Annotated in this window: 31 protein-coding genes and 2 pseudogenes; 14 read left to right on the forward strand and 19 right to left on the reverse strand. The window is 60.9% G+C overall.

Going from position 1 to position 48,507, the window contains the following annotated elements; all coding sequences use genetic code 11:
• Positions 1-262: 262 nt before the first annotated feature.
• Positions 263-6,460 (reverse strand): autotransporter domain-containing protein, encoded by a 6,198-nt coding sequence (locus tag Q8R81_RS11900; RefSeq protein WP_305618081.1) that lies wholly within the window; start codon positions 6,458-6,460, stop codon positions 263-265.
• A gap of 439 nt (positions 6,461-6,899) precedes the next feature.
• On the opposite strand from Q8R81_RS11900, the gene Q8R81_RS11905 reads away from it, so the two are divergent.
• Entirely contained in the window at positions 6,900-7,154 is a 255-nt protein-coding gene (locus tag Q8R81_RS11905) for a hypothetical protein (protein ID WP_305618083.1), read from the forward strand.
• A gap of 599 nt (positions 7,155-7,753) precedes the next feature.
• Here the strand turns inward: Q8R81_RS11905 and Q8R81_RS11910 are convergent.
• Positions 7,754-8,638 carry a LysR family transcriptional regulator gene (locus Q8R81_RS11910; protein WP_305618085.1) on the reverse strand — a complete coding sequence of 295 codons (885 nt, stop codon included), beginning with the start codon at positions 8,636-8,638 and terminating at the stop codon, positions 7,754-7,756.
• Positions 8,639-8,729: 91 nt separating this feature from the next.
• Here Q8R81_RS11910 and Q8R81_RS11915 point away from each other — a divergent pair, with 91 nt between their 5' ends.
• On the forward strand, positions 8,730-9,107 hold the full coding sequence (locus tag Q8R81_RS11915; protein WP_305618087.1) for a carboxymuconolactone decarboxylase family protein: 378 nt from the start codon (positions 8,730-8,732) through the stop codon (positions 9,105-9,107).
• On the forward strand, positions 9,100-10,284 hold the full coding sequence (locus Q8R81_RS11920) for an alpha/beta fold hydrolase (RefSeq protein WP_305618090.1): 1,185 nt from the start codon (positions 9,100-9,102) through the stop codon (positions 10,282-10,284). The genes Q8R81_RS11915 and Q8R81_RS11920 overlap by 8 nt, the downstream gene beginning before the upstream one ends.
• 5 nt (positions 10,285-10,289) lie before the next feature.
• Here the strand turns inward: Q8R81_RS11920 and Q8R81_RS11925 are convergent, their stop codons facing one another.
• Complete coding sequence (locus Q8R81_RS11925) at positions 10,290-10,922, reverse strand: recombinase family protein (RefSeq protein ID WP_305618092.1); 633 nt, start codon at positions 10,920-10,922, stop codon at positions 10,290-10,292.
• Between the two features lie 129 nt (positions 10,923-11,051).
• Between Q8R81_RS11925 and Q8R81_RS11930 the strand changes: the two are divergent.
• Positions 11,052-13,933: pseudogene (locus Q8R81_RS11930) on the forward strand (Tn3 family transposase).
• On the opposite strand, the pseudogene Q8R81_RS11935 reads toward Q8R81_RS11930, so the two are convergent.
• A pseudogene (locus Q8R81_RS11935) lies at positions 13,930-15,270 on the reverse strand (transposase). The pseudogenes Q8R81_RS11930 and Q8R81_RS11935 sit on opposite strands and share 4 nt — an antisense overlap.
• A gap of 597 nt (positions 15,271-15,867) precedes the next feature.
• Here Q8R81_RS11935 and Q8R81_RS11940 point away from each other — a divergent pair.
• Both Q8R81_RS11940 and Q8R81_RS11945 read left to right on the forward strand, forming a co-directional pair.
• Positions 15,868-18,774, forward strand: coding sequence for a CHAT domain-containing tetratricopeptide repeat protein (locus Q8R81_RS11940; protein ID WP_305618094.1), 2,907 nt, complete (start codon positions 15,868-15,870; stop codon positions 18,772-18,774).
• A 198-nt stretch (positions 18,775-18,972) separates the two neighbouring features.
• Positions 18,973-19,326 (forward strand): type II toxin-antitoxin system YafQ family toxin, encoded by a 354-nt coding sequence (locus Q8R81_RS11945; protein ID WP_305618096.1) that lies wholly within the window; start codon positions 18,973-18,975, stop codon positions 19,324-19,326.
• Between the two features lie 54 nt (positions 19,327-19,380).
• Here the strand turns inward: Q8R81_RS11945 and Q8R81_RS11950 are convergent, their stop codons facing one another.
• The 3 genes from Q8R81_RS11950 to Q8R81_RS11960 all read right to left on the reverse strand — a co-directional run bounded on the left by Q8R81_RS11950 (position 19,381) and on the right by Q8R81_RS11960 (position 27,074).
• Positions 19,381-23,562, reverse strand: coding sequence for a hypothetical protein (locus Q8R81_RS11950; RefSeq protein WP_305618098.1), 4,182 nt, complete (start codon positions 23,560-23,562; stop codon positions 19,381-19,383).
• A 129-nt stretch (positions 23,563-23,691) separates the two neighbouring features.
• A complete protein-coding gene (locus Q8R81_RS11955) occupies positions 23,692-25,020 on the reverse strand; it encodes a tetratricopeptide repeat protein (RefSeq protein ID WP_305618100.1) in 1,329 nt (442 codons plus the stop codon).
• 230 nt (positions 25,021-25,250) lie between these two features.
• The gene (locus tag Q8R81_RS11960; protein ID WP_371135359.1) at positions 25,251-27,074 is read right to left on the reverse strand and encodes an FAD/NAD(P)-binding protein; all 1,824 of its coding nucleotides are present in this window, start codon (positions 27,072-27,074) and stop codon (positions 25,251-25,253) included.
• A gap of 37 nt (positions 27,075-27,111) precedes the next feature.
• Here Q8R81_RS11960 and Q8R81_RS11965 point away from each other — a divergent pair, with 37 nt between their 5' ends.
• Positions 27,112-27,591, forward strand: coding sequence for a hypothetical protein (locus Q8R81_RS11965; protein ID WP_305618104.1), 480 nt, complete (start codon positions 27,112-27,114; stop codon positions 27,589-27,591).
• 46 nt (positions 27,592-27,637) lie between these two features.
• Here the strand turns inward: Q8R81_RS11965 and amyA are convergent, their stop codons facing one another.
• From amyA to Q8R81_RS11995, 6 genes are all read right to left on the reverse strand, one after another.
• Positions 27,638-29,176: an alpha-amylase gene (gene amyA / locus Q8R81_RS11970; RefSeq protein WP_305618106.1), complete on the reverse strand. Its 1,539-nt coding sequence runs from the start codon at positions 29,174-29,176 to the stop codon at positions 27,638-27,640.
• 219 nt (positions 29,177-29,395) lie between these two features.
• Positions 29,396-31,390, reverse strand: a complete 1,995-nt coding sequence (locus Q8R81_RS11975) for a glycoside hydrolase domain-containing protein (RefSeq protein WP_305618107.1) — start codon at positions 31,388-31,390, stop codon at positions 29,396-29,398.
• Positions 31,387-32,637 carry a YdcF family protein gene (locus Q8R81_RS11980; RefSeq protein ID WP_305618108.1) on the reverse strand — a complete coding sequence of 417 codons (1,251 nt, stop codon included), beginning with the start codon at positions 32,635-32,637 and terminating at the stop codon, positions 31,387-31,389. The genes Q8R81_RS11975 and Q8R81_RS11980 overlap by 4 nt, the downstream gene beginning before the upstream one ends.
• Positions 32,634-33,902 (reverse strand): Ca2+-dependent phosphoinositide-specific phospholipase C, encoded by a 1,269-nt coding sequence (locus tag Q8R81_RS11985; RefSeq protein ID WP_305618110.1) that lies wholly within the window; start codon positions 33,900-33,902, stop codon positions 32,634-32,636. The genes Q8R81_RS11980 and Q8R81_RS11985 overlap by 4 nt, the downstream gene beginning before the upstream one ends.
• 7 nt (positions 33,903-33,909) lie before the next feature.
• Positions 33,910-36,456: a TonB-dependent receptor gene (locus Q8R81_RS11990; protein ID WP_371135360.1), complete on the reverse strand. Its 2,547-nt coding sequence runs from the start codon at positions 36,454-36,456 to the stop codon at positions 33,910-33,912.
• 241 nt (positions 36,457-36,697) lie between these two features.
• A complete protein-coding gene (locus tag Q8R81_RS11995; RefSeq protein ID WP_305618114.1) occupies positions 36,698-36,982 on the reverse strand; it encodes an ATP-binding protein in 285 nt (94 codons plus the stop codon).
• 700 nt (positions 36,983-37,682) lie between these two features.
• On the opposite strand from Q8R81_RS11995, the gene Q8R81_RS12000 reads away from it, so the two are divergent.
• From Q8R81_RS12000 to Q8R81_RS12015, 4 genes are all read left to right on the forward strand, one after another.
• Positions 37,683-38,588 (forward strand): hypothetical protein, encoded by a 906-nt coding sequence (locus tag Q8R81_RS12000; protein WP_305618116.1) that lies wholly within the window; start codon positions 37,683-37,685, stop codon positions 38,586-38,588.
• A gap of 130 nt (positions 38,589-38,718) precedes the next feature.
• A complete protein-coding gene (locus Q8R81_RS12005) occupies positions 38,719-39,003 on the forward strand; it encodes a hypothetical protein (RefSeq protein ID WP_305618118.1) in 285 nt (94 codons plus the stop codon).
• A 198-nt stretch (positions 39,004-39,201) separates the two neighbouring features.
• On the forward strand, positions 39,202-39,534 hold the full coding sequence (locus tag Q8R81_RS12010; RefSeq protein WP_305618120.1) for a hypothetical protein: 333 nt from the start codon (positions 39,202-39,204) through the stop codon (positions 39,532-39,534).
• A complete protein-coding gene (locus Q8R81_RS12015; protein WP_305618123.1) occupies positions 39,527-40,297 on the forward strand; it encodes a metallophosphoesterase family protein in 771 nt (256 codons plus the stop codon). The genes Q8R81_RS12010 and Q8R81_RS12015 overlap by 8 nt, the downstream gene beginning before the upstream one ends.
• A gap of 291 nt (positions 40,298-40,588) precedes the next feature.
• On the opposite strand, the gene rfbB is transcribed toward Q8R81_RS12015, so the two are convergent.
• The 6 genes from rfbB to Q8R81_RS12045 form a co-directional block, all read right to left on the reverse strand.
• Positions 40,589-41,641 (reverse strand): dTDP-glucose 4,6-dehydratase, encoded by a 1,053-nt coding sequence (gene rfbB, locus Q8R81_RS12020; protein ID WP_305618125.1) that lies wholly within the window; start codon positions 41,639-41,641, stop codon positions 40,589-40,591.
• Positions 41,634-42,500 (reverse strand): dTDP-4-dehydrorhamnose reductase, encoded by an 867-nt coding sequence (gene rfbD / locus Q8R81_RS12025; RefSeq protein WP_305618127.1) that lies wholly within the window; start codon positions 42,498-42,500, stop codon positions 41,634-41,636. The genes rfbB and rfbD overlap by 8 nt, the downstream gene beginning before the upstream one ends.
• Positions 42,497-43,042, reverse strand: coding sequence for a dTDP-4-dehydrorhamnose 3,5-epimerase (rfbC, locus tag Q8R81_RS12030; RefSeq protein ID WP_305618129.1), 546 nt, complete (start codon positions 43,040-43,042; stop codon positions 42,497-42,499). Before rfbC ends, rfbD begins: the two co-directional genes overlap by 4 nt.
• Positions 43,039-43,938 carry a glucose-1-phosphate thymidylyltransferase RfbA gene (gene rfbA, locus Q8R81_RS12035; RefSeq protein WP_305618143.1) on the reverse strand — a complete coding sequence of 300 codons (900 nt, stop codon included), beginning with the start codon at positions 43,936-43,938 and terminating at the stop codon, positions 43,039-43,041. The genes rfbC and rfbA overlap by 4 nt, the downstream gene beginning before the upstream one ends.
• Before the next feature lie 718 nt (positions 43,939-44,656).
• Positions 44,657-44,863 (reverse strand): hypothetical protein, encoded by a 207-nt coding sequence (locus tag Q8R81_RS12040; RefSeq protein ID WP_305618131.1) that lies wholly within the window; start codon positions 44,861-44,863, stop codon positions 44,657-44,659.
• 21 nt (positions 44,864-44,884) lie between these two features.
• The gene (locus Q8R81_RS12045) at positions 44,885-45,364 is read right to left on the reverse strand and encodes a MarR family transcriptional regulator (RefSeq protein WP_305618133.1); all 480 of its coding nucleotides are present in this window, start codon (positions 45,362-45,364) and stop codon (positions 44,885-44,887) included.
• A gap of 1,501 nt (positions 45,365-46,865) precedes the next feature.
• On the opposite strand from Q8R81_RS12045, the gene Q8R81_RS12050 reads away from it, so the two are divergent.
• From Q8R81_RS12050 to Q8R81_RS12060, 3 genes are all read left to right on the forward strand, one after another.
• The gene (locus Q8R81_RS12050) at positions 46,866-47,153 is read left to right on the forward strand and encodes a hypothetical protein (protein WP_305618135.1); all 288 of its coding nucleotides are present in this window, start codon (positions 46,866-46,868) and stop codon (positions 47,151-47,153) included.
• 442 nt (positions 47,154-47,595) lie between these two features.
• Positions 47,596-48,054 (forward strand): hypothetical protein, encoded by a 459-nt coding sequence (locus Q8R81_RS12055; protein WP_305618138.1) that lies wholly within the window; start codon positions 47,596-47,598, stop codon positions 48,052-48,054.
• Positions 48,055-48,201: 147 nt separating this feature from the next.
• Positions 48,202-48,507: SDR family NAD(P)-dependent oxidoreductase (locus Q8R81_RS12060; protein ID WP_305618141.1), on the forward strand; the 306-nt coding region annotated here is incomplete at its 3' end.

The raw sequence follows: 48,507 nt of genomic DNA on the forward strand, positions 1-48,507 counted from the left end.
GGCAGCTGCACTTCCGCAGCGGCAGCGCTTACCCTCCAGAACCATCCCAAAGCCGCTTTACCCATAGACCAGCGCGTGGGGCCCGCGGGTTCCTGCACTGGAGGCTTTCGTACGCAAGCGCCCGAAACCCTTCGCAACTTAGGCCGTTAGGCCTCAATCCTTTGAGCGTCCGTTCATGCCGAAACCTGCCGTTGGCACTTGCCTGAGCATATGTGCGGACGGCACCTTAAACCCGGTCGTTGTTATTCACCATACCTCCGCTTCAGAAACCGATCGTCAGGGTCGCACGCGCTCCGTGGTCCTTGTTGTTGCGTCCGATCAGGCCTCTGTAACCGGCGCCAAGTGTGACCTTGTTTGTGAGGGAAATCCGCGCCTGCATGTCCAGCGCCAGCGCATCCTTGTCGAGCGCAGCGGCGGCTATGCTCGCAGTGGAGCTTGCGCCGGATAAGCCCAGATCGGTCGAACCTGTGCGGGAGCCGCCGCTTCGTTGCCAGCCGGCATAGCCAGACAGCGTCGCCGCCTTCACGCTGTAGGAACCGCGCAACCCCATCGTGGCCTGCGTCAGTTGCGCCGATTGCTTCCTTGCTGAAAGCGCTGCCGGCCCTCCGGTTTCGTTGAGGCTGCCAGAAGCGAGCTTGGTGTGAGCGAGCCGTGCGAAGGGTTCCAGCCGCAGGTTGTCGGCCCTGGCCAGATCGAAGGCCGCCTCGCCGAACAGTTGATACGTGGTGCCGCCCACCCTGCTGGTCAGCGTCTGGCCAAGTCCGGGCGCGCTCACCGTACGGGTGGAGCGTGTCGAATTGCCCGCAATGCTGCCGCCCACGCCGATGGCCGGGCCATTGTCCTGCCGCCACCCGGCATAGACCGCGCCGCCCGTGCTGAAAAGCTTGGCATTGCCAAGCGCAGCAAGGTTCAGATCGCTCTGGCTGTGGTGGAACATCGCGCCGACCCGGAACCCGACCATCGCCAGATCGAGGCCGGTCATCACGGCAGTCTGATCCGTGGTGAAGCGGCTGCCGTTGCCATCGGCCGAGGCCGTGCTCCATGCGCCCGACAAACGGTGCCAAGCTGTGACGACTTTCTCGCCGTTGTCGCTTGTGACCGCTTCGTTGCCGAACACCGAGATCCCGGCGTTCAGGCGATCGAGCACTGCTTCGCGCACCACGCGCGTATCCTGCAACAGCACGCGTCGCCCGGCACTATGGAGTTCGCCCGAAAGCTGGCCCAGCGCGGCTGACAGGTTCTGCCCTTGATTGAACAGAGCGAACAGACCTTGCGGATTGTAGCCTGCGCTCACCGACTGATCGAGCGCGGTTGCCACGTCCAGCGCATTCCCGCCAAGGCTGCTGTCCAACTGCGCGCTGAGCGAAGCAGGCGCGAGGCGCAGGCTCAACGTGGTGCCGTCACCCACCAGCTTGGGCGCAAAGGCCGCGCCAAAACGGTCCAGCCCGATCACGTTGGCAAAGCTGCCGGTCTGCGATGTGGCCGAGATCAGCGCCAGTTCGGTGTTGAACGTGGTGAAGGTGTCCAGCGGAATCAGTTCAAGATCGCCTGCGATGTTCGCTGCGCCGTTCACCTCGATCAAATCATGGCCTGCGGAGGAAAGTTCGGCTTTGTAGACCGCGCCGGCCAGAAGGTCGAAGTCGCCTTCGACGGTCAGCGTTCCGGGTGACAGGCCCGGAGCCACCCGCCCGCCGTTCTCAACAATCAAACCGCCAACCCGGCCATTGCCGCCAAGAGTTGCCCCGGCCTTGACGGTCACGGTCGACTGAGTGAGGACTCCGTCGACGACAAGGGTGCCCTCGAGGACTGTCGTCGGACCGGTGAAGCTTCTCGCTCCCAAGGTCAGCGCCGCACTTCCCGACTTGATGAGCGAGCCAGTGCCTGAAAGCGGTGCCCTGAATGTGCCGTCGGTCTGCTGGTCAATCACCAGAACACCCGGGCTTTCAACCTCAATAGCTAAGCCACGAAAGCGGTCAGCTGACCCGATCACCGTGCCCTCCAGGATTCGTAAATCTTGGGAGATTGCGCTGGTGCCAGCGAAGGCCAAGGTGCCTGGCCCAGCTTTAACAGTGCCCCCTTGCCCATCAACCCCGCCGGTCAGGGTGAGCGTCTCGTTTGCACGCACGTCGATTGTGCCAAGAAAAGGTACGCTGATGAACTGGCTGACCGTGATGTCCGCGCCACCCGAGCGAAGCGTGGTGCCGTCACGAAGAAGGATGGTCCCCCTTGTGCGGGCGCTGTCTCCCGTCGCGGCGCTGCTACCGCCGAGCTGCAACGTACCATCGGCAACGGAGAGAAAGTTCACGCCGTTGACCCCGTTCAGCACAAGGGTGCCATCTCCGAACTTTTCCACACCACCATTTGCGGTCAGATCGCCGTTCAAGATCAGTCTTTCGCCAGCCCTGACTACAATCCGGCCAACGTTGGTGAGCATGTTACCTGCGACAGCGGGCGGACCCGAAATGATAAAATCAATGTCGTTTGCCAGCGTAACCTCGGCCCTGCCGGATTGCAGCGAACCGCCATCACCTCTCAGTGTGATGCGGCCAAGACCCGCAGCGTTGTCGACCCCTACCTGTAGCGTGCCACCAGCGGCAACACTTACCGGCGCACTGAAGGAGCCTGGCGTGTCTGGACCGCCATTCAACACCAGCGTTCCACTGCCTATCTGATCGAGGGTGGCTCGTGGACCGCTCGACTCAAGGCGACCGTTGAGAGTAAGGATGCCCCCTGCCGCGCCCGTGTCGATCCGCAAGCCCCCAACAACGATGCGGTTATTCAAGGTAATCGCGGCCCCATCCGCGATTTTAAGGTTACCACTGAGGGCAAGAAACCTGCCGGAACCCAACGCGTTATTGTTACCGACCTGAATCGTCCCGCTGTCAAAGCTTGCAACAGCGCCAATGGTGTTGCTGCCGTTCAACACGAGCGTCCCAGCACCGCGCTTTAACAATGTATCGACCCCAATCAGCGAACTGTCGATGGTCGCTACAATTCCAGCCCCACTTGTGAGCTCACCGACATTGATGATCGCCTGCTGAGCGTCCAGGCGCAGCGGATCGCCGGTTATGCGGTAGCCGTTGTCGGCAAACTGTACACTTTCGCCAGCCCCCGGTCCTCCGCCGAGGAACACCTGGCCTTGCGAATTATCGACTGTGACCGTGCCGCCTTCGCCTGCGAAGATCACCTGCTTCGTTGGATCATGGGAACCATTGCGACTGCCATCCGCGGTGGTCCAGTTTCGCGAGGTCGCGGTCCATGTGCCGGAACCACCTTCGATGCGATGATCACCCCGCCTGCCTTCGCCGTCCCAGAAACTGAAGCTGCCGACGCCGGTGTCGACCAGCAGGCTGATCTGCCCTTCAACCGCGGTCACCACGATCAGGTCGTCTGCCACTGTTCCGACAGGTGAGGCTCCGATGTCGAGGCCGTTGTCGGTCAGGCTACCGCTGTAACCCATCAGCCGATAAAGGCCCGGCGCGAACCCACCCACGTCCGTCACGTTGAGCGTGCCGTCGAGCGTTAATTCGCCCGAAGTGTTCATGCCGCCGATGTTGATGAAATCGCTGCCGTTGCCCGGATCAAGATCTGGCGCGCCGAGCTGGAAATTGAGCGCCGAATTCGTCCCCAGCACCAGCGATCCGACCGAAAGAGTACCAACACCGCCAATGGCACCTGGCGACAGGCTGCCCCCCTGCATGCTCAGCGCGCCGCCGATACGTCCGTTACCGGACAGTGCAGCATTGCCCACAAGCACATTGCCCGTCACTTCGCTACTTAGATCGAGCGTGCCTGCGCGGTGATCTACAGCCCCGTTGACGGTGCCACTTATCAGCGCGCTGCCATCATTGGTCAGCGTACCGTTGAGCGTGCCGTTGGAAGTAAAGCTTACCCCGACGCTGTTAGACACCGCACCATTGATCGTGCCGTCATTGGTGAAGCTGCCTGCCAAATTGGCAAGAGTGCCGATGGTGCCGGTGTTGGTGGCGGTCCCGGAATTGGTGACGCCTGTCAGCGTTCCCTGATTGGTCATTTCCGCATCCGCCAGCACCGCCGTTGCACCAATGATTGAACCGGTGTTGACCAGCGTGCCCGCTGCTACCGTGGTCACCCCGGTATGGATCTGGGTGCCCGACAGGGTCAGCGTTCCCGGTCCGCGCTGCTCCAGTGTGCCGGTGCCCGACACGTTTCCGGCGTATTCCACCGCGTCCGATCGGTTGAATACCAGCGCACCATTGTTGGCAATGTTGCCGCCAAGCGCACCGGTCAAACCCCCGTTGCCAATCTGGAGCGTACCCGCGTTAATTGTGGTTCCCGATGCGGGTGCGGCGTTACCGGTCAGGATCAGCGTACCCAGATCGGTCTTCTCAAGCGATGCGCCGCCGGTAAGATCGGTCGCAACAGTGGTGGTGATTGCCGCCCCCGCAGTGGTCCCATCGCCGACCCGCAACACGATCGGACCGTCGCCAAGCGACAGATCGTCTCCGTCAACAATATAGCCATCAGTCGCAAACTGCGCGCCGACGCCCAGCACGACTGCGCCTGCCGAATTGTCCACGTTGACGGTGCCAGGCGCTCCGGCGAAGATCAGCCCCGAGGCGGTGGTAAAGATCCCGTTGCTGGTTGCATCGGCACCAGTCCAATTGGTTGCGGCAACATTCCAGATGCCGGTTCCCCCATCGACCATGCTGTTGCCAAGCATGTTAGTACCGTCCCATAAAAAGAACCCGCCCGTCGCTCTGCCCACCAGCAGGTTCACCTGCCGCGCTGTTGACGTGATCACTGACAGATCTCCAGCCGCAAAGCCGGGCGGCGTTGCGCCGATGTAGAGGCCGTTGTCCGCCAGCGTGCCGTTGTAGTTGATCAGGCGGTACAGGCCCACACCGAAGCCACCCACATCGCTAACGTTGAGCGTACCATCCAGCGTTAAATTGCCCAGCACGGCAATCAGATCGCTGTCCGTCCCCTCCGCGCCACCCGGCGCGCCGAGTTCGAAGGCGAGCGTGCTGTCCGCGCTCAGCACCAGATCGCCGCCAACCGTCAGGTTGCCCGCGCTGTTCCCGGGGGCGATCGTGGCATCGGCGATGGAAACTGTGCCGCCGACCCGCCCGGATCCCCCAAGGATCGAGCCGCCCGTCGCATTGAGGCGATGCCCATCGCCGCCCCAAAGACCGTTGGCCAGCAATGTTCCGCCCGACAAAGATGTTTCGCCATCGAACACGCCAGAGGACGAGGCGCCTGATGGACCCGTGTGAATGGTAGTGCCGCTCGCATGTTCGATCCGTCCGGCACCGGAGATGATCGAGTTGATCGTCAAGCCCGGACTGGTGTGATTCAAGACGACGCTGCTGCCAGAATCGATCCGAAGAACGGGAACATCATAAGTCCCGACGCCAGCTGCCGCCTGTCCGTCAAGGCCGCCAATCGCGAAAGTGCTGCCCGTCGAAATCAGGTTGATGCTGCCTGCTGAAATGTTGGCATCGTGCAACTGCAGCAAGCTGTTGATGGATCCGAAGGGGTTTCCAATCTGGATATCGTCGCGAACATTCAGTGTCGCATTCTCGATCAGTATGGCACCGCGGCTGGTGGAGAAGCTGAGCGCGACGCTGTTGGCATTCAATGTCGCACCGCTGCGCACGACGATTGCGCCTGAATCCGGGCCAAGGTTGGTAGAACTTGCAGATGCGAGTCGATTGACACCTGCAACGGCACCGTTTTGCACGATGAAGCCTGCTTGGTCGAATGCAGCAGAACCAGTGGCGACACTAACCGCATTGCCCAGATCGGCTGTGGTGCCCACACCATCAATGATGAAGCCGCCTGCAATATCGACGGCATAGGATGCGAGGACATCCACAGATACTGCCGTTGCGCCTTCTTTGATTTCAAGTTTGGAGCCGCTATTGCGGATCGCTACCTCGCCGCCGGTTCCGAATTTGGAATTTGTGCCACGAACGGTGACCGTGTTGGGTGTGGTGCCCAGGCCGACATAACCTCCGATCAGTCCGCCCCCGCGAAGTTGCAAAGTTCCGCCGTCTTCAACGGTTATGGTCGATCCGGCCTTCGCGCCGTCGGTTACGCCATTGGTGCGCCCGCCTCTGCCGGACACTAGACTGCCTACGTTGACGATGGACCCTGTGCCAGTAATCAGCAGAATGCCGCGCGCATCACGGGCTAGATCGATCATCGAACTTGCGTTGGTAAGGGACCCACCCACGACAAGAGTTCCTGCCGTACTCAAGCTGGCGCCATTGCGCACAATGACAGTGGCAGTCGTGGTCTGCCCGATCGCCAGATCGTTGGCAGCTACAGCTTGTCCGGCCTCGATGATAGGCTGGGCCCCGTTGGCGGAGGCATCGATAACGGCGTCCTGGCTTCCGTTCGGGATGTTGTTCTGGCTCCAGTTGAAGAAGCGCTCCCAATTGGTTCCTTCCGAGCCATCCCAAGCATTTTGCGCCATTGCTGGAGCCGGCAAGGTCAGGCAACTGCCAACCAGCAGGTGAGCAACCAGTCGTTTTGCCTTGCTGCGTTTTGCGTAGCGGGCCAGTTTTGTCGATGGTTTTGCGCGCGTGATTATGGTGCCGTTCCCCTGCTACTTGCCATGCCGGAACCAGAGGTTCGCTACTCTCACTCCGCAAAATCGGGCCGCAATTGATCGGCCCGTCCAGTGTAAAGATTTCTTCAGGTGTTTAAGTCGGCCAATGGGCCTGCGCACGCATCGGCCATATGGCTAGCCAGATGGCCTAGGCCATCGATAGCCAAATGGGCGATTGACATTTTCGCCAGTGTTGTCCGTAGCAGGATAGAATTTGCACCGGAGTGCACCCGAGAACGGGCCGAAAGTCTTGTCATACCGGCCGAGCCCACTTGGTCTGGGGCAGCGTGTGAGGGAGAATACTGTGCAAGTATTGGTGCGCGACGATCATCCGATTGTTGCATCGGCCATCCCGATGATGATCGAAAGTGCTCTTAATGCCGCGGTCCATATTGTCCATGACTACCAGCACGCTACAGCAATTGCGTCCCATCACCCCGATATCGGACTGTGCCTGCTGGATATTCACATCCCGGGTGAAGACACCCGCGCCGGGATAGGGGCGCTGCAGGCGGCCTTGCCAAATGCGCGCTTCATGCTCTGTTTAGCCGACATTTGAACCGCTGATTACAAATCGCTTGAATTCGTCGAAGGGCTGCCGTTGCCGAGGTAAACTAGACCGCCGCTCTCCACCACTCGCCTCTCGGAATCCGCCATTCATCAACCGGCCCAATAGCGGTAGCAATTCATGCCCAGCGCGCAGACGGCAGAGTGGCGGGTTATGGTAAGATTGTGTTGAAAAACTGGGCGTTGAGATCGGGACTTGCGCGAGCTTAAGCGCAGCGCAATGTCTTCGCCCTGGTTTACGCGGGGACTTGGGTTGTCGGCATCGGGATCAGCTTGGCCATCTTGCGGAGGTTTTGAGCGGTTGCTGCCAGGAGGAACTCATCTCTTGCGCCGTTTGGACCTCGCAGGCGCAGACGATCCAGCCTCTATACCATTCGAACGACCGATAGGCGTCAGGTATTGGTGAGATTGTGTTGAAAAACCCGGCGCTGAGATTGGCGCTGTTGTGCTGCCCGACGCGGCCCGAAGCCTTCGTCCCCGCTTATGCGGGGGCTGGGGTGGCGGGCATCGGGATCAACTTAGCCATCTTGCGGAGGTTTTGTGCGGTTGCTGCCAGGAGGGGACCGGTGAGAGGATGTTCAAAAACGTACGCTAAGGCACATCGTTGACGTAAGACGCCCCCGGGTTTTCACCACGGCCAGTCAGGCGGCCGGCGTTTGCGGCAATGATGACGGCAATCTCGTCATAAACGACACGCACCCGCTTCGACATTTCGGCAGCGGAATGGCCCACTAGCCACAGCGGCTCTTCCATCAGCAGCGTGGAAGGCAAGCGTGAAAGGCCAGAGCTCAGGAAACAGGGCAGAATGCCGATCCCAAGGCCCGCAACAATGGCGGCACGGTGAGCTTCCAGATGATTGAAGCGAATATCCGCCGATCGTCCGGTGAGGCGATGTAGCCAGCGTGAGGCCGGGAGATCATGATCGTCAGTCCACCCCACGAGCCGCGCCGACGCGAGATCCGGAACTGGGCCGACGCCAGCGTAAAGGCCATGGCTCATCATTCCGGCCTTGCGAACCGTCAGTGCGCCATGATCGGGGGGTACGAGACGTAATGCGAGGTCGGCTTCGCCACGGGCGATACCGACCGGAGCAATGCCGGTGATGATTTCGAGTTCCAGTTCCGGGTATTGCGAGAGAATGGCTCGCAGCGCCGGCAGCAGCAGGTGGGTCGTGATCGTCTCTGGGGCCGCGAGGCGCACGACCCCACTGATTGCTTCTGCCCTCCCGTTCGCACGGGCGCGGAAGCCGGCCACCGCCTCCTCCACGCGCCCTGCTTCCGACATAAGCGCCTCGGCGTCTGGGGTCGCCGTATAGCCGCCCGAGTGTCGAACAAAGAGCGTCGACCCGATCGCCGATTCGAGGGCGTCTATTCGCCGGCCGACTGTCTGGATGCTGACCCCGAGCATCCTTGCAGCACCGGTGAGGCTACCTGCTCGGTAAGTCGCCACGAAGTAGCGTACATCGTTCCAATCCATCACTGATCCATAATTGGAAAACGGGTTTCCTTCTACCTCCATTCCTGAAAGCGGTGTGAGACGCGATATCGTCCGGTGAAGGAGAACGTTCATGGACCAATCACGATTTGAACGTGGCCAAGCTCGGTTGGCAGAGGTCGATGGGGAAGCCGGACAGATGGTTATCGCATCGCTCGCCGACATCGCTCCCGACCTTGGCCGCTACATTATCGAGTTCGGCTTCGGCGACGTATACAGCCGCCCCGGCATCGACCTCAAAACCCGCGAACTTGCGACCGTTGCGGCACTGGTCGCTCTTGGTAATGCCCGTCCGCAACTCGAAGTGCATTTGCACGGTGCGCTCAACGTCGGAGCCTCGCAGGAGGAAGTCGTGGAAGTCATAATCCAGATGGCGTTGTACGCCGGCTTCCCCGCCGCCTTGAACGGCGTGGCAGCTCTGCGGACGGTTCTGGAGGCACGTCATGGGTGAGAACATTGCTTTGATCGAACGGTACTTCGCCGCTTTCGGCGCAGGCGATATCAACACCGCTCTCGATTGCGTCCACCCCGATGCGATCTGGCACGTCGATGGCGACCCAGCTGTCGTCACTGTCGGGATCATCCAGGGGCATGATGCGGTGCGCCGCTGGCTTGAACGTTTCCCGACCGGCTTTCGGCCGTTGGCTTTCTCCGTCGATCGCCTGATCGGGGAAGGTGGCGAAGTGATCGCGCTAGGCCGGTTCCGGCACCGCGTCCAACCGACCGATGCCATCGTGGACAGCGATTACGCTATCCGCTTTACGATCCGCGACGGGCGGATCGCTCGTTACCAGATATTCGAAGATTCGCTGCTGATCGCCATGGCTCGGCATAGTGACGCAACCGCCCGGCAGGCTCGTCTCAATGGCGTGCTTTACGGTTGGGATGACAGCGGCAGCGGGCGCACGATCATTTTCCTGCACGGGCTGTTTCTGAATCGCCAATTCTGGACCCCGCTGATCGACCGATTAGGAGAAGGCAACAGGTTCGTCACCTTCGACATGCCCGGCCACGGCGTCAGCACCTGGCGTGACGGTCTCGATCTGGACGGTATCGCCGATGACCTGGCGCTTTGGATCATGGAAAACGGAACCGCGCCAGCGACAATCGTCGGCCATAGCCAGGGCGGCATGATAGCCCTGCGCCTCGCTGTTCGACATCCGGATGCCGTCGAACGTCTTGTTCTGGTGAATACCAGCGCGCGTGCCGAGTATCCCGAAAGGGTTGATACGTGGCGGACGCGTCGCGCGGCTTTGCTGGATGCCGGAGCGCGAAAACAGGTGATGAGTGACGTTCAGCGGATGACGACCGCGCCGGGGTGGATAGAGGCGCACCCCGTTGAGGCAGCAGGCGAACTCGAGGTGATGGCCTCGCATAACCCTGCATCTCTTGCATTGGCGTTTGATGCAGCGGTTCTCGATCGCGGCGATGTTCGGCCTCTACTCGCTCGGATCAAGGTTCCGGTGGTGGTGATATCCGGCGAACTGGACCATGCAACGCCTCCTGAACTAGGTCAGGAAATTGCGGTGTCCGTTGGCCATGGGCGCCACATCATAGTTGACGGTGCCGCGCATCACGTGCCGACCGAGCAGCCGGATGCCATCGCCACCCTGCTTCGGAACGGCTGATATGGTCAGACCGGTCGAGCCTTTCGCGCCAGCAGCTTTTCGCCGTCCGGCCTGATCTCACCCGTGGGTGTCACGTGCCGGTAGAGGGTTTGCCGGGTAATGCCGAGTTCGGCGCACAGCTCGGCGACCTTGGTTTCGGGCTTGCCCATCGCGGCTTGGGCGAGGCGCAACTTGGCGGTCGTCATCTTGAACGGGCGACCGCCATGCCGTCCCCGTGCGCGGGCGGAGGCAAGGCCGGCGCGGGTGCGCTCGACGATCAATTCACGCTCGAACTCGGCAAGGCCCGCGAAGATCGCGAAGATCAGCCGACCGTTGGCGGTCGTAGTATCGATCAACGCGCCTTCGCCCGCCAGCACCTTGAGGCCGATGCCGCGCTTCGTCAGGTCGCCGACCGTGTTGACGAGATGTCGCAGGTCACGCCCCAACCGGTCGAGCTTCCAAATTACGAGGGTGTCACCGCGGCGCAGCGCCTTCAGGCAGGCGTCCAGTCCCGGTCGCTTGTCGAGCCGGCCCGACGCGGCATCCTCATAGATATGCTCGGGATCAACGCCGGTCGCAACCAGCGCGTCGTACTGGAGGTCGTGGACCTGGCTGCCGTCCGCCTTGGACACCCGCGCGTAACCAATCTGCGTTGTCACATATACGTCCGTCTGCGTGACGGAGCGGCATTGCCCGTCGATCGATCGCTATGATGTCACATAACCCGTCTTGTGGTCTATGCTCCGTGAACAGGGCCGCTTGCCTGTTGCGTGACGAACAGGAAGCCGATGCCGTCCAGGACCATATTGTCACCCGCTCAGCGCAGCGCGATCTTCGATCCGGCGACCGATCGGGCAACCGTCGAACGGCTTTATACCCTCGGTCCCGATGATCTCACGCAAGCGGCACGTCGTCGGCGAGGGCCGAACCGGGTCGGCTACGCGGTGCAGCTCTGCTACCTGCGCCATCCGGGGCGTGCGCTGCTGCCGGGTGAGATGGTGCCCGCAGCCATGCTGTCGCTGCTCGCCGACCAGATCGGTTGCCGGACCGACGACTTCGCCGATTATTCCGCACGCGCGACGACGCTGCGCGAGCATCGCGCGGAGATCGAAGCGTATCTCGGTCTGCGCGCCTTCGACCCGGTAGACGTGCGATCGGTGCTGGCGCTCGGATCAGAGATCGCCACCTCGACCGATCGGGGCGATGCGATCGTTGCCGGCATGGTCGATCGCCTGCGGCTAGACCTGATCGTGCTCCCTGCGGCATCAACGCTGGAACGGATCGCTCTCATCGTGCGAGCGCAGGCACGGAAGGCCGCGCATGTCGGACTGATCTGCGATTGCTCGGCGGATCAGGAAGCCTCGCTCGAACGCCTGATCGCATCCGATGACAATGGCCGCACCCGGCTTGGTTGGATACGCGAATGGCCGGAAGCCCCATCGGCGTCGAACCTGAAAGGCATCGTCGAGCGGCTCGACACGGTGCGCTGCATCGGGATCGCGGCTGACCGGGCGCGACGCATCCATGCCGCCCGCTACGCCGTCATCGCACGGACGGCCGGCATCGTCACCGCGCAGCACCTCCGGCGTCTCGAACGCCCGCGCCGGCTCGCGATGCTGGTCGCCTCTATGATCGAGATGGAGGCGGCGCTGACCGATGCCGCCTTGGTCATGGTCGTGAAGATGGTGGGGGCGCTGTTCCGCCGCGCCGATCGCACACGCTCGGACCGACTGCTCGGACAAGCACGTATGCTGAAGGACACCGCCCGCTTCCATGCGCGGCTCGGTCGACTGCTGATCGAAGCCCGTGCGACCGGGCGCGACGCCTTCCATGCGATCGACGACCGGGTGGGCTGGGATCAGCTCGAACGCAGCATCCGCTTCGCCGAGGATCTCACCCGCTCGGCCGACGATGGTCTGGTGGAAGTGATCGAACGCTATCCAGCTGTGCGGCGGTTCGCCCCGACTTTCCTCGCCGCCTTTACCTTCCGCACCGGGAGATCGGGCGATCCGCTGCTCAGCGCGATCGAGGCGCTGCGAACGATGTACCGTGACGGCCGCTCGGTCCTCCCGAAGCGACTGCCGATCAGCTTCATCAAGCCGCGCTGGCGCAAGGTCGTGCAGCCAACCGAAGGGACGATCGACCGCCGCGCCTATGAGGTCGCAGTGATCGTCCACCTGCGCGAACGGCTCGGCTCCGGCAGCATCTGGGTAGACGGAAGTCGCGCCTATCGCACGCTGGACGATTACCTGCTGCCAACCTCTGCGTTCGACACGATGCGAGCCGATGGCAACCTGCGCCTGGCCGTACCGTCCGGTTTCGCCGAATGGTTTGAGGAGCGCCGCACTCTGCTGACCCGGCGCATGACCGAGGTGGAACGCGCAGCTGCGACGGGTGAACTGATCGATGTGACGATCGAGCGCGGGCAGTTGCTGATTTCGCCGATCCGACGAACGCCGTCCGACGATGCCGAGGCGCTGAAGGCCCGGCTTTACGCGATGCTGCCGCGTGTGCGGATCACCGACCTGCTGGTGGAGGTCGCCGCATGGTCGGGCTTCGCCGACCGCTTCGTCCATGCACGCAGCGGCGATCCGGCCTCCGACCAGTCCGCTCTGATGGGTGCTGTCCTCGCTGATGCGACCAATCTCGGGCTGGGCCGGATGGCGGAAAGCTCGCGTGGGCTGACGCTGTCCCGCCTGCGCTGGACGGCGGAATGGCATGTGCGAGACGAAACCTATCTGTCGGCGCTGGCGGCGATCGTCGACTGCCATACCGCGCAGATCGCAACGCCCGCTATGGCACTGATCCCGGCGTGCTGTTCTACACTCATGTCACCGATCGCTTCACGCCATTCCACACCAAGGTTATCGCCGCCAATGCCGGCGAGGCCGCCCATGTTCTCGACGGCCTGCTCGACCATGAAAGCGAGCTGGTAATCCGCGAACATGCGACCGATACCGCCGGGGCGGTCGATCATGTCTTCGGCCTGTGCCATTTGCTCGGCTTCCGCTTCGCACCGCGTATTCGCGACCTCAACGAACGCCGCATGTATAGCCTGTCGTCGCTCGATCCCTGGCCGACGCTGCGCCAGCTTGTCGCTGGCCCGGTCAACGTCCGCGCGATCGAAGGGGATTGGGACGAGACGCTGCGGCTCGCCGCCTCGATCCGCGCCGGCACCGTCAGTGCCTCGGTCATGCTGCGCAAGCTGGCGGGTTTCCCGCGTCAAAACCCCGTCGCCCGCGCCCTGCGTGAGATCGGGCGGATTGAGCGCACCCTGTTCATGCTCGACTGGTTCGACGATCCCGAACAGCGGCGTCGCACCGGCAGCATCCTCAACAAGGGTGAGGCCCGCAACGCACTCGCCCGCGCCATCTTCTTCAGCCGCCTCGGCGAACTGCGCGACCGCACCTTCGAGAACCAGCGCCATCGTGCCTCCGGCCTGACCCTGCTCACCGCGGCCGTCACGCTCTGGAACACCGTCTATCTCGACCGCGCCGTCCGGCATATGCGCGCCAGCGGTGTCGAGGTGCTGGACGAACTGCTTGCCCATGTTGCGCCACTGGGTTGGGAGCACATCGGCCTCACCGGCGACTATCTATGGAGCGAGATGGACAAGCCCCGCGAGCGGTTCAGGCCGCTCCGCCTCCATCAGAACAGTCGGGATGCTTAGCGTACGTTTTCGAACATCCTCTCACCGGTCCCCAGGAGGAACTCATCTCTTGCGCCGTTTGGACCTCGCAGGCGCAGACGATCCAGCCTCAGGATGCGCTTGAGGTGCGCGAACAGCATTTCGACCTTCTTTCTCTGCCGACGGGAGACGAGATAAGCGTCGGTCGTGGCGATATCGCGCGCCAGATCACGGGGGCCCTCGTGGACTGAACGAACGATCTTGCGCGCTGGCTGGATGGGACAACAGCGTGGCTTGAGAGCGCAGGCTTCACAGTCCAGCTTGCTGGCGCGGTAGCGCAGCATGCCGTACTCATCGACGAAGGGCCGCTCCTCGCGATAGATTTTCTGCCTCTGGCGGAGCCGCTTGCCGGCAGGGCAGACGTAGCTGTCATCCTCATGGTCGAAGGTGAAGTCGGAACGCTCGAAGGTGTCATCGCGGCGGGCGGACTTGTCGAACACCGGGATGTGCGGCTCAATGCCGCGCTCCTCGACCAGCCATGACAGGTTTTTCGCATCGCCATACCCGGTATCGCCCACAAGCCGCTCAGGCCACAGACCGAAGCGCTCCTAAGTTCTGTCGATCATGCGGCGCTGAGCGGTCACCTCGGCCTGGCGGATTGCGGTGGTTGCCTCAACATCGACGATCACTGCGTGCTGGAGATCAATCAGATAGTTGGTGGCATAGGCGAAGAAGGCTCGCTCGCGGCTTGCCGCTGTCCAGCGCGCGGCCGGATCGGCCACCGCCAACTGCTTGGGGGGCACCGGGGTTGCGCCGCCGAAGGCGGCATCATCGAGGACGGCCAGATACTCGCGAACGGCATGGCTGGTGGTCGCATCAGGCAGGGCGTCCGCACTGCCAACAGCACGTTGACGGCTCACATCTGCGCGGATGAGGCTGCCATCGACTGCAAAACCTTCACCGCCGACCAGCCCCTCGGCAATGCAGCGCGCCACGGTCGTCTCGAACAGCTGCCGCAACAGATCACTGTCGCGGAAGCGCCCGTGCCGGTTCTTGGCGAAGGTCGAGTGGTCGGGCACATCGCCTTCCAGCCCGAGGCGGCAAAACCAGCGATAGGCGAGGTTTACGTGCACCTCCTCGCACAGCCGCCGCTCGGACCGGATGCCCATGCAATAGCCGATGATCAGCATCCGGATCATCAGCTCGGGATCAACTGAAGGCCAGCCAGTCGAGCTGTAGAAGGGGCGCAGATGTTCGCGGACGCCCGACAGGTCGACAAACCGGTCGATCGAGCGCAGCAGATGATCAGCCGGAACATGCCGATCCAGGTTGAAGCTGTAGAACAGCGCCTGCTGCGCCACCGTTCTCTCACCCATCATCCCAACATCTCCACTTGCCTACGGAGACATAGAATCAATACTTTAGCGCCATTGCAAGGGCGCGTTTTTCAACAGAATCGGTGAAGAACCTGCCGCTGAACTCGTCGCAAGGGAACGACCGGCAAGAATGTCCCACTTCGCGTCCTTCGGAACAGCCGGCAGCACCCGACCCGAGCAAGTCGTTCACATTGACGTTGGCAAAAGTGCAGTTCAGCCGAAAGCGGTCGGCGAAGCGGGTGGTCGGCAGGTCCCCTTTCCCGGCTAATCGCAACCCAAAACCCCGTCCCCACTACAGGATCAGGCGGAACTCGACGGCCTGGGGTTGTCATCTCGGTGGTCGCGAGCGTTTACTGCATCGCCCCCAACGGATTGACGGAACAAATAGAAGTTGTTTGTCTACAAATGCAGCATTTAGCAGGCATATTTTCTGCGGCGGGGTTTACCTTGGGAAGAAACGCCTACGCATTGGGGACGATGTCGTCGATGATCGACAGCACGCTGCGTGCTTGCGCAACTACCGGTGGCTCATCCTGCCCGATGGGGAGAATGGGCCTGATGGCGGCAAGGGGCCTGATGGCGGCAAGGGGAGTGTGACTGATGGTGATTTCTCGCGTTCGCACAGCGGTACTGGCTTTGAGCGTCAGCATTGCGCTGGCTTTTCACGCACCGGGCGTTGCGGCGCAACGGCCTGCATCGCCACTGTTCATTCTGGACAAGGCGTTGTCACAGGCGATCACCAACGAAAACGCCAATCCCAATCAAGCAACTTTTGATGCCAGTCTGAAAGCGGCCGAAGCTGTTATCGCGGCCACGCAAGGCCTGCCGCCGGGGCCAGAGGTAGCGCCCTATCTGGCGCGGGCATTGGTCTCGCGGTCAAACTCGGCACGCGAGGCAGGAGATATCGACAAGACTTATGCAGATGCTGAGCGCGCGCGTGAAGTAATCTTGCCTTTTCGTGATCTTGCGGCCGATGCCTATGTCCAGTCGATTGCGCTGGCTGGCGATGTGGCCATCCGCCGTGCGCTGTTTCAGCAGGCCGCCGATCGCCTCAGCGAAGGCGCAGCCTATCTGGCACAGCGGCGCGGCAAAGTGGCAGCATCCCCGGCGCTCGACATGGCCGAATCCAACATCGGCTACACGCTGGCCATCGCGTTGATGCAGCTAGGGCAATATGACGATTCGGTGCGGGCGCAGGAATCGAGTCTCGCGGCGCGTGCTCGCGCTGTGGGCGAGTTCCATCCCGCCACGATCAGTGCGCGCTACAATCTTGCGTTGCGGCTATCGCGTGCGGGGCGGCTGGAAGAGGCCGAGGCAATGGCGCGTCTTGCCGCAGAGCAAGTCCAGCAACATGTGCCCCAGACCGATCTGGGGCATGTCCGCGCGGTCGAGACACTGGCGCTGGTGCTGGCAGGTGGCGGCAAGCGCAGCGAAGCAGTAGAAGTAGCACGCCGTGCGCTCGACATTCGTGTGGCCACGACTGGCACCAGCGATGCGAATTTTGCCGCAGGCCTTACCACATTGGGCGGATTGCTCGCAGATCTTGGTCGCTATGAAGAGGCGGTGAGTGTGTTGACCGGGGCAACCGCAACGCAGGACAAGCTCGGTGCACTTGCTGCGCCAACCGACCGTTTGCGTGCGCTGACATTCCTCGGTCATGCGCAACTTGGGTTTGGCAAGGTGATCGATGCGCGTCAGTCGCTCGATGTTGCCTATGCAATCTGGGAAAAGACCAAGGCAGCGGGCGCGGCGGAGACTTTGCTTCCATCGGTGGCGCTGGCACGGCTGGACAGCGGGGATGAGGTCGGTGCCGCTGCGGCAGCAAGCGCGCACCTTGCCATTGCCTCCGGTGACAGAGCGCCGGTGCTGGGCAAGGCGCAGGCCTGTGCGGCAGGCGCGCTGCTGGCCATCAGCTCATCGGAATGCGGCGCTCAGGCGGGCAGTTCACTTGTTCGCGCGGTCATCAATCGGCTTGATGCCAGCGCCGATGGCGAACTCGTCCTGGCAGACCGCTTGTCGCTTGAACTGGCGATGCGGCTGGCAGTGCGGGACGGCGACGCCCAACTTGCTGCCGATGCCTCACAAGTGCTGGTCGGTTCGAAAGTGGCCCGTGCAACGCGACTTGCAGCAGCAAGAGCCGGGGCTTCCGATGCAGCGCTGGCCGGGCGCATTCGCACGCTGCAGGACGCTGAAATGGCCTATCGCCGTGCCAATTCGGTCTATCTGCTGCTGCTTGGCAATGGCGGAGATGCACAATCTGCCCGTGCCTTGCGAGACACCACACTTGCCGCGCTGGACCAGCAACGCACCGATATTGAGCGTGACTATCCCGCGTGGGCTGCCTTGAGCGCACGACAAGGCATGGACCTCGCGCAGATCACGGCCTCGTTGGCCAAGGATGAAGCGGTGATGGCCGTAGTGCCGGCATTTGCTTCGACATTCGTGTTCGTAGCCTCTACTGATCGGGCCGTTGTGCAGCGGATCAAGCCCACCCGCGCCGCTTTTGCCGCCAGTGCGGCACAATTGCGCCGCGCGCTCGAGCAGCGGCGCTTCGATGCTGTAGCCTCCCATGATATCTATCGTGCGATCTTTGCCGATCTTGCGCCTGGTGATCTGCGCAAGGTGCGTTCGCTGCGGATCGTTGCGGGTGGTGATGCGGCGGCAATTCCCTTTGCGACCTTGCTCGAACGCCCGGTCGACAAGATCGATGCCAAGACCCCCTTCCTCATACGACGCTATGCGCTTTCGGCTGGTGCATCGCTGTTACGCAGCGCAGCACAGTCCCCGCAACTGCTGGCAAATTCTACGATGCTTGCGGTTGGGGCACCCACGCCTTTCGGAACTGCCCAACTGGCGCAAGCCCGCCTGCCGCAGAACGGGCCGCTCGCGGCAAGCGCGGTATTTCGTGGCGGGCGTGTCGATGTGCAATCGCTGGCGGCTCTGCCCGCGCTCCAGTCTGCCGAAGTGGCAGCAGTTTCACGCCACGCGCGCAGTGCCACGGTGCTGATGGGCGAGCAGGCAAGCGAAGATGCACTTGGCAAAATGGCGCTCGACCAGTATCGTATCTTGCTATTTGCCACCCACGCGTTGGTCACTGGTGAAATGGAAGGCATCACCGAACCTGCACTCGTGCTCGCCCGCCCAGTGGCTGGGGCGAACAGCGATGGCGTGCTGACCGCGTCGGAGATCGGCATGCTCAGGCTTGATGCCGATTGGGTGATCTTGTCTGCCTGCAACACCGCAGCTGGCGACGGGGAGGCAGCACCTGCCTATTCAGGCTTGGCGCAAGCCTTTCGTTATGCCGGTGCCCGCACGTTGATGCTTTCACATTGGCCGGTGCGCGACGATGCTGCCGCAGGCCTTGCAGGGACAGTGCTCAGCCAAGCCGCCAGCGGCAAGAGTCCCGCCCAAGCCTTGCGCACTGCCATGCTGCGAGCCATGAAGGACCATGCGCTGCCCGACGCGGCCAACCCCTACGTATGGGCTCCCTTCGTGGTGTTCGAATAAGCTGGCTTTTGTTGGACAACTGCTGCGAGATACGGTGGGACTTCAATCAGAAACAAGCGCGAGGATAGTGACATTTGCCTCAAGTCGGGAAGGTTAAACTTCGCGTCATTTTGTCGTGCTGTCAGGCAGCGGGCATGCGAATACACCAATGCCTTTCTCAAGGACTGGGAACGACTGTGGCACTCCGGGCGCTAAGACGTGAACCAGCTCAAAGAGGCGATGCTGCTGCTGATCGCCAATGATGCTCTACTGGGACCCGATCGGCGCGATCATGCGCTGAAAGGCGACTGGCAGGGCAACCGTGAATGCCACATGGTCGGCGATTTCCTGTTGATCTATGACATCGACCACTGCGTGGGAAAGCGTCGGACCATCTCCTTCGTCCGCGCCGGCACCCATAGCGAGCTGTTCAAATGCGTGCCGTCAAGATCATCCCTGCTCTATCCTTCAAGGCGGCCTGGACCGGCGTGTCAACGAATGGGAATGCTGCCGATGCAGGCGCAGGCTGAGGTCAACCCGTTCATGGCCAGACTTCTATATCCTACCAAATAGTCTTATCATTTTTCGATTCCCTGTAGAAAATTTCTGCACCTGCGAGTCTCCTGATCAGGGTGCTTTGGTGAAGGCGATCACGCCATTGGCGTTCACCAGGGTGCCCGAGCCGAAGGTGAAGGCAGCCGCTGCGTGGCTGGCCCCATCGCCAGCCAGCACCCCGTTGATGCGCAGGCTGCACACGGCGGCGGCGCAGGCCCCCCCGGTTACGCTTGCCCCCGATCCGCCTGCCGAAAAGCGCATCGTTGCTGTGTCGAGCGCCATCGATGGTGCGGCAGCACCGCCAGAGCTGGCGACGGTGTAAATGTCGGCACCGTCGATAACGCGCGCCTCCATGCCCACCTTCAGCGTATCGAAGGCCACCGCCATCTGCCCGCCATCTAGCGTGCCGAGCCGGCTGCCGAGAGATGGCGCGGTCCCGCCTGCAAAGGTGTAAGTCGCGGTGCCGGTGGTCGGCAGGTTGGTGGCTGGCTTTGCCCAGATGATGCCGCCGTTGTTCGCATCGAGCGCGCGCGCGTTCTGCGATGCAGAGCTTTGCGTGGTGCCCGATACCCAGCGGGTCCAGCCGACAATATCAGAAACCGAGCCACTATCGGTGTTGGTCGCCGTGCCCCGGTCGGTCTGGACGGTTGCGGTGCGGTATCCGTCGATGCCGCCGCTGCTATTCGGCTGAATTGTCACCTCGGTCTGCGCGCCGGGCGCAATGTTGCTGTAGCCCAGCAAGGTGTAGCCCGGCACAGCGCCTGCCAGCGGTGCGGTGGTGACAGGCGCACCGTCCTTGTAAACCGCCGCTCCGGCAAGAATGCCGGTGCCCTGCACCGTGCCGATGCCATAAACGCCGGTAAGCAGATTGCCGGTCGTACCGCCTAGCGCGAGCCCGGTCTGGAAACGGCAGACACCTCCTGCGCAGCGCGGATCAGTGCTGACAACCGGCACAAAGGCATCGAGCGCACGCACGCCGTTGCGGTTGGACAAGGCAATCGCCGGGCTGGCGAGGCCGCCCAGCGATGCGAAGTCATAGCGCCGGGCGGTGCCGTCCTCCTTGAGCGTCAGGGTGCCCTCAATCCCGAACAGCGGCGTGGAGGCAAACCCGATGGTTATGCCGCCATAGAGCGCGGCGTCGGTAACCACCCCGCCTGTGCGATAGGCAGGCGCGGTAAAGGCAAGCAGGCCGTAAGTGGCCGTGCCGCTGGTCGGGACAAACGACGGTATGCGCGTCGAGAGGGCGTAGAACAGGCCATCATTGGCGCCAAAATCGGTGGTGAACTGGGCATTGCCATATGTGCCGCTGGAAAGACGGCCAATGCGCCATTCGCTCCCCGCAGTGGTATCCGCCTGCACATCGCTGGCCGTGCCGGAGAACATGATCTGCGGCGTATCGCCAAACCCGCGCGCTACGCCCTGGGCGTCCGTTCCGATCGATTGCAACTGCCCGGCACCGATGCTGGTCGACCCGCCTTGAACCACTGCCGTTGCACCATAAGCACTCGCAATGGTGAGATCGGCTGCAGTCACCGGCGTTATCGGTGGAGGCGTAACGCCCGGCGTCGGCACCGCGCCCACGGCGGTTCCGGTGGTTGCCACGACCGCGCCGTTTAGCAGGCGGGCGAATGTTCCCGTAGCGGAGGAGCCGAGCGTATAAGTGCCCGCCAGCACGTCCGAAGCCGTGCCGCCGGTGCTCATGTTGAAGAACACCTTGCAGTCTGTGGCGCAGCGGCTGTCGGTTGTCGTCACAGTGGCGCTGCCGCTGGGAAACAGCGTGGTGCCGTTTGCAAACATGGTGAGCGATGGCGCGGCAAGGCCGCCTGCCGTCTGATATTCATACCGCTGCACGCCGGAATTGGTCAGCGTGAGGATGCCTGCCGCGCCGAATTTGGGCGTGCTGCCAAAGGCGACGGCAAAACCGCCGGTCAGCGTTGCGCCGGTCGCCGCGCTGCCATCGGCGAACGTCGGCGTCGTGAAGCCCGCGATCCCGAAGGTCGCAAGGCCGCTGGTGGGCAGGGCCGCAGGCGCGGCGGTCGCATAAGCGAAGTGGACACCGTCGTTCAGGTCATAGGTCTGCGCCGAGGTCGTGCCATTGAAGGTTTGCGACGTCGTGCCATCTGCGTAGCGGCCCAGGATCCAGCCGGACCCGGTTTGCCCGTCGATCAGGCGCACCGTGCCAAGGGCCGTTCTGCCAAACATCGTTATAGCATCTGCGCTGTCCAGCGTGACCGTGATCGGGCCAGCATCACCGAAGCCGCCGCCGGAATAGATGGCCGCCGTGGTGCCACTCGGCGGTGGTGGGGGCGGAGGTGGCGGAGGCGGAGGTGGTGGTGGAGGAGGGGGCGGGGTAGGAGCGTCGGGGAGCGTGCCGCCCAGCACCAGAGCGCCACCAAGCTGCGGGAACGATCCCGTTCTTGAGATGATCCAGGTGCCTGCAATGATGCCGCCATTGGTGCCGCCCAGAACGAAGTTGGGGTAAAGCAGGCACCCTTCCGAACCGCTGCCGCAAACGCCGCTCACGGCGGGGTCCGTCACGCCGCTCATCGCGGCGTTGACGATGATGGCATCGCCGATGGTGAGGGGTTGGCCCGCCGCAAACCGTGCGCCGACCGAAGGCGCATCCGCGCCGCCGGGCGTCGAGAAGCTGTAAGTGCGCGTTGCCCCCAGATCGGTTGCGGAAATCGCGCCTTCGAAGCCATAAAGCGGCCGAACCGAATTGAACGCCAGCGCCAGGGTCGCATCGACGCTGGAAGCCGTCACCACGCGCCCGTCGATATAGGCAGGGGTCGTGGCCGCCAGCACGGTGTAGCGCGCAGTGCCGGCCCCCGGGAGCGCCGAAAGATAGGGCTTGGTCAGCGCGAAATACGTGCCGTCGGTAGAGCGGATCGTTTGCGCATAACGACCGATCACCCAATCCGGGCCGCTCGCGCCTTCGGCGCCCACCAGCGCGCCGCGCAAGAAGCCTTCGCGCGTGCTGGTGTCGCCAAAGCCGGTCGGCGCGCCGTTTGCATTGAACACGACCGGCCCGGTTGCATAGGTGCGCGCGATGGGCGCGCCGATTTCGAGCGTATCGAGCCCGCCGACATAGTCACCGCTGGCAAGGCCGGAGCTGATCCCAGCGGTTAGCGCCGAGCCGGCAAGCGGCAGCTGCGGACCCGGTGTGCGCCCAAATGAGCCGCCCAGATCGGTGAAGGCAAACAGCGCATCCAGCCGGGCCTTCGACGCGGCATCCGTCCCCGCAGGCACGCCGATCCCGCGCAGATAGCGCATCATCGTGGCCAGTTGGTCGCCGGTGTAGCCGCCATTGCGGCTGTTCGTGCCGACTTGCAGCCCGCCGATATAGGCAGAGAGGACAGAGACCAGCGTGGGCGCATCGGTGGGGATGCCTGCCGCCACGGCCTGCCTATAGGTAGTGACAGCCCCGATCTGTTCGGGCGCAGCGCCAGAGGCAAAGCCATCGGCATCGAAATAGGCGAGCAAGGCGGCCAGATAGGCGCGGCTGGCAGCATCTGCCGAACCGTCCTGCGCTGCTGCGATAAGCGCCTGCGCGCGCACCAGAGCGGTCAACGCATTGAAATAGCCCAGCGCATCGCCGCTGCCGACCGAGGCAAGGCTGGCCGCCTTGAACGCGTCAGACACTGCAGCGAAATCAAAGCCGCCGTTACTGTCTGCCGCCGCGAATGCCTGCCGCAGCAGATCAAGTGGCGCTCCGCTGCCGACAAGCTGCAAGCTCGGGTTCTGGGTCATGTCGAAGCGGGTCTGGGCCGAGGCGCTATACAAGGCACCTGCCGCAAAGACGGGCTCAGCCGCGACCGGCTGGGCACCAACTGCAAGCGTGCGGGTCGGTGCCTGGTCGAGCGCGGCGCGAAACGCTTCACCCACACCAAAGCTGCGCGTGACACCGCCAGCGGTGACGCTGACCGTGCCGCCAAGGCCGCGGCCTGTGAGCAGCCCAGCTGGATCGACCGCGAAGCTGGCACTGGCGTTCGGTCCGTTGACGCTGACCTGCATATCGCCCGCGACGCGCACATTGGCGACGCCGTCCGGCCCGGCGACCACCGTGAAGCGTCCGCGTTGCAGCGTTACTGCGCCATTGCTCGATGTGATGCGGCTGTCGCCGACGATCGAAATGATATCACCGTCTGCTGTGCGCAGCTGGGTAATGCCGCCCGCGATCTCCGCATCGCCGACAAGCAGTTCGCCTGCGCGCAGGGTTGCTCCGCCCGCCTGCATTCCGGTTGAAAAAAGCACCGCTGGCGCATCAGAGGGTTGGCGAGCGGATTGGGCAAAAGCGGCTGCCGGCAGCAGCGCTGCAGCCCCCAGTGCGGTGGTCAGCAAGAGCCGTGCGTGGGTCGTCCTGCATGCCTGCGTTGCCATGGCTTAAAACTCCTGTCGGATGGAGAGCGAGACAGTGACGCGCCGGTAATCGTACAGCGCAAGGTTGCTGTCGTTGCGCGTGAAGGAGACACGGGGGCGCAGGATGAGCGCCTTGGCGATCATCAGGCGCAGGCTCAGCGATGCGTCGAGCTGGGTGTCGTGCCGGCTGGCCCCGAACAAGGGATCAGCGCCGCCATAGTCGCGGTATTCGGCACTAAGCCCGCCCACGACCGATAGCGCTGTGGTCAGCGGCAGCTCTGCGCCCAGTTGCGCCGTGCCCAGCGCATAGCCCAAGTGCCGCCCGGCGGCTTGCCGGGTCGCTTCCTTGCCCGCGCCAATCGCGGCGAACACCTGCCGCCCGGCGTAGCTGATCGTGCCGGTAAACCGGTCGGCATCGCGCAGCGTGTCGGTCCGGTAATCGATCCGGGCATATTGCGCGGCGAACGACAGGGCATCGCCGTTTTTCAGCCGCCGCGTGTATTGGCCGATGGCGCTGTGTGACGCGCGGAACCCCTGATGCGCGAGCCAGAACTGCTGGCTTTGCGCGGCCAGCGAAACGGTGTGGCCAGAGGGGCTGGTATGGGCAATGCCGAGCGTGCCGGTCAGAGCTGCCTGATCGAACGCCTTGTCGCCGTGCGCATCGCGCCATAGGCCAAGACCCGATGCAAAGAGCTTGGTCTGGCGCGAGAGCGGCACATCGATGCTGACCCCAGCCTGCACCTGTCCGAACGCTTCGCCTTGCCGGGTTGCGCCGCCGCCCAGCGTTGCGGGGCCGAGAAAGGCGAACACCGGCAGCGTGATCGAGGTGGCAGACGTTGCGGCGTTGACATTGCTATCATAGCCTCCCTCCACATCGACAAATCCGCTGATGCGGGTGGAGCCGCCGCGCAGCTGCGTGTGGTAGCGGTTTGAAAGGCTGTTGAGCTGCTGGCGGACCGGGTCGGGCAGCGAGGGATCGGCGATGACGGTGTCGAATTCGGTCTTTGCCGTGTCGAGGTCCCCTGCCATGGCATAGACCCGCGCGATCTCGGCGCGCGCCTGAGCATTGCCGGGCTGCACCGCCAGCACGCGCTGCAAGGCCGCGATGGCCCGGCCATGCTGCCCGCTATCGGCTGCCGCCAGACCAAGGGCATAGTCATAATCAGGTTCGCCAGCCCGGGCCTGTTCCAGCGGGGCGAGCACAGCAAAAGCTTCTGCGGCCTTTCCGGCACTGTGGAGCGCGAGGGCCTCGACAATGGCTTCATCGGTCGCGGCGGCGGCAGGTGCGATGCTGAAGGCCGCAACGCTGGCTGCCAAACCAATCTTCAAGGCGCGCAGTGCGGTGGTCGTCATAGCCGGCATTCCCCCCAACCCAGTCACCGCCAGTGCGGTCAGTGGGCTTTAGGGATGGGCCAAGGTCGCGACCCGTTATAAAGCCGGACAGAATGATGACAAAGGCCGTCAGGCTGGCACAAAGCATCGTGACCCGCTCGCAGGTGGTTCTCGATCAATGTGCTGCATCAGTTCTGGCGCAGCATCGATTTGGGATCATTGCAGTGTGAACTGTTGCTTTGCAGGCAGTTTCAGCCGGCAAGTGGCAGGACTTCTCCATTTCCCAGAATGATAGCGGGCCGGTCCAGCAGCTCCATAAGGAACTCAGCCGATGAATAGTCCGTACTGATCGCGTTTTGCGCTTCATGTATGGCCTCGCTGACGGCACGCGCCAGGGCAGCACATTCTACCAGACCTTGAACGAACGGCCGGTTCCGCAAGAGGAAGGGCAAAGCGCACAAATGCACTCGCCTGAGCGAAGGGTCGTGCTCGCTGACAGTCAGATCCGTCGCCGGGTTTATGCCATCATGCCAGTCCTGGCTTTCCTCGAGCACGCTGGCGCAAAGCTGGAGCCGCACAGTGGGAAAGGGAAAGTGGGTGAGTGCAGCGGCCTGAGGGCCGCGAGCGTCTATCAGTTCGTCGAACCGCCCTGACCATTTATGCGAATGCACCAGCCAGGCGCTATTTGCAGGCTGGATCTCGTAATCATTCCCAAGGGCAATCACATCGAGAACACCCGCTTCATGCAGGGCAAGCACACGTTCGATCGAGAGATGCGGCACGGCCGCGTAGTTGTCGGTAAACACACGCTTCAAACCACGGTGCAGACGTGACAGGTCGCGGCGCGTCAATGACGATACGGCGCTTGCGAAAATCTCGTGCGCTTTCAGGATTATGATGCGCCAGGCAGGCGTCTGGTGGTTGTGACTCCATTCCTTGACGTGCGCGAGATTTTCGCGGGCGTGTTCCCAGACATTGCCGGAACGTCGATGCGCAAAATAGCGCTCGGCAAAATCGTCAGCGGTTGCATCTCGAAGACCGATCGCGGCGGACCAATCAGGCGCTTGCTCGGCCAGCACGACGGCAAATTTTTCGAACAGCCGGTCAAGGTCCCCATCATCGCCGCGCATGCACGCTGCGGCTGTTTCGGTCGTAAAGGTCCCGAGCTCGGGAAGGGGATGGGGGAACCAGAAATCCGCCTCAGGCAAAAGGCCGTTGCGGCTCATCATCACAGCCTGCCAAGGGGTGTGTGCAACGTAGCGGAGCGAGTTTGCCTCCTCCACGAAGCTTCCTCTGGCCATTGCAATTGCGACCACTGCATCGATTCCGGACAGGGACGAACCGAGCACGCCGAAACGCGCTGTGGTGCTTGTACTGGCGACCGTTGCGGCCGACTTGCCGGTGCGGAGCTCCGAGGGGTTGTCGTCCATCCCTATGGCACCGTAGCCCGACGCAATGATCACGCGGTCGAATGTGTCTTGCGCTCTTGCGCCATCGGGGCCGCGCCAATCTAACCGGCAGCCGTCCGGTAAAGCTACCACGTCCAGGACCTCGGTCAGCGAATGGACGGTAACCGGTACCTTGCTGCTTGCACAAAGTTGACCGAACTGATCGTCAAGCCACGCGCCCAGCACAACTCGCGGGAAAAAGGCGCGATCATCGCCTGCGAGATGAGCAATACCCCAGTCATTGAGCCTTGCCCGAGGCTGGCGGACCGCCCAGGCATTCAATGTCTCGCACAGTGGTGGAACTTCGATGCCGGCAATATTGGACAGCGCATGGACGTCATTCAAATTCGATGAGTAGGCAAGCCCCGGGCCAAGCCTATCGCTGGCCTCGAACACGACCACTTCGGAGGCAACCTTTTTGGCGAGCAGGGCGTCGAGGCAATAGGTTCCCGTGGCGCCGGCGCCAATTATCGCGATACGCTCGCTCGCTCCAAGTCGTTGAGGCGTAGGGATAAGGAAAACCTTCCTGCGGATTGGCCCTGCGGATTTGCGTCGTTGTCTCGTGAAATCATCGAGATCTATGGAACGCAGGGGGTGCTGGCGGGTTCCGTGTGAACGACACAACAACCCTGGTCATCATGGCCGCATCATGAAAGGGTCTGCCGTGAAGCTATATCTCGTGGAAATTGGCGGGATGCGCGAAGGCCATTTGTTTGAAAGTCACGAAGTTCACGCAATGATTGCGGCCAACGAGGCCGAACTCGTACGAGTTTGCGCTGCACGGTTTGGCGGAACCATGAATGCCACGCACCTTGATGGCTGGATCGAGATTGAACTTGCTGACACCGACAAACCCTTGCTCGATCAGGACAAGTCGTTGTTTATTGCAGAACTTGGGCGCAATTCGTCCGACGCGATGCGCGAACAACACGACTACCATTTCCTGACAGCTGCAAACTGGAAGGAGGCTGTGCTCGCGGCCCGCCAGATCGCTCCGGGCTGGCATGTCGATGCTTGCGTCGATCTGGACGCACTGGCACGGCGCGAAGGCTATGCGCTGAAACGCGATGAGGTCGGCGAGCAACCACAACCCCGCTCGTGCTCACGCTATGTGCGCTTTCTCGATCACCGCGTATCTGCCTGAGGCACTCGTCTGAGCGTTGAGTTGATCTAGCCGATGGGCAGAGCCATCAATCCATAAGCACCCAGACACTTACGCTGCCGCCGTTGACAGGAAAATGCGCGTGTCCCCTTTCGTCGGTTGAAACCGTGTCCTGACGGTGGGCCAGCCAGTCACGATACGTTCGTGCGCCAAGGTCCGGGCCAAGCGCTACTTCCTTGCCATTGTCACTGCCGTTTGCAAGCACAACGACACAGCCGGGCTGTTCCGCCGTGCCATGGCGGACAAAACCGATGCAGCTTGAATCTTCGTCAATCAGTTCGGTCTGCGGGCCATGCGCAAACTGACGACGCGCCTCAAGCAATGCAGGAAGGCATCCGATGGCAGGCAAGTTGATGTCGTGCTCGTTCCTGTCGCCGCCCACATCGCGGTAGTCGGCTCCGTAAAGATCGGCGTGGAAGACGCACGGCAAACCCTGCTCGCGCAGCAGGACAAGCGCATAGGCCAATGGCTTGAACCAGGGCTCTACCGGCGTTTCGAGCGATTGGAGAGGCTGCGTATCGTGATTGCCGATCATCGTCACGGCGTGATCGGGCATGGCAGACACCAGCGAGCCATCGAAGATCGTGCGCAGATCAAATTCTGCCCCGGCACGTGAGGCATGGTGGAAACTGTGCTGCAGGCCGACATCGAACAGCATCAACTGGTGATCGACCTTTTCGAGATAGGCCTTCAGCGCTTCCTGGTCTGGATGCCAGTATTCTGCGATGACGAGCGCATCGGCGTTTACGGTATCGCGGATGTGGCCGACCCAATCCCGAAAAAACCAGGCAGGGATGTGTTTGGCGGCATCGAGGCGAAAGCCGGCTACGGGCAATTGCTCGGCAATCCAGCGGCCCCAGAACTTTAGTTCTTCCTGAACGGATGGGTTTCTGAACTCGACATCAGCGCCCATCAGGTAATCAAAATTTCCGAGTTCATCGTCAACCTCGGCGCTCCAAGCGCCAAGGTCATGTTCGTTTTGCAACTTGAAGATTCCCTCAGCGTCTGGGTCTTCGACGTGATCGACCCCACCAAAGCAGTGCGCATCCCAGATATATGGTGAGTATTTCCCGCCTCGTGCGGGGAAGGTGAACCGCGTCCAGGCGTGCGCCTTGAAAGACTGCTCCTCGATCTCGGTCCGATCGTCTGGGTTTGCGCGACGGACGGTGACAGGCTCGCGTTCGTCGGCTCCCATCTTGTGGTTGAACACAACGTCAACAATCGTACCGATGCCGCAATCAGCAAGAGCACTGGCAGCGGCCACCAATTCATCACGCGTGCCGTATTTGGTGGCAACCGACCCTTTCTGGTCGAATTCGCCAAGGTCAAAAAGGTCGTATGCGTCATAGCCGACCGAATGGCGACCAGATGCGCCCTTGGTAGCGGGCGGCAGCCATATGTCGGTAATGCCCATCTCGGACAGGCGCCTCGCCTCCTCGCCTGCTTGCCGCCACAGCGAGCCGTCTGCTGGTGTGTACCAATGAAAGAACTGGATAAGCGTGCGATTGGTCATGCGGGCCCCCGTCGTTGCCGTGCAGCATCGTTGAGGTTGGATACGCTTGGCCATCCCGATGGTTCTCGGGCGCGGTCGGAAGGGTGTGAATTTGCGCAAGCTGGACCGGCTGACGGCCACAACCGGCACCTGCATCCTATCAAAATTCTACGTTCACCCAGCCTTCGGCCCGCCAAATGGCTAAACTGTCAGGCATTATGGATCGTTGGCCAGCATGCTCCGGCCGGATACCTGCCGATCGCGGCACGCGCCATAACACAGCGTAAGAAGGTGTCATCGTGCCAACGTGTCATGGGCAAGGCTGATTGAATCAAGCGCTCGGCCGTTGACCGACAACTGGCCTTGCGCAGTCCGGCCGATCACGACCGCCAAACCGCGCGACGGGCGGACAACTGCCCGGCGGACTTGCGGCCTGGCTACGACATATTCGGGCTGCCCAGGGGTTAGCGGGTACAGGCCCAGCACCGACCAGATGTACCAGCCCGTCATTGCCCCTGCGTCATCGTCCATACCGTCGGCAAAGCCTTGCGGCGACAGGGCAAAGCTGCGCCCCATCCAAGGCTGTGGACGGATCCCGGAGTTGGTATAGCGATGCGCCACCGGCTGTGTGAGATATCTGGCGACAATCGCATCAGTTGCCGCCCGATCGCCTGCCCAAGTCAAAATGTAAGGTACATGCATATCGGGCTGGTTTGTCATGTTGAACAGATTTTTGGCGAAGAACGCAGACAATTCGCTATCGAACCGATCGCCCATGGTAGCCTTGAGCCACGGCAGATCGAACACGGGCGCCCAACGATATTGCGCAATAGTGCCTTGATACAACCCGCGCGCTTTGACCACGTCGGCGTCGAGACCAAGCGTGTTGAACGTTGCCAGCCACATGTCACGATAGGCCAATGACCGTTGGCGATGCTGCAGCGCCAAATCGGATTGACCAAGTTCAGTGGCCAGTTCGGCAATCGCCCAATCGTCGTATGCTGCCTCGATCTGCTCGTCAGGTGTATTGCGGGCTAGCGTTGCACTTTCTGCCGCCATGCTTTGCAATGCCGAATGCACGTCGAACCCGGTGATGCCTTTGCGATAGAAATCGAGCAGCGTGATTCCGGCGTGTTCGGTGCGAACGGTCAGAAACGGCTCGGTCTGCGTTGCCCAGCGGCGCTTTCCGGTCTGGTAAAGACGAACCAGGGATTTGGCGATCTGTTCGGCGCGGACCGGATCTATCAGCGCGATCAGCGGCATCTGCGTACGATAATTGTCCCACATTGCCCAGTTGGTATAGTGCTGTTCGTCGCGGCGAACCTGCGACACTTTGCCATCGCTGCCCCGAAAGCGCCCATCGGGGTCTGCGATCGCGACGGGGGTTTGCATCACACGAAACAGGGCCGTGTAAAACAGCGCCCGGTCATCGCGTGTGCCGGAAATGGTAACCCGCGAGAGTTCGTGATTCCAGGAATTCAGCGTCTGCCGGGCAATTTCTGCAAATGGCTGCCCACCCATTTCGATCTCGCGCACATTGGCTGCTGCTGCTGGATCAATGGAGGAAAGGCCAGTGCGCAGTTCCACCACATCGCCCGCTCGGGCCTCTATCATCGACATGGCCAGCTGCGTCCGGTCACCATCCCAACGGGCCACGACAGCGCGGCCATTTTGCAGCACGCGCGTGGCGGAATGGAGGTGATAAGTGCCGGCATCACAGACTGTTCCGGCAGAAAAGCTGGCATGCAAATCACCATCTGTCATGGCATTCCACTGTGCCGCGATGTGCTTGGAATAGGTGCGCGTAAACGCGACGGACAGTTGGAGACGACCTGCGCGCGGTACGCGGAATCGGAGCGCACCGCCGCCGCGGGTTGATGTCATTTCGGCGACTATGCCGGGGCCATAGCTTACCCGGTAATAGCCCGCGTGGGCGCGCTCGCTGCGCTTATCGAACTGTTGCGCCATCGGTTCACCGGCATAAACCAGCGTCGCACGGACATCGCCGCCTGCCCCGCCACATCCCACGCCGACGCCGCGTGTATGGGAAAAGCCGTCGAGAGTTGTGGCAGCATAGTCATAGCCTGCATGATTGGCGGGCGTTGTGTCAGGACCAAGCTGGACCATACCATAAGGCGAGACCGCTGCTGGACTGAGTTGGCCGAAATCGGCCAGCGTTCCCACAAATGGGTTGACCAGCATGCCCGGCTCGCTGCGGGCGGCAGCAGGATTGGCGAGCGTCAACGCTGCCACAGTCGCCACCCTGGCCAGCTTGTGAGGGATGCTCACGGATCGAGCGGGTCGAGCGGTTCGACATGAAACGCCACGGGATCGGGCGTGAACAGGACCGTGAACTGATCCGGGCCCGGCGCGATCTTGCCAGGCTGGACGCCCATCTCGGCAAGGCTCCGCTCGGCCAGCAAAGGGCTGGCGATATACTTGATCGTCATGTGATCCGATACGATGAGCGAGGGACGATCCGTCGGAAACCCTGCCGCCAGCAGCAACCGCGCGCAGTTGCGCAAGTTGGTGGTGGTGTGGCGCGCGTGGGGCTCGATCAGGATGCGATCCGCCGGAAGACCGTGTTGCTCAATCAGGATCCGCTTCATTTCTACCGCTTCATTGAACGGCGTGCGGTTGGGGTGAACATTGCCGCCCGACACCACAATGAACGGCGCAAGCCCGCGCCGGAACATCGATGCGGCGATATTCATGCGGATATAGCCCATAACACCGGTGCGCGATTGCGCATCTTCGGGGCCGTGGCCGAACACCAGCAGCGTGGGATAGGGGAAGTCTTTCCACGCGGTCTTCCGAACGGCAGCAACGGCCGCGGCGTTGTCCTGTCCCAGCAGCGGCCTGAACGATCCAGCCTCAACCCGCTCATTCATGCCCAGCAGGCCGGTAGCATAGCGCAAAGGCGGGTCGAAAAGGGTGTCATCCCTGCCGGCCATGCTGGCAGCAGCCACGCCGTGTGCGGCCAGAACATTGGCGTATTCGGGGTTGGCGGTATCGAAAATGGATGCGTCGATCTTGGGATAGCGCGGCGCCCGACCCTTGGCATAGACCGCGACGACCGTGTTCATGCCGCTTGCGGTCTCACGCCAGGCGGCAGCGATAAAGTCGGTGTCGGCCAGAGCAGAATGGCGCGCAAAGCGACCCGAGCGGCGCATCTGGTCGGTCACAAGTGACTGTGCAAGGCGCCGGTCACGCGCCACCGCGCGCAGGCTTGCTGCAACCGTGGCGATGTCCGCATCGGTCCAGAGCCACGGATCGGCAAGGCATTGCGGCGCAGGCTTGCAGTCGGTCGCAGGTATGCGCGCGGCGCGCTCAATGGCCAGCTTGGCCAGCGCCGGATCGGCGGCAAGGGCGGCGGGCCAGCCCGCTGCTGCACGGATCATCGCAGGCATTGGAAACAGCCGCGTCTCCAGCGTGTCGGCAAAAGGCGCGGCATAGCCTGCCGGATCCTGTGCTTTTGCCGCAATGGGCACCGAAGCCAGCAACAAGGCTGTCGTGATCGCAAAAGCGCGCTTCATTTGCCATTCTCCTTGGCCCGGCATGTGCCGATCACCGGATTGTACCGCCACCCCTGTGCAAACGGGGGCACGTGATAGTCACGGCCGTGAACATTGCGCGCAGTCAGATAGTCTGTCGAAATGATCTGCGCCCCACTGGCCAGCGCCTGATCGCGGCGGCGCGGATCGTTGCGGCGAGCATCATCGGTATCGATATCGGCGCGGGTGCGCACGAGATAGCCCTGGCGGACAAGCGCGGGAATGCGTTCGGGCTTTACCAGCGCATTGTCGACCAGCACGAACGCGGTGTGCGCCATTCCGGGCAGGCCTTGCACAAAGGCCGCGCGGCCCTGCAACGAGGGCGTGCCATCAAGATACGGAGCAAACCGCGCAAAATCGAGCCCGGGCACCAGATAGAGAAACACGAACTTGCCGCCCGCTTGTGAAAGGCGCGGCCAGGCACCCGCCTTTGCCGCCGCTTCAAGCGTGGGATGGCCCCTGCGCAACTGGTCAGGCGTGAACAGCTTGTCGGTGCCCAGCACGTTCAGGATCGCCCGGTCCACTTCGGCAAAGGCCGCAGCATCGAACGGTGGCACTTGCGCAGTCCCCGGAAAGGCGCGCGCCAGCCCGCCCTGCTTGGGTTCCAGCAGAATGAACACCGGGCTGTGCGCCGGGTTGGCGTTCGACCATTGCTTCAGGATCGTCAGGCAGTCGCGCAGCGCTGGACACTGGCTGCGAAAATCCACATCGGCCACGTGTTGCACTTTCATGCCGGGCAGGCGCAGCGCCTCGGTGTGGATGGGGGCAAGGTCGGTTTCGCCGGCCTTTCGCAGCATCTGGTAAGGGAGTGGATCGGCATAGAGCCCGCCCGCAGGGTCGGGATGCAGATCGAATTCCAGAGCGCGCGCGCCGCTGCGCAATTGCGCTTCGATCGGCATCTGCACGTAATCGAGCGTCGTTCTGAAGTCACTGATGCCCGAAGGATGCTCTTCGGCGAGCGCTGCACGCTGTTCGGGATTGAGCCGCTCGAGCATCGCGCCGGTCAGCGCGGCAATGCGCGGAGCCATCAGGGCCATGACGCGCGGATCGGCGGGGATCGCATAGCTGTTGTGCGTGCCGATTACCTGAATTTCATTCAGGCGCGGGTCGGGCGCTCCTGCATCGGCCTCGGCCTGCGCTTGGGCAGGCGCAGCTGCAGCCCCCATCGTGATGGTGGAGGCCGCAGCGATGATTGCTGCAGAAATGACCGTTTCGAGAACCGGACGGCGGGCAAGCATCTTGCGCATGAACCGCCTACCAGCTGCGGCTGATGATCAGGCGGAAGTTCCGGCCAAACAGCGGACGACCGTAGATCGCTGCGGAGGCATCTTGTCCGGCCAGCTGGTCGGTGCGCGGATTGCCTTCGGTCAGCCCCTTGGCGTTGGTCAGGTTGTCACCTACCACCTGGAAGCGCCAGTCGCCCGTGGTCAGCGCGATATTGGCGCCGAATGTCTGGTAGGCCGGGAGCGAGGTGCGGTTGAACAGATCGACGAAACGTTCGCCGACAAAGTCAAACCGGCCCTGCACTTCAAGGCGGCTGTCGCCCATGTCGAAGGTGAAAGTCGGGCGAACGTTGCCAAACAGCTTTGGCTCTCGGATGATCTGGTTGCCATTGACCGCGCTCGGATCGGCACCTGCGGTGTTTTCCAGATTGCGATACTGCGGATCAGCCACCGTGATCGACGCTGCAAGGTCAAACCAGTCGAGCGGTGCGAACTTTCCGTCTATTTCGATGCCCTTGGCAACGGCCTGTCCGACAAACGGGACCACCTGATCGTTGCGTCCGGTCGTGGGATTGAAAGCCACGAACGAGGCGTTGAACGGGTCGAAGTCGGTGTAGAACCCGGTCAGGTAGATGTAGGATCGACCAAAATCCGCCTTGACCCCAGCTTCGTACTGACGCGCCTGCGTCTTGACGATATTGGGCACAGCGTTGAGCGTCACGCCTGCGCCTGGCGGCACTTGCAGGTTCGACACGCGGCCATAAGCGCCGAAGCTGGGCGTGAAGTCGTAGCTGAGGCCAACGGTCCAGTTGGTGGCGGTGGGCTTTAGCAAGTTGGTGACTCTCTGCCCGGTGAAACCGCGCGTCGCATCATCGGCCAGCGTGCCAGGTTTGCCCAGATTGATGCCACCAGTGGTCAGTTCGGTATAGCCCGAAAGCTCGTACCATTCCTTGCGAATACCGGCATCCAGACGCAGGCCCGGCGTGATTTCCCAGGTGTCGTTGGCATAAAGCGAGATGACCTTGCCGTCGCTGTCCCCGTTGGTCAGCGTGGTGGCCGCGCGCAGCGTGCCGTTATCGGTCACATAGCCAAGGATCTGGCCTGCTGCGTTATAGGCCACAAGATCGAGCGTGCGTGGCTTGCCCGCCACTTCGATCAGCATGTCCTGATAGGCAAGGAACGCCGAGGTGCCATAGATCGAGCCGTAGACGCCAATCTTCACGTCATGGTTGCCAAATCCGGTTTCGAACGCCTTGGTGACGCTCAGGTCCGCCTGCGTGGAGTGGAACCTGGCTTCGATGGCGCGATACTGACCCGACATGACCAGACCCGATGCAGTGTTCGGATCATAAACGCTCGCGCCGTTGGTGCCGCCGATGGCATAGCCGATGCGGGTGACCGGATTGGCAGAGGTGCCAAAAGCGGTGTTGGCAGCTGCCAGATAGCTGTTGGCAAAAGGCGTTGCGGCAACCGGGTTGGTGGTCGAATAGAACGCATCGAAGCTGTTCTTGCCGGTCGTCAGGCCTAGTTTGGCCGAGACCAGATAGCCACCGAAATCGCCCTGATACTCAAGACCGACATTGCCAAAGCGCATGTGACGGCCATTGGCCAGATCGCGGCTCAAGGTTTCGGTCTGGCCATTGCCGTTGCGGTAGGAAATGTTCAGCCCGCGCAGCGAAGGCGAGTTCATTGTGCCTGTGAAGTAATCGATGAAAGGGTTGAGCGAAACCGAAGGGTTGCGCGGATCCGATACCGGAATCGGCAGATAGAACAGGTTCTTGTCGTTTACATAAGTGGCCGACAGCTTGACGAAGCCATTGTCAAGATTGTGCTTCAGGTTGGCACGGATCTGGCCACCCTTGTCGTTGGGAAAGCCGTTGTCACGATAGCCATCGTGCTGGCGCAGGAAGCCGCCGATGGCGAAATAGGTGTTTTGCGCCAGCTTGCCCGCCTGCATCAGATCAAGCCGATAGAGCCCGGTATCACCCAGCGTCACTTGGGCACGGCCGCGTGCCTGCTCGCCACCGGTCACGGTGATGTTGTTGGCGATGGCAGCCGCATTGCTGGCATAGATCGGTGCCGGACCACCGCGCACGACTTCAACCCGTTCGGTCATCAGGTCGAAACGATTCATGCCTTCGCCCGAGTTGAAGAAGAAGCCGTCGATTTCGTGATAGAGCGGCAGGCCGTCCTGCTGGAAAATCAGGTAGCCACGATCGGTCGGGATACCGCGCACGCGAGTGATGTTCTGCACTTCGCCGCCGGTGGCTTCAACGTGGATGCCCGGAACGTTGCCCAGCAATTCCGCATAGTTCTTTGGCGCAAGCTTGAGCACATCGTCCTGCGACAGCGCGTTGACCGCGTAGGACACCTCGAAGCGGCGCTGCTCGCGCGCCGAGCCGGTGACGACAATTTGCGTTTCGGGATCGGCGTCAGCATCGTCTGCAGGGGCAGCGGCCATCACGGAATCTTGCGCTGCAGGAGATACTGGTTCGGTGGCACCGGCGGTTGCCGATGCCAGGGCGCCTAACGAGCAGATTGTGCCGATGTAGATGGATTTGGTGAACGCAGAATGCATTTTGGCCCCCTTGGTGTGTGGGGCCGCACCTATGAGGGTCGTGCGTCAGTGACGTTACCCAATGAAACAATTGTGAAAAGCTTGAAATGGAAGTTGGATGTTCGCGGCATAGCTAGTGTGCGCCTGGCAGATGGAGGATGTCTGTGCGTGGGCGCGCAAACGATACCCCTTGTCACGATGGCGCAAGATTGACGTCGCGCGCAGCGCAAAGCATTCTCCAGAGGATAGCCGGTGGGGCGGATCAACCCTGGTTTTTGACGCGCCAGCTGGCATTGCGGGTTTCGACAATGTCGCAATGATAGGTGACGCGATCCAGAAGCGCGATGGTCATTCCGGGATCGCCGAACACGGTGGGCCATTTGCCAACCGCGAGGTCGGCGGTAATCAAAGCGCCGGTCTGCTCATCAAATTTGCCGGTCAGATGGAACAGCAACCGGCCTGGCAATCGTGGCAACGGCCGATCCCCCAGTTCATCGAGCGCATTGAGATCGCGACGGGACAGCTGGGCGACAAGAGCGCCGCTCATGCTCATTGCGGGTGCGGGTCACCAGATCGACTGTGTTCAAGGTGCGGCCTCGGTCACGTCATGGCACTGCAGCGAAGGAGGCCAGTTGGTCGTAGCGAGCTCTGTTCGCGATCCCCGGATGGCGCAAGGCGCTAGCCTGGGAGGTGGTGATCATTAACGGCCCCCGCGGTTCCGGGCGTCATGCAAGGATATCGAGGATTACGTCGCAGCCCACCGCCCACCGCCCAGGCTCAGCAGCCTTGCAGTTCCTGAAACGGCGCGGCAAGCAACATGACTATCGGGTGACACTGCGGCACTTTTGATGATCGACATATCTGCGGCTTTGTTCCCGCAAGGCCTGACCGTTACACAATTGTAAGTATTCAGACACAGAATTCTGCTTGAATTCCGAGGCGTTATTGGGCAGATATTCGTTGCCCCGAAGCAATGAACTTGCGACGGATGCGACCCAAAAGCGCAAAAACAGCGCCAACTGACGCCCTGTCTGCCCTCTGGGCCGGCAGGGCTTTTTTATTGGCTGGCATTGCTGCTGCAGCATAATCCTACCGGCGCATATTTACGCTGCCGCAATCGCTGCGGATGAGTTCAGGCAGCGGGCAACTGATGAGGCTTCTTGCTTGGGCAAGGGGTCAGAGTAGGGGGCTAACAGGCTAAAAGTGCATCACTCCAGAACGACGCCAACCAGCCAGTTCAAGAATGTGTGATCTTCAAGCTTTGCCTGAGTCACCTTGTAGATTTCTCGGTGGCTGTCGTTGGGGATATCCGCACAAGTCAAGGCGATCTTGCGCAAAACGTGATTTTGCCGGCTAAGGCAGATGCTGATGTAATCGTCAGGGCCTTGGTGCCCCAGAGCACGCGAGACTTTCATGTCAAGGCCACCGTCATCGAGGCGTTCGGCGACTTTCAAAAGCATCGCTGCGACCGTGCGCTCGAGAGCGCAAGTGACGGGAAAGGGCACATGTGCCGAATGGACGGGTTGGACGTAACCATCAATGACATCCACGCGTCCTGTCCAGTCTGCCTCGCAGCGAAGCAGCGCCATGTAAGGACCGCCGGTTTCGAAGTTGCCGAACAGCTTGTCGCGCAAGAGCAACGGGCGGGCCTTTTGCCAGAATACCCCCCGCGGACTGGCGTCCTGCGCGAAGATGCACAAGAAGCCGGGCGGGCAGGTTTTGGATGGACCTGGGTAACTTTCGAATTGTCTGGCGATGTTGCCTTCCCACAGATCCTGCGGGCTGGTCCAGAACCAATCTTCCAGACCGATACCGGGCGCAAGGCTGAAGCGCGCAGCAGCCTTGCGCAGGCGCTGGCCGGTTTCCTCAAGGCCCGGGTGCGCCAGATGTTGCCACGAGATATCGAGCAGGCCTGCCAGCTTGCAAAGCGCCAGGAGCTGGGCACCTTGTGCATTGGCTGCGTGACCCATCCGAACGGCCGGATTGTCGCCGACTTGCGCATCGCTGTGGCCCACAGCGATCCAGTTGAACGCCATGCGGTCGCGATCAGGGACATTGGGCATAGTCTGGAGTCTATCCCGTCAGATGGAGGCAACGATATCACCTGGCACCCCTATGTGGCAATTGCGCATCCAAAGCATTGGGCGGCGTGAATTGAGGCTTTTCAGTGCCTTGTGATGGTCAGAAGATACCATGCAATAGGTGCTCAATTTTGGTTGAAAATCGAAGGCCTGCCGGACTATTGCAATAGATCCAAAGCTGAACAAAAGACGGGATCGCAGCGTGGTAGAACAACGGGATGTCCTGCGTGAGCAGGTCGAGGTATCCATTAACACGTTACATATCAATACATTGCGTCTGATGATGGCAGCGCTCTTGCCAAAAATCGCGCAATTGAGCAATGAGCCGGTCATCTGGTTGGACGAGTTGCGTGACGTCGTGCTTGCGGCAGCCGACGAGGTCACATTTGCACCAACAGCAAGTGTTGACCCGGACATGATGAAGGCCGGAGTGATCAGCGCGCTCGAGGAGACTTTTGCAGGCGCACGATCGCTTGCAGGGGCCTGAACCATGTGCGCGGCGATGGAGCGGTGAGGATTATGGTCTGCGCAGCGCTGTCTGGGTGGGGGCATAGTATTGCCAGATGCATGTGCGGTATCGCCCCGACCCGGCATATTTCGATCATTAACTGTGACGCTGTAGACACAGGGTGTGTGTTGTTCTGGAAACTGCGGGAACCGTGATTTCCTAGAATGGTTGTGCGCAGTGGAAGTCTTTTTACACCGCCACAACGTCAGCGGGCCGAGGGAGGCTGGATTTTTGATGTTGCAAGGGTTTGGCCGCTTTGCCCAGGCGCAAGCGGAAGCTTTGCAGGTGTGCCATACGACAATGTGTGATCACCCAAGCGGGTTCGTGCGTGGCCAGGGCTATTCCGGCTGGTTTGGTGCCGTGCAAGATTGGGCTGGCGCTGCTGTGCAATTAATCACAGCGGCAAAGCGCCTGTCTGCCAAGGGGTTAGGATTGTACCAGCCTAACCGGCAGACGGTCCGCAGTCCATTGTTCGGCGTGATGTTCTTCAAGGCCCAGCATAATGTTTGAATCTTTCAAGATGCTATTCCGTGCGCGTCCACAAGAGCCCTGGCGGTCCTGGCCCGCGTTTCCCGAAGGACAGCGTGTTTATGCCATCGGGGACATTCATGGCCGCGCCGACCTGCTTGAGGCCATGCTTGACAAGATCGCCAAGGACGAGGCGATTCGCCCTGCTGCTGAGACAACGATCGTATTTCTTGGGGATTTGATTGATCGTGGGCCCGACAGCGCACGCGTGGTTGATCTCGTTATCGAGCTTGCACGGACGTGCAAAGTCCGCGCAATCTTAGGGAACCACGAGGAAATGTTGTTGGCGAGTCTGGAATCGGACCAGACCCTGCGACGGTTTCTCGAGCATGGCGGCAAAGCGACGATCCTGAGCTACTTTGCCGACCAAGAGGCTTACAATCGCCTCTCGATATCAGAATTGCGCCAAGACCTCCGCGCAATCATTCCGCAGGACCACCTGGCATTTTTCAGAGGTCTGGAAGACGTCGTGTGCATGGGTCAATATGTCTTCGTGCATGCAGGCATTCGGCCGGGCGTGAAGCTGTGCGAGCAAAATCCCCACGATCTGCGCTGGATTCGCGAGGGCTTTCTGGACTGTGATGACGACCTTGGGCTTATCGTGGTGCACGGCCACACGATAAGCCAGGACGTCGAACTCAGATCCAACAGGGCCGGCGTCGATACCGGGGCCTATCTCCACGGCAAGCTTTCTGCGCTGGCACTTGAAGGCTGCGGCCGATGGTTCCTGGAAGTGACAGGGTAGAGCAACGGCACGTCGTCATGAAGCGGTGAACGCCATGGCAGCGGCCAGCCTACAGCTGCTTAACGCAAGGGCTATGTCCCTCTGCCCGGTCACCGCGATTGTCGTCGGCAAGCGCCTGATGGCAATGGGCACATTGCCGCTCGCCGGTCCGCCCGAACGGGACTGTTGCTAGAATTCCGGGCTCTTGGGTGCCGCGACGGTATTCAGCACAATGCGTTGCACACCTGCCAGAAGATCGCCCCCGATCCGGCCAGTCTGTCGCCGACAGAGGCCGTCAGGTCATGGCCGCCGTTATGCCAGCAGTGGCTTCCACCATGATTCGTTGTCGAGATACCAGCGCAAAGTACTGCGCAAGCCGGTCTCGAAGTCGTGTTGCGGAACGTAACCGAGTTCTGCGCGAGCCTTTGCCTCGTCGATCGCGTAGCGCCGGTCATGGCCTTTGCGATCCTCGACGAACGTTTTGAGCTCACAGGTAGGTCGTCCTTGTGCAGCAGGCGCATCGGGGTAGCGCTGCGCAAGCCCTTCGACCTCGACAAAGGCGCGGTCGACCTCGGCGCAGATACGGTCGATCACCGCCATGTTCGGCAGTTCCTCGCCGCCGCCAATATTGTAAGTCTCGCCAGGTTTGCCGTGCTCAAGTGCAGCTTCAATTCCGCGGCAGTGATCCTCCACATAGAGCCAGTCTCGTACATTCATGCCATCGCCGTAAATCGGCAAGGGCCGGCCAAAGAGGGCATTTAGCATGAACAGCGGAATGAGCTTTTCTGGGTAGTGAAAAGGACCGTAGTTGTTCGAGCAGTTGGTCGTCGTCGTGTTCAGCCCGTAAGTGTGGTGGTAGGCGCGCACGAGATGGTCGGATGCTGCTTTCGAGGCTGAATAGGGCGAGTTGGGCTGATATTGGGTGGTTTCGTTAAAGGCAGGATCGCTCGGCCCCAATGAGCCATAGACCTCGTCGGTAGAAATGTGATGGAAGCGATGTGCGTGGCCGGTGCCTTCGTCGAGCCATACCGTGCGCGCGGCCTTGAGCAGGCTGTTGGTGCCAAGGATATTGGTCTCGATAAAGGCATCAGGCCCGGTGATCGAGCGGTCGACATGACTTTCGGCAGCAAAATGGACAAGCGTGCGCACGCAGTGCTCGCGCAGCAGCTTCTCGACCAGCTCGGTGTTGCGGATGTCACCGACCACGAGTTCAGCCTGTTCGACCCCGGCGATGGTTGAGCGGTTGCCTGCATATGTCAGGCAATCGAGCACGATGATGCAATCGTCAGGATGGTGTCTGGCCCAGTAGTGGACAAAATTGCCGCCGATAAAGCCGGCACCGCCGGTGACGAGCAGATTAGCCAAGGGCCTTTTCCTCTTTGAGCATGGTCTTCAGATTGGTGCGCCAATGGATGTGCTCATCCCCAAGCAAATTGCGGATCTTGGAGACATCGAGCACCGAGAATGACGGGCGTTTAGCCGGCGTGGGATAGTCGGTCGTGGCGATCGGGATAATCGCCGGGATGCGGGCCAGGAGGCCCAGCTCCAAAGCCTCATCGGCGATGGCATTGGCAAAATCGTACCAGCTGGCGACACCAGCATCGCGGTGATGGTAGATCCCCGGTTGGTCGATGGCCGCAAGACCCCACAGAGCCTGGGCAAGCCCGGTTGCCCAGGTCGGTGATCCAATCTGGTCGGCAACAACGCGCAGTTCTTCACGTTCACGCATCAGCCGCAACATGGTTCGGACGAAGTTGGCACCACCTGCTGAATAAACCCAGCTGGTGCGCACCACGATGGCATCGGAGCCTGCTGCATCTTCGCCTGCAGCCTTGCTGGCACCGTAGATGGATTGCGGGTTGCGCTGCTCGTCCGGGTGATAGGGGAGGCAGACACCATCCTTCTGTCCGTCGAACACGTAATCCGTCGAGACCTGGACAAGGCGCGCACTCGAGCCGGCAAGGGCTTTGGCAAAAGCGCCTGGCGCGCCAGCGTTAATCGCATAGGCAAGGTCCGGTTCGCTTTGCGCGCGATCTACGGCGGTATAGGCGCCTGCGTTGAGCACGAGATCGGGTTCTTCTGCGTCCACCACGCGGGCAATCGCATCCTGATCAGCCAGGTCGAGCGCTTGGCGGTCAAGAGCCACACAAGTCCAGCCATCAGGTTGCGCGGCGAGGAGCGCACGCCCCAATTGCCCGCTTATGCCGGTGACGAGTGCTTTCATAAAAACGCGTTCACGTCAGCCAAAGGCACGCCGCTCGCATCCTTGGCTGACATTTTTGGTTCAATTCCTTCCAACGGCCAGGCAATGCCGACCTGCGGATCATTCCAGGCAAGGCTTGCCTCATGTTGCGGGGTATAGGGGGCGGTGCATTTGTACAGGAAGTCGGTGTTATCCTCCAGCGTCAGAAAACCATGTGCAAAGCCCTCAGGCACCCAGAACATGCGCTTGTTTTCTGCCGAGAGGGTCACACCGGTCCATTTGCCGAAAGTAGGCGAGGCGCGGCGAAGATCGACTACAGCATCAAACACTGCACCACGCGTTACCCGGACCAGCTTGCCTTGCGGCCCAGGGTTTTGGAAATGCATACCCCGCAGCACACCTTTTTGCGACCGGCTGTGGTTGTCCTGTACGAAAATCAGGTCGAGCCCCGATGCGCTGAACGCTTGGGCATTCCAGCTTTCGAAGAAAAAGCCGCGATCGTCCCCGAACACGTCTGGTTCGATTATAACCGGTCCGGGAATGTCGCATTCGATGATTTTCACAGAGCACCTTTTTGCATCAGCAATTGCATCAGGTATTCACCATAACCGGATTTTCGCAGTGGCTGGGCGATATTCTCCAGCTGCGCATCGGTGATGAAGCCTTGCCGCCATGCGATTTCTTCGGGGCAGCAGATCTTGAGGCCTTGTCGCTCTTCGGTGATGCGCACATAAGTGGCTGCATCGAGCAGCGAGCCGTGTGTGCCGGTATCGAGCCAGGCATAGCCTCGCCCCATGATCTCGACGCAAAGCTGGCCTTCGTCCATGTAAAGCCGGTTTAGATCGGTGATCTCCAGTTCACCACGCGGCGATGGCTTGAGGTCTCGCGCACGGTCCACGACCGTTTCATCATAGAAATAAAGGCCTGTAACGGCATGGTTAGACTTAGGCTGAACCGGCTTTTCCTCAATTGAACTGGCAACGCCCTGCTCATCAAAAGCCACGACCCCGTAGGCTTCGGGATTGTTGACCCGGTAGGCAAAAACAGTGGCGCCGGTATCTCGCTGATCGGCGCTGCGCAGCAATTCCGGCAGGCCATGACCGTAGAATATGTTGTCCCCCAAAACCAGCGCACTGGGGCGCCCGCCGATGAAATCTGTGCCGATGCGGAAGGCTTGGGCAAGGCCATCGGGGTGAGGTTGGGTAGCATAGCTCAACGCGACGCCGAAGCCTGACCCATCGCCAAGCACCCGCTGAAACTGCTCGGCATCCTCAGGTGTGGTAATGACAAGGATGTCTCGGATGCCCGCCAGCAAGAGTGTGCTTAGCGGATAATAGATCATCGGCTTGTCGAAAACTGGCATCAACTGCTTGGAGACCCCGCGCGTGAGTGGGTAAAGCCTAGTTCCCGAGCCCCCCGCTAGAATAATGCCTCGACGGACAGATGCATGATGAGGCATCAATGCTCGATTCGCTCCTGATTGCATTTGATAGCTCCGTCACAGCACGAACGCGCATTTTCAATCGAAAACTGGACGCTTTGAAAACTACAGGCGCATGGCGGTGTGAAGTGATTTCCAACCTTTGCTTATAAGCGCGCGCGGTGTTGTCGCTATGGCGGCCTATTTGATTGTTCGGGGTGTTGCAAGGTGTTGAGCGCGATGCGCTTTGGCGGTTATCGGCTGTTGCGGCCCTTGAGGTTTACCCAAGTCATGCGGTGGCGGGATATGGCTGCAGTGTTTTGCAACAAGGGTGGTCGCGCGCCATCCGGGCGGCGTTGGTGCTCCAGTCTCGACCTCTACGTAACGTATTGGCTCTGAGCTGCACCAACGTGGATTTCCTCTAATGCTGCAGGCCCTTTCATGCCCCCGCGGCTGAGAAGACGCGTTCGCGGATGCTACTACGGTTCAGATGTCCCGGAAACATTGGCCTATGGCCTCGGCAATCGACACTGCATGTTTCATCAAAAAACCGATGTTCTGCCATGGGAGGCTGATCATCAATGTCACCCAGGCCGGCGCGCGTTAGCAGCGTCGTGTGGAGGCAACGACGCTGCGATCGAGGAAAGCCATGTGTGACGGAGTGCAAGTTGGCCACGCCGCGGCAGGGACATAGAATGTGCACTGCACGGCCGAATCAAGCAAAATCATGGTGCGCGAGGGTGCCTACCTCGAGCCGTCATGTCTGTAGATCGGACTCTGGAATTTCGGCTATGCGTCCGGCAATCTTGATGATTGTCTCAACCTCGTCGATTGCTGAGCTGACCAGAGCTGAGGCGGTGTAGTATCCTGCGTTGTCGAGGACTGACATCGCCGTTTCGAGAAGGTGGATGACATCTCGCCATGCCGCTGGATCTTTAGCCAAATTTACAGGCGAGGCGTTCATGTTCTCGGGTCTTGGCAAGGTTCAGGCCGCGCGCACCATTGGAGTGCGCAGGCGCTCTGCGGCGAAGCTTTGCGCAGTCAGAACTTGTTCGGTTTTCTCCACGGCCTCGCGCGTCAGGCGCAGCCAGATGCGCCGACCATCGGATGGATCTGGCTCTCGGCAAACCTGTTTGCGATCAACGAGCACGGATAACCAGCGCACGACCGTTGCAGACGGGATGCCGGTTTCGTGGGCAAGATCGGTTACGCTTATGCGGCTGCCTTGCGACCAGTTGGCATAGAGGGTCAAAAGGATTTCCCAGCACGGCTCGCTGGATAGCTCGTGGCCAAGAATCTGGCGCCGCCGCTTGCGTTGTTCCAAAGCGTTGTTGGCAGCGTGAGCGAGCATGGCACGACGCTTGGTATGGTTCAGACATGCGGCCTCTTCAGGTTCATGACCCAGCAAAAGCGTCTGCAATATCTCCAGCGCATCAATGGCGCGTCTGCGATTAACCTGTTCCAACCCCGTTCCTCACAATCTGTCGTCGCGGCTTCCCCCAAATGCCTTGACTGCCCCTTGTGACACGCGGGAAATAAAATCAACACAATAGTTCAATCGATTGCGCATTTTTTTGCGTTACAGTGATCGCTCGGACCTATAGCTGCTGTTGCTTGTCTAGGGCTGTTTTGACAGCGCAGACATATTGCGGTGCCTGCTGCAATTGAGACAGGGCGTGAAATAGTCTATACATCAACATGTTACGGCCTGTTGGGAGACTATTGCGTCGAGGCAATGCCTTGATCAGATATTCATCTGGCCGCAGATGGAGGCCAAGACATAGGGCGCATTGACCATTGCCGAGCCGGGTTAGCTGCACGTCCTGACGTCGCCGTAGCCGCTGAGGGCACGCACATTACCCTGCTGAACTTGAGCAGGTATCGAATCTGGGTTAGGTCAGCAGTCGATGCAAGACGGATCGTGTAAATCGGGTTCAGATGGGCCGCTGTCCGAGCTTCGGTTCGGCTATGGAGGCGCTGCCATCAAAGGAAGCCGGACGGCAAGGCTAACTCATTGGCTAGCCCATCTGCTTGCCCAGCGGCTTGGCTGGAAGCCGCCGGTTGACGATGGCATTATAGTTCCTTTGGCAGGCAACATCGTTTTTGTCGGCTATCTTTTTGCCAAGGATCTTTTTCCTTTCCTGCAACCGTAATCTACGCCGCTACAATTGCTGGGCTGCCTTGGCAGGGCCTAGCCCTCACAAATGTGGTCGGCGCAAGAGAGGCGCAAAATGGAAAACTTGCGCTGTCAGCTCAGGCGGCTTGGCGTAGACGCGAAAGCCAGCAGCGCCTTGCGATAAGCTTCGGATTGAGGGCCTGAATACGGAGCACTCGGCTGGCCAAACTGAAAGCAATTGCTGGACAGTGACGAGCCACCGATGGTTTGTACTGACACAGTTGGGCACGAACAGGCCATCGGTCGCACCGGAATTTTCAGCGTCCAAATATGCACCGGGTGGGACGGCAGAGCAGGCGTTTTGCTGACGAAATCGCGCGATGCCATGACATTCTGGCGCGTTCGAACATATCAAACGAAACTTGATCAGTGCCATGACTGCGCATGGGATTTGCGCGTATGTGGAGCCTGGTGTTGGTGGCCCGGGCCGCTAGCTATTAACTCGCGACCCGGGCGCTTTGCAACCCGAGGGCTCTTGTAAATCTGCAGCTCTTCCCCGGATCGCTGCAGCTTGTCCAAATCCTGACTGGAGGATGCAGGCTTTGGGAAACGGGCCTATGTGCCAGCGCTCTTAAAAACGACCGCCTGACAATCAGATTTCTGGTTGTCGTGGGTTATAGCGCTTTATACTCGATGACGCCCCCTATGACATAGCAGAACCGGATAAGGCAACCTGACTTTGCAGCCGGGAGCCTGGGGATTTGGTCTCTGCCATGGCCTGGAGGCTCCGGTATGGAGGGGGCCAAAAGCGGGTCGGCCAAGCTACGAGGGGCACATTGCGGCCGTATTTTTGCGCATTGTGCCGTTTGCAAGTTTTTGTGTAATCGTCTTGCCGCATTCGCAGTATCTATGGGGCGCACGATTCCAGGATGATGTGGAACGGTATTTTCCAGAGGCGCAAACACTCGGTGCGCGGGTGTGCCAGATGACCATGATTGTTGTGCATGTGCATTTTGCTGGGTGTCGATGCGATCCAGAAGGTCGGCGAGAGGCCAAGCGTCATGTGCTGGAAGATATTGAGCGGCGAAAAAATGAAGACATTGCAACGTCGCTTAATGAGTATACGGGCATTTCTTAATTTTGCATAAAATGCATAAATAAGCGGTTGACTTGTTATTGGGAGATGGAACAGTCTAATCCTGACGCGAAGGGGGTAGCCGTGTTCAAGATCTTCTGTTTTCTTGGTTTTCACAAACCGAGTCGGCGCAGGATGCGCTGGGATCAGGAAAAATGTGTAACCCGCTGCAGTCGGTGCAGTACGCAACTGGAAAAGATTTCAGGGGAACGCTGGCACAAGGGCACGCCGGTGTAGTCATGCCAGCGTGTCACGCGCCGATATTTTGTTTGGAGCCGACACTACGCAAACTGCCCATACCATGCAAACTGCCCATACCATGCAAATTGCCCATCCGGCTCGGTTCAGGCCGAGGCATTGGTCGCGGACAAGGCTGCCATGCAACCTTGATCCAGCCTGTTCTTGGCAATAGGGTTAAATGCTCTAGAACGGTATGGATGTTGTCATGAAAAAAAGTCAGCGCGGACGGGTTGAAGCGGCAATAAGTCTACTGACGACTGTTCTGGATGGCGATAGCCAAGACGTGCCATCGCCTTTTGATGCAACGAGCCTTGCCCGCGCGCTTTGCAGCAAAAGCAAGCGCCATCATCAGTCTCTTCCCGGATTTCCTGATATAAATCAGCCTTGGCGGGTGCTGCTGCAACTTTATGTGGCCGAGGCGGATGGCGTAAAGCTTGCGGTCACCGATTTGGCACCGCTGTGTGAGAGCGCGCCGACAACCAACTTGCGAACCCAGTCTTTTCTTTTGGATTTGGAGTTGATTCACAAGGTTGCAGATCCGAAAGACAGGCGCAGGACCTGGCTGGCGCTTACGGATCTCGGAAAGGCACAGGTGGTCGAGGTTCTGAACGAATTTTCCAAACGTCTCGTCGCACTACCGCCCATGCCGGTCTTTGTCAGGTAACATGCAGACATGCAGCGGTGGTACTGCCGTGACCTTCAGCTCCAAACGTCGCGTCCGATGCTGTGGTGCTCAAGCAATGTCTTGGCAAATGTGGCGGATCGACCAGCCACCAACCCTTGTCAAATGGCCTGAACGGAAACCCAGCAAATGACGATTCTTCTGACCGGCGGCGCGGGCTACATCGGCAGCCACGCGGCGGTCGCGCTGATGGAGGCAGGGCACGCTGTCGTGTGCTTTGACAATCACTGCAACAGCAAGCCTGATGTGGCCGTGCAGGTGGAGCAGATTACCGGAAACGCGCCCATCATGGTCACAGGCGACATCCGCAACCGGGCTGCGCTGGATCAGGTGTTTGCCGATCATGCCATCGACGCGGTGATCCACTTCGCCGGGCTGAAAGCGGTGGGTGAATCCGTTGCTTTGCCGCTGGAGTATTATGAGAACAACGTCTGG

This window comes from Novosphingobium sp., assembly GCF_030696665.1.
Lineage (GTDB): Bacteria > Pseudomonadota > Alphaproteobacteria > Sphingomonadales > Sphingomonadaceae > Novosphingobium.

Bases quoted from the DNA above. Each gene is read 5' to 3' on its own strand.
- Q8R81_RS11915 (WP_305618087.1), top strand. From the start codon at position 8,730: ATGGACCAATCACGATTTGAACGTGGCCAAGCTCGGTTGGCAGAGGTC.
- Q8R81_RS11940 (WP_305618094.1), top strand. From the start codon at position 15,868: ATGGTGATTTCTCGCGTTCGCACAGCGGTACTGGCTTTGAGCGTCAGC.
- Q8R81_RS11910 (WP_305618085.1), bottom strand. From the start codon at position 8,638: ATGGATTGGAACGATGTACGCTACTTCGTGGCGACTTACCGAGCAGGT.
- Q8R81_RS11990 (WP_371135360.1), bottom strand. From the start codon at position 36,456: ATGCATTCTGCGTTCACCAAATCCATCTACATCGGCACAATCTGCTCG.
- amyA (WP_305618106.1), bottom strand. From the start codon at position 29,176: ATGGCCAAGCGTATCCAACCTCAACGATGCTGCACGGCAACGACGGGG.
- Q8R81_RS11995 (WP_305618114.1), bottom strand. From the start codon at position 36,982: ATGAGCGGCGCTCTTGTCGCCCAGCTGTCCCGTCGCGATCTCAATGCG.
- Q8R81_RS11985 (WP_305618110.1), bottom strand. From the start codon at position 33,902: ATGCGCAAGATGCTTGCCCGCCGTCCGGTTCTCGAAACGGTCATTTCT.
- Q8R81_RS11900 (WP_305618081.1), bottom strand. From the start codon at position 6,460: ATGGCGCAAAATGCTTGGGATGGCTCGGAAGGAACCAATTGGGAGCGC.
- rfbD (WP_305618127.1), bottom strand. From the start codon at position 42,500: ATGAAAGCACTCGTCACCGGCATAAGCGGGCAATTGGGGCGTGCGCTC.
- Q8R81_RS11980 (WP_305618108.1), bottom strand. From the start codon at position 32,637: ATGAAGCGCGCTTTTGCGATCACGACAGCCTTGTTGCTGGCTTCGGTG.
- Q8R81_RS12055 (WP_305618138.1), top strand. From the start codon at position 47,596: ATGAAAAAAAGTCAGCGCGGACGGGTTGAAGCGGCAATAAGTCTACTG.
- Q8R81_RS11955 (WP_305618100.1), bottom strand. From the start codon at position 25,020: ATGACGACCACCGCACTGCGCGCCTTGAAGATTGGTTTGGCAGCCAGC.
- Q8R81_RS12015 (WP_305618123.1), top strand. From the start codon at position 39,527: ATGTTTGAATCTTTCAAGATGCTATTCCGTGCGCGTCCACAAGAGCCC.
- rfbA (WP_305618143.1), bottom strand. From the start codon at position 43,938: ATGCCTCATCATGCATCTGTCCGTCGAGGCATTATTCTAGCGGGGGGC.
- Q8R81_RS12040 (WP_305618131.1), bottom strand. From the start codon at position 44,863: ATGAACGCCTCGCCTGTAAATTTGGCTAAAGATCCAGCGGCATGGCGA.
- Q8R81_RS11920 (WP_305618090.1), top strand. From the start codon at position 9,100: ATGGGTGAGAACATTGCTTTGATCGAACGGTACTTCGCCGCTTTCGGC.